Source organism: Tamilnaduibacter salinus, from assembly GCF_003096655.1.
Taxonomy (GTDB): Bacteria; Pseudomonadota; Gammaproteobacteria; order Pseudomonadales; family Oleiphilaceae; genus Tamilnaduibacter; species Tamilnaduibacter salinus.
The window spans coordinates 55,630-112,366 of the sequence record NZ_QEKQ01000010.1 but is presented as its reverse complement, the minus strand read 5'-3'; the positions used below and the strand labels follow the sequence as shown (position 1 = coordinate 112,366).

The following is a 56,737-nucleotide window of genomic DNA, read 5'->3' as shown; positions in this document are numbered from 1 at the left end:
GAATACGACGGCTTCACGATCCAGTTCCTGCCCGTGCAGCACTGGAGTTCGCGAACGCCCTGGGACCAGGGGGAGCAGCTCTGGGGTGCCTGGGCGGTGGAGCATCCGGATTATTCCTTCTTCTTTGGCGGTGACTTTGGGTATTCAGAGGACCTGCGCGATATTGGTCAGCGAACGGACGGATTCGATCTGGCCGCTTTACCCATCGGTGCCTACGAGCCGCGCTGGTTCATGAAGGCGTTCCATGTGAACCCGGAGGAGGCGGTCCAGGCGCATCTGGACATCAATGCCCGCCAGTCACTGGGTATTCACTGGGGAACTTTCGAGGGACTGACGGACGAACCCCTCGATGAGCCGCCTAAGGAGCTGGCCCGAGCGCGAAAGAGAGCGGGCATTGCCGAGGACACCTTCTTTCTGCTGCGTCATGGGGAAACCATCCGTCCCGAGTATCGGGGCCGCGCGAATGGAAGACGTTAGTGGGGTCGGTCGACCGACTGAGAAGCAACCCACCGGCCCGGACTTCGGCGGAGGCTTTGAGGGGGGGCATCAGTGAGGCGATCCCCGCCGGTAAAAGGGCGTTTATGACAGGCACGGGAAGACAATAGGGACCTTCTGGTGTTCCATCTTGCGGGGCGCTGCGCCGCCAAAACCGGCCGGCCTGCTACAATTTCCGGGCTTCTGGCTCTGAAAATCGTTGCAGGCTCTTATCCATGACATTCAACCCCTTCAACACCCGCATCGGTCTCGCCCTGGGGGGCGGTGCGGCCAAGGGCATCGCCCATATCGGTGCTCTCAAAGCGTTCGAGGAAGAGCGGATCGGGATTCACTGTATCTCGGGGACCAGTGCGGGCGCGCTCATTGCAAGCTATTACGCCTTTGGTCGCCCGGCGGAGTCCATCCTGTCCATATGCTCGACGCTGAACCTCTCAAAGATCATCAATTTTACCTTTGAGCGAGGGGGCCTTTTCAGTACCGATGCCATTCGCGAGATGATTCTGCGGGATCTGGGGGATGTCCGGGTCGAGGACGCCGACATTCCACTGGCGATCTGCGCAACGGATATCGAAACCGGCGAACAGCTGATCTTCCGGGAGGGGAATCTGGCGGACGTCGTGTGCGCCTCCATGGCCGTGCCCGGGCTGTTCGTGCCCGTGGAAATCGACGGGCGGACGCTGGTGGACGGGGGGCTCGTCGAGAACGTCCCGATCTCACCGTTGGCAAGGATGGGTGCGGGCATCACCGTCGCCGTGGACCTCAGTCATGTCCGGCGCTATCCGAAGCCGGAAGGCACGTTCGATGTGATCGCGAACGCCATCAACATTGGCATCGACTTCAACACCCGCAAGCAGTTGAAGACGGCCGACATCCCGGTGCCTCTGGATCTGAGCGACTACAGCCTGACGAACAACGCCGATCGCGTGGAGGCGCTGTACCAGGAGGGCTACCGTCCGATGAAGACAAAGATTCGCAGCGTGCTGTGGTACAAGCGAATGCACGTTGTCATCAGTCTTCTGAAAACAGCGCGGACGTTCGTGCCCCTCAAAGTGCCGGAGATTTTTAACGGCCTGAAACGCCAGGGTTTTACGCGGCGCAAGCGACCTTGACGAAACCCGATTGAAAGAAAAATCGATCTGACCCCGGTCATCCAGGCGCCTTATCTGGTCAGGGACGGATCGAACTTGCGGAAACCGTTCTTACCAGAACGCTTGGTGGCGTACATCGCCTGGTCGGCCTGGACCATCAACGAGGAGGCATCATCGGCGGTTCCGGGAAGCGTAGAGATGCCCACACTGCAGTTCACGGTGACGATGCCGTCGTTCAGTTCGATGGGTTCGCTGACCTGGCCAATGATACGCTCCGCCAGAGGTTTGTAAGGACAGATGCCAGTGGCTTCCGTGTCGCCGTCCGCCAGGAACACAAACTCATCACCTCCCACTCTTGCGACCATGTCGGCCGCCCGCTGGATGGTCCGGAGCCGCTCTGAAATCACCTGCAGCAGATGGTCCCCGGCCATGTGTCCGTATTGGTCGTTGACTGCTTTGAAACCATCGAGGTCGACCAGATAAAGCACCACCTCGCCTTTGCGGGTTCGGCGTTGTTGCGCAATAGCCCGCTCAAGACTCTCTTCAAATGCGGCCCGGTTGTGCAGTCCGGTCAGTGAATCATGGGAGGCCTTGTACAGGATGGCCTCTTCTTTACGGCGGTCTTCAGTGACATCGCGGGCAACCGCAAATAGTTTGGTGGTCACGTCGGTGACCGCTGGGCAGTGCCAGGCGATCCTGCGCCAGCTTCCGTCTCCGGCGCGATAGTGATTCTCAAAACTGATACTGTTGCGCCCGACGCCGAGTCCTTCTAGTTCCCGGATTGTTTTGGCAGTGTCGTCGGGGTGCACAAAGTCCAGGATCGGTCGTGACAGCAACTCTTCCTTTGAGTAGCCCAGGGTGTCCGCAAATGCAGCATTCACCCGCTTGAAATAACCATCCAATCCGGCAATGCATAACATCTGAACGGAATGTTCAAAGAACCACTCCCACTCTGTCAGCCGTTTCTGGTATTGGTCGAGTTCACTGGACATCCTCTGCTTGCTATCCAGCAAGTCTTCACGCTCCTGCTCCAATGCTCGGAGCTGAGTCTCAAGGGTTTCTAGCCGCGCAGCCTTTTCGCGTAGCTCGGCGATCACCTCGTCATCCGCATCGTCCGCCTCACCCATAACCGCGGGTCTCCACACTGCAACGTTCATTGGCCACGGCGTCACTGCCACGCGTTAAAACACGAAAGTCCCTTATTCGACTAAAGTAGCACTGGCATGTGGGGTTGTGAACTGATGTTCAGGTTTTAGCGAAAGCGAATGAAAGGCGAGGGTGCCTCTCTCGGGCATCCCGCTTTCAAGCCATCGGGTCTATGCTGAGGGTAACGCTGATGTCACTTGGGTTGCACTGGCGCAGCCGACACAAGGATCGGGGAGGGCGTTATGCTATTGGCGGAAAAAGCCACTGGCCATCTGGTGGAAGTGCTCGATCTGCAGGGGCTGTTCAATCCGCTCGAACCGACCGTCCGGGGCTGCCTGCACTTCGGTGAGGAGGCCCAGGATCCGGAGCCTTTCGACAAGAGTAAGCTGGCGTTCCCATCCGGCGAGGCCCTGCCACGGTGTTGGACGGATGCACATTACCGCGACCGACTACGACAGTGAGCGTGGGGCAGGGCAACGTCAGGCCCCCGGTAGCGCCCGGACCGCGTCCCCGAGCGCCAGCTCGCCGCCTTCCACCACCCTTGTTGTGATTCCGCCATGCCCGCGCATGGCGTTGTAACCGCCAGGCCCGAGGGCGGTTTCCATTTTGCTGCAGGGGTGGCATAGCCCCGTGTATTCCAGTGTGACGTCACCGATGCGGAAGGTCTTGCCTTTCAGCGCCAGCAGGTTCAGACCGGAGACGACGATGTTGCGGCGGAAAGTCTCAGGGCGGATGGCATCCCGTTGTAGGCAGGAGGCGATGGCGTGCAGGTGTTCCTGCTGGATGAGAGTGACCTGCCGTTTGCTGGTACCGCGGCCTTTGAAGCGATCGCCGTCCAGACCCTTGCCCGGCATCACCCAGACGCGCTCCAGCGCGGTCATGGGCTCCCCGCGGGCGGGGCGGACACCAATCCATACAACGCGACCACTCTGGGGCAGCGTATCGAACAGCGTCTGCAGTGGGGGCTTTTCGGGCATATGAGTGTCAGAGCAGTTGTCGTAACGTATAACCGTATTTGTTTACCGATCATAGATGACAACGGATCTGCGCTGGTTCAATCCCCGTCATGGAAAGGATTCGGATTGGGTGCTGTTTGCCCGTTCAATGAACGCCTTGCCAGATGTGATTCGCGCCGTAGGGAGGCGACATGGATTCAAAAACGCTTGCGTCACAGCTGCGCTGCCCCAGTGGTCGCGATGCCGTTGAGGTTGGTGAACGAATGAATGAAGCCAACCGGCTGTTGAACAACCAGTGTATTGAGCGCCTGGGGATGGGGGCAGATGACTCGGTATTGGAGATCGGACCGGGTAATGGTGCCTTCGTGGCCGATATCGTTGAAGCGGCCAGGGGCGTTACCTACACGGGAGTTGACTGGTCAGCGGAGATGGTCGCAGAAGCTGAGCGACTGAATGGGCGGTTGATTGAGTCCGGGAGAGCCCGGTTTCGGCAGGGCGACGCGCAGGAGCTGCCTTTTGAAGCGGAATCGTTCGACAAAGTGTTAACGATCCACACCCTCTATTTTTGGGAACAGCCGGCGGCACAGCTTGCGGAGATTCACAGGGTCCTCAAAGCGGGTGGTGTGCTTTGCCTTGCATTCGGTGATCGTTCTTTTATGAAGGACCTGCCGTTCGTGCCCTACGGTTTTGAGCTTTATGACCAGGAGCGGATTGGCGGGTTGCTGAGGGCGGGCGGATTTGAGGTTGTGGATGCCTGCCAGCACCACGAACAGGCTCTCAGTAATACCGGCGAGGTGGTGGAGAAGCTCATTAATATCATGATCTGTCGAGCGGGGTGACGACCGGCGCGGCCCGATACAAAGGGGGCAATCAGTCCCGGAATGCAGTACAGATGGCCCATTACAGAAACGGTACAGCGAGTGAGAGGAACCGACTGTACCGGTCCAATGGACGTTGTCTGATTCTGTGCCTTCGCCGGTCTTGAGGGATCAGGCAAACAACCGCATTCCCCGTTCCGAAATCGATTTGAATCCGGACACCATATGCTCGGCCAGTGCGTCCTCCACGGGGCCGGCGCCGTCGCGCTTGGCGAGTGTCATGCGGTAGTCGTCGAGTTTCGGAAGGCCGTGATCAGTACCCAAGTGAATCATGTCGTGATCAATGACGCTGATCGGTAGCGGAGCGACGGCCAGATCCGCGCGGACGGCGGCGATCTGTGCCTGGCAGAACTCGCTGGTGTACGCGACGCGGTAGTCCATTCCCGCGTCACCCAACGCCTTGAGAGCCATGGTGCGCCAGTAGCAGCCGGGTTCGGCGAGAGCGACGGGAAGCGGCCGCTTGTCTTTGGCGGCGCCGTGTCGGGCACCAAGCCACACCAGCGGTTCGCTGTGGATCGGCGGCTGGCGGTCCAGATCCGGGCTGAAGCTGAAGATTGCGATGTCGATTTCGCCGGCGGCAATGAGCTGGCGCAGATGGGTGGTGCGCCCGAGGTGCACGTCCACCTCCACCTCTGGATGGCTGGTGGCGAAGCGGCGCAGGATGTCCGGCATGGCGACGATGCCGGTGTCGTTGGGGGCGCCGAGGCGCACCCGGCCCTTGAAGGGCGACGACCGGAACTGGGAAAACGCCTCGTCGTTCAGACGCAGTAACTGTCGCGCGTAGCCCAGCAGCATTTCCCCGTCCCGGGTCATGGTGACGCGCCGGGTCTCGCGATGGAACAGCTCCCGGCCCACCATCTGCTCCAGCTTCTTCACCTGCAGGCTCACGGCCGAGGCGCTGCGGTGCACCTGCTCTGCAGCGCGGGAAAAATTGCCGGACTCACAGATCGCGACGAACGTTCGGGCCAGGTCCAGGTCCAGATTGGGCATGGACGGGGGCAGAGTGGACATAACCGATTACCTTTGAGATTTCCTCATAGGATGAACCGGATCTTCTCGTTTGTCTAATCAATCAGTGCCGGGCATGGTATCCGAAACAGAGGGAGGAATGATCATGACCGGTATGAGCCAGACAACGCATATGCCCGCCGGGCTGATGAGCCAGATCCGGGCTCGGCTCGCGGCCTGGGGCCATTTCAGCCGCCGGCATCGTGAGGCGGTGTACCAGCAACGCCAGTGGGCTCGACAAACTCGCCAACTCAACAGGCACCTGGATGAGCGCCTGATTGAGGATGTTCTCGGCTCATCCAGGTCGAGCATTCAAGACAGCAGGACGATCGTGTTCTACAACGCCCTTGGGCCGACGACGGCGCGATTGTGAGCCGGCGGTGAGAGAATGCTGTGAAGCAGACCGGACGCGGTTTCCCGCACCAGCACTGAAGCCAGTCGAGGCCCTGGAGGGCTGAGACCACGCCACTTCGATTCAGTGCCGGGCGGTATATCGATAATCACTGGGTGATTTGCCCATGATTTTCTTGAACAGCCGCGAGAAATAGTAAGCGTCGTCATACCCCAGTTGCCGGCTGATGTCGGCAAAGCTTTGGCTGGTGGTGTCCAGTAGCTGGCAGGCTCGCTCCACCTTCAGGTGCAGGAAGTGCTGGATGGGCGACGTGCCGGTCTGCTCCCGGTATCGGGTGGCAAAGTGCGCTGGAGAAAGGCCGGACAGTTCGGCCAACTGGCCCAGGGTCAGCCTCCGCTCCAGATTATCCCGCATGTAATGGTGCAGAGCGTCCAGTTCGGCATGGCGGGCCTGGCCGGTTTCGTCGGCGATCAGCGGTATGGATGCGATCAGCTGACGCAGTCGGTTACTGGCGTGAATCAGGCCACGAGTGCGAAACCCGGTCTCGCGGACTGAAAGCAGGCCATTGAAGTCAACAAGCAGTCTTGGCTGGTGCCCGATCCTGCGAACGCGGGTGGTGTCGTCAAACCCCATGTAGTGACCAAACGCCTCGGCCTGTGGCCCGGTGTAATGCACCCAGTGGATCGTCCAGGGGGTGTCCGGGTCCGCGGTATAGCGGTGGCTTGCACCGGCCGGCAGTAAAAGAAGGTCGCCCTCCTCAATGGTGTACGGCTCACCGGCAACGTTCAGGAAGGCTTTGCCGTCCGTGCAGTAGATCAAAAGATTATCAGGGTGGTAGTCCCGATGCATGTGGTGCCCGGCGGCCTTTCGGTAATGGCCGAACGCCAGGGGGTACAGCTCCTGAGTCAACGGGTGGCGTGCCAGGCTCCGCACGATTGGCTCAGGAACGACATAGCGCACGCTGTCCGCCGGAACCGGCCATTGTGAGGTTCGGGGTGTCTGGACGTTGGGGTGTGGCTCGTTCATCGAAAAATAATCCATCACGGACGAAAGTTAGTCAATCACCCTGTTGAAAGCGGCGTGATAGCCTTTTTTACAGAATCGCCAGCCCTCCATCGGATGGTGCCGGCGAGGTATGCCCGCACAACAACAAACAGGGAATGGATACCATGTCTACAGTGCTCCAGTTCATTGCCGGTGAGTTTGTCCAGAGCTGCAGTTCCAAATGGATGGATGTCACCAACCCCGCGACGAATGACGTCATTGCCCAGGTGCCGTGCGCGACATCGGACGAAATGCGCCAAGCGATTGATAACGCCGGTGAGGTCTTCAAGAGCTGGAAGGAAACACCGGTTTCCGAGCGCGCCCGGGTGATGATGCGTTATCAGGCCCTGCTCAAGTCCCACCACGAGGAGATTGCCGAGACCTTGTCGCAGGAGACCGGGAAGACGTTTGAGGATGCCAGGGGCGATGTCTGGCGCGGTATTGAAGTGGTCGAGCATGCCGCCAACGTGGCCACGCTGATGATGGGCGAGACTGTCGAAAACGTGGCCCGGGACGTGGATACCCATTCCTGGACCCAGCCACTGGGCGTGTGTGCTGGCATCACGCCGTTCAATTTCCCGGCCATGATCCCGCTGTGGATGTTCCCGATGGCCATTGCCTGCGGGAACACGTTTGTACTCAAGCCGTCCGAACAGGACCCGCTGACGCCGATGCGCCTGGCGGAACTGTTCGATCAGGCCGGTGCGCCCAAGGGGGTGTTGCAGGTGGTGCATGGCGCCAGGGAGCAGGTGGACACACTGCTGACCGATCCGTCCATCCGTGCTATTTCATTTGTCGGTTCGGTGCCCGTTGGCCAGTACATCTACGAGACCGGGACCCGCCATATGAAACGGGTGCAGAGTTTTGCCGGGGCGAAAAATCACATGGTGATCATGCCCGACGCCGACAAACAGCAGGTCCTTAACGCGCTGGTGGGTGCCTCTGTTGGTGCGGCCGGCCAGCGCTGTATGGCCATTTCCGTTGCCGTGTTCGTGGGAGCGGCCCAGCAGTGGATTCCGGAACTTAAAGACGCCATGGCGACGGTCCGCCCCGGGGCGTGGAATGATCCGGGAGCCAGTTACGGACCACTCATCAGCGCGAAGGCCAGGGAGCGGGTTGAATCCCTGATTGCCACCGGTGAATCCCAGGGGGCGACGCTGTTGCTGGATGGACGTGGCTGCACGGTAGACGGCCTGCCGGAGGGGCACTGGGTCGGCCCGACGCTGTTTGGTGACGTGACTCCGGACATGGACATCTACCGCGAAGAGGTGTTTGGCCCCGTTCTGTCCTGCATGAACGCAGACAGCCTTGGGGATGCCATCGAGCTGATCAATAACAGCCCCTACGGTAACGGGACCGCCATTTTCACCAACCATGGTGGCGTGGCCCGGCGCTTCCAGCACGACATTGAGGTGGGACAGGTGGGCGTGAATGTCCCCATTCCGGTGCCTCTGCCGTTCTTTTCGTTCACCGGTTGGAAAGGCTCTTTCTACGGTGATCAGCATGCCTATGGCAAGCAGGCGGTGCGCTTCTATACGGAGACCAAGACAGTGACCTCCCGCTGGTTCTCCACCGAAGCCAGCCGTTCTGACGCCAATTTTTCCATTCAGCTTCGGTAATCAATAACCACGAGGGGAAGACAGAATGAGTGGCCTGCTCAAGCTGGAAAAACAGAACCATATCGCCATCCTGACGATCGCCAACCCGCCGGCGAACACCTGGACGGCGGACTCTCTGAAGGAACTGACAGACATCGTCGAGAGACTCAATGAGGATCGCGATGTCTACGCGCTGGTGGTGACAGGAGAGGGTCACAAGTTCTTCTCCGCCGGTGCCGACCTGAACGCCTTTGCCGACGGTGATGTTGGTAATGCCAGTCACATGGCTCAGTTGTTTGGGCGTGCCTTTGAGACCCTGGTGAATTTTCGAGGCGTCGCCATTGCCGCGGTGAATGGTTACGCCATGGGGGGTGGCCTGGAATGTGCGCTGGCCTGTGATATCCGCATTGCCGAGGAGCACGCCCAAATGGCGTTGCCGGAACCCGGCGTCGGTCTGCTGCCCTGTGCCGGTGGCACACAGAACCTGCCTTGGCTTGTGGGGGAAGGCTGGGCAAAGCGCCTGATCCTCTGCGGTGAACGAGTGAAAGCCGATAAGGCGCTGGCGATTGGCCTGGTGGAAGAAATTGTGCCGAAAGGCGAAAGCCTTCAGAAAGCACTGGCGCTGGCGGAAGGAGCCTGTGGGCAAAGCCCTTCGGCCATCTCCCGGTGCAAGCGTCTGGTGATGAGCGCCCGGGAGGGGCGAAGTCACAGTGATGGCTGGCGTATGGAGCGGGAGTTGTTCGTGGAGCTGTTCAGTACGGAGGACCAGCGCGAGGGCGTTAATGCCTTTCTGGAAAAGCGCCGGCCTGAGTGGAAAAACCGCTGATCAACGAGTGATTGTATGAGCGATCAACCCATTGTTTTTGAGGAGTGGAAAAGCACGGGTGACGCCAGCATCGGCGTCGCGCGACTGAATGCACCACGCAGCCTCAACTCGCTGTCTCTGGAAATGATCAGGCGACTTCGGTCCCAGCTGCAACATTGGGCCAGTGACCCCGGCATCAGGGCGGTATGGTTGGAGGCCAGTGGCGACAAGGCTTTCTGTGCCGGCGGAGACATCGTGGCTCTCTACCGGAGCATGACTGAGGCTCGCAGTGCCATTGAGGGTGAGCGGTTCTTTACCGAGGAGTACCAGCTCGACTATGAGATTCACACCTTCCCCAAGCCGATTGTGTGCTGGGGCAACGGCATCGTCATGGGCGGGGGAATCGGCCTGATGGTGGGGGCCTCCCACCGTGTGGTGACTGAGCACTCGACGCTTGCGATGCCCGAGGTGAGCATTGGCCTGTATCCGGATGTCGGCGCGGGCTGGTTTCTCAATCGCATGCCGGGTGATGTCGGCCTGTTTCTGGGGTTGACTGGCGCCCGCATCAACGGCCCGGACGCACTGTTTGCCGGCATCGCTGACCGGTTTATCCGGCATGATCTCAAACCCGGCGTCATCGACGCTCTGGTCGGGGCGGAATGGCAGCGCCAGCCGGCGCACCATGTGGTTGGCAGCACGCTGCGTCAGTTCGAGTGCCGCAGTACCGAGGCCATGCCTGAGTCTGCGGTACGGACGCACTTTGATGAGATCAACCGAGCGGTCGACACCGAGACCGTTGAGCAGGCAGCGCATCAGTTAGCGGAGCTCGGTAGTCGTGATGACTGGCTGGGCCGGTCCGCCAGAGGGTTGGGTGGCGCTTCTCCCACCTCCCTGGCATTGACATGGCGTCACTATCACCAGAGCCGACTCGACAGTCTTGCGCAGGTTCTGGATAGCGAGTTGGTTTTGTCGTGCAACTGCCTGACGAAGGGGGAGTTTGCAGAGGGTGTGCGAGCACTGCTGATCGAAAAGGATGGGCAACCCCGATGGCGCTATCCCTCGCTGGCGAGCATGGATAGCGAGTGGATTGATGCCTTTTTTCGACAATGACAACAACAAGGAGGCGTGATATGGCCACGATTGCTTTTATCGGGCTGGGGAACATGGGTGGCCCGATGGCCCGCAATCTGCTCAGAGCGGGCCATGACGTCACCGTATTCGATCTGTCCGGACCGGCCATGGAGACTCTGGTGGCTGATGGGGCCGGCAGCGCGGAGACGGCAAAGGCGGCGGCCGATGGTGTCGACTGCGTCATCACCATGCTGCCCGCCGGGGAGCATGTGGAGACCGTCTATCTGGGCGAGGGTGAACTGCTGGATTCGCTACCGGCTGGAACGCTGGTCATTGATTGTTCCACGATCGCGCCGGAAACGGCCCGTGGCGTGGCTGAGGTCGCCACCGAAAAAGGGCTGGCTTTTATCGACGCCCCGGTCTCTGGTGGTGTGGGCGGTGCCAAAGCGGGTTCACTGACGTTCATCTGTGGCGGTGATGAGGCCACTTTCACCAAGGCCAGGCCGATTCTTGAGCCGATGGCCAGGAATGTCTTCCTGGCTGGCCCCCATGGCGCCGGGCAGGTGGCGAAGATCTGCAATAACATGCTGTTGGCCATCCTCATGGCGGGTACCAGCGAAGCCCTGGCCTTGGGCGCTGACAATGGTCTGGATCCGGCTGTGCTGTCAGAGATCATCAAACAGAGCTCTGGCGGTAATTGGGCGCTGAACGTTTACAACCCCTGGCCGGGCGTGATGGATGGTGTGCCTGCATCCCGCGATTATGAGGGGGGCTTTTTGGTGAAGCTCATGACCAAGGATTTGGGGCTGGCGTACGACAATGCCGTCAAGCAGCAGTCCGCGATTCCGGTCGGTGCTCTGGCCCGTAATCTGTACCAGCTGCATGCGGGGCAGGGAAACGCGGATCTGGATTTCTCCAGCATTCTAAGGCTCTACAGGCCGGAGTGACGGTGGGCCGGGAATGGTCCGGGCCGCATTCGGATAGCCCTTGCCAAGAGTCGCAACACCGCCAACGGCTTCGTACGGCGCGGCCTTCGGGAGCCCCTGAAAGGTCTGATCGCCGCGTTGCGCTGACTCGATCTGGAACCACCAAACCGTCGCCATCGCGCCGTGCTTTCAGACCTTTCACGGGCTTAGTCAATCAGCGAATGAACCAGACTCCTAGGGAATTGATCAGCACGTCCCTAGTGGGTCAGGCGGTTTCCCTGACCTCTTCGGCCGCCTGCTGACGCAGTACGAAGCGCTGGATCTTGCCGCTGGAGGTTTTCGGCAACTCGGTGACGAACTCGACCTCCCTCGGGTAGGCGTGACTCGAGAGCCGGGTTCGCACGTGGTGTTTCAGCTTCTCGGCCAGGTCCTCCACGCCATCGAAATCGGGCCGGGTGACGACATACGCTTTCACGATGGTGCCGCGTTTTTCATCCGGCTTGCCCACCACCGCGCTCTCGACCACGGCTTCGTGCTCCAGCAGGGAGCTTTCCACTTCTGCCGGGCCGATGCGGTAACCGGCCGAGGTGATGAGATCGTCATCCCGACCGGTGTAGGAGTGGGAGCCGTTGCCATTACTCACGACCACGTCACCGGTCAGATAGTACTTACCGCGGAACGGGTCTTTTTCGTTCCAGGTGTAGCCCTGGAAGAAGAACAGTGGTGACTGCTCCCGATCCACCGCCAGCTCGCCGGTGCCGCCCGGAGCCACTTCGTTGCCATTGGCATCCAGCGCCACCAGCCGGTAACCGGGAATCTGATAGCCCATGCTGGCGTCACGATGGGGGTGGTCAAGTTCGTGGAAGTTGGCGGAGGTCATGCCGGTTTCGGTCTGGCCATACTGGTCGCAGACGACACAGTCGAGCGCCCGTTTCACCCAGTCGATGACTTCCGGATTCAGTGGCTCGCCAGCGCTGCTTGCCACACGCAGGTTGATTTCCGGGTAATCCTTGAGCAGGCTCTCGTTGGCCTTCAGTAGCCGGTAGGCGGTGGGCGCCGCGGCCAGGTTGGTGATGCGGTATTTGCGGAGGAATTCGAAGGTGTTTTCCGCGGTGAAGCCGGCTTCGTTGAAGTGGGTGGTGCAGCCCAGCAGCAGCGGCCCGATGATGGCGTAATACAGTCCGTAGGCCCAGCCCGGGTCGGCCACGTTCCAGAAATTATCGGACTGGCGCAGCCCCACGGCGTAGCGCATGTACATCCAGAACGCCGGCAGCGCGCGGACCGGTACCGACACCCCCTTGGATTTTCCGGTGGTGCCGGAGGTGAACATCTGCAGGGCGGGTTCCTCCGGGCCGAGCCTCACCGGTTCGAAGGTATCGGCCTGTCTGGCCATTTCCTCCCCGAACAGAAAGTCCGGCTCGCCATCCACCGCATTGCGCCCGTCGGCGACCAGCATGGTTTTCGGGAGTCCTTTGACGTCGGCCAGTTTGGGACACTGCTCCGGGTTGGTGACAATCAGCTTTGTTTGCGCCTTCTGAAGCCGATATTCGATGGCCCCGGAGCCAAAGGCGGTAAACAGGGGCTGGTAAACAGCGCCGACGCGCAGCGTTCCCAGTACACAGATCAGCAGTTCTGGCGTGCGCGGCAGCAGGCAGGCCACCCGGTCGCCCCGGCCAATGCCTTGTGAGTCGAGGAAACCGGCGAACCGGGCGGCCTCTTTCTGCAGGTCGGCAAAGGTGATGTCACCCGCGGTACCGTCGGCCCGCTCATAGCGCAGCCCAACCCGCTCGGGGTCCTGCGCGTGGCGGTCGCATATCTCTTCGCAGACATTCAGGCCGTCGTTAAAATCGCCCCGGAACTCCTGTAATATCTGGTCGATTGAGAACGTCTCAGCGAATGCATCGTAACTGGTTTTGCCCATACTGAATCTCCTTGTTCTTGTTGATCCGAGGTTGCTGGAGTCAGGTTAGGCATCCGGCGATGGGAACAGAATGACAGGATCGGGCAGATAACTTGACAAGTTTTGCGCGCAGCTCGTACGAGTCACCGAAAGACGCCTTGATGATGGCGAATCTGACCTTTTCGTCCCACTATGCCCGGGCGGCCCTGCGCGGTCTGGAGCAGGCGAAAGGCAGGCAGGATGGGTTGCTGCGCAGCGTGGGTATCGACCCGGACCTGATTCGCGAACCCCGGGCCCGCATTCCCACCGATCAGTTCGTCCGCCTGTTCCGGCTGGTCTGGCGAGAGCTGGACGACGAGTTTATGGGCCGTACCACCCACCCCTGCCGGATCGGACACTTTCACCTGATGGGCTCGCTGGTGGTTCACAGTGCCAATCTCGAAGAGGTGCTGCGTCAAAGCATTCGCTGCTACCGTCTGTTTTCGGACGACATTGAGATTTCGCTGAACCTGGATGGTGAGGAAGCTCAGTTGAGTATGACTCATCACCACCCGGAACTGGACCCGGACCAGTTTCTAATGGAGTGGCTGCTCATGGTCTGGCATCGGCTGGTGGGGTGGCTGATCGGCCGAAAGATCGTTCTCAGTTACGCCACATTCGAGCATTCACTGCCAGGTCATTTCGACGAATACCGCTTCGTGTTCCCCTGCCAGTGCCATTTTGACCGGGAACGCAACAGCCTGTTCTTCAGCAAGAAATACCTGACCATGCCGGTGGTGCGCACACCGGAGGAACTGGATGAGTTCATCCTGAGCTCGCCACGGGACCTGATGATCTGGACGGTCGATGACGACAGTCTCACGACCCGGGTGCGCCGTCTGCTGGAGTCCTGCGAGGGATCCCGCCTGCCGAAACTGGACTGGGTGGCGGATCAGTTGCACATGACGCCCTACACGGTCAGCCGAAAGCTCAAGTCGGAGGGCAGCGCCTACCAACAGATCAAGGACAACCTGCGCCGGGATCAGGCGGTGATCATGCTAACGCGCCAGAACCTGAGCATAGCGGAGATTTCATCGGAGTTAGGCTTTGCCGAGCCGGGGGCGTTTTCGCGGGCGTTCAAGCACTGGACGGGGCTGAGCCCGCTGGCCTATCGGCAGCAGGATCAGTAGGGCCGTTTCTCCCTCCTGTCAGGGGAGAGGCAGGGCGTCAGAACGAGGCTCTGACGCCCTGATCCGATCAAAGCAACTCAATCGCTACAGCCGTCCCTTCACCGCCGCCGATGCATAGTGAGGCGACGCCTTTTTTCAGCCCACGCTGTTTGAGGGCATGAATCAGCGTGACGATGATCCGCGAGCCGGAGGAACCGATCGGGTGCCCCAGGGCACAGGCGCCGCCGTTGACGTTCACCTTGTCGGCATCCAGCCCCAGCTCGTTGATGGCGAGCAACGCCACCACGGCGAAGGCTTCATTGATCTCGTACAGATCCACGTCGTCCCTGGACCACCCGGCTTTGTCCAGCACCTTCTCGATGGCGCCGATGGGCGCGAGCGTGAACTCAGCGGGCAGGCGCGCGTGAGTGGCGTGGGCGACGATTCGGGCCAGTGGTTGGAGACCGCGTTGACCGGCTTCGGCCTCACTGGCCAGCACGAGAGCGGAGGCGCCGTCGCTGATGGAGCTGGCGTTGGCGGCGGTCACGGTCCCGTCTTTCTTGAAGGCGGGTTTCAGGGTCGGGATTTTCTCCGGACGGGTCTTGCCCGGCTGCTCGTCTGTCTCGACCAGGGTGTCGCCACCACGGCCCCGTACCGTGACCGGGACGATCTCATCCGTGAAACCGCCGTTTTCGATCGCCGCCAGTGAGCGGTTCAGCGAGGCGGTGGCAAACGCGTCCATGGCCTCACGGGTGATCCGGTTGTCATCGGCGGTGCGCTGGGCGAATACGCCCATCAGGCCGCCCTCGTAGGCGTCTTCCAGACCGTCGAAGAACATGGAATCGATCACCTGACCATGGCCCATGCGCATGCCCTGGCGGGCCTTGGGCAGCAGGTAGGGAGCCTGACTCATGTTTTCCATGCCCCCGGCGATCATGAGGGTGTTCGTTCCCGCCTTGATCTGGTCGTGGGCCATGATGACCGCCTGCATGCCGGAGCCGCACATCTTGTTGACGGTGGTGCAGCCGGAACTGTCCGGAATGCCGGCCGAACGGGAGGCCTGACGGGCCGGAGCCTGGCCCAGGCCGGCGGGCAGAACACAGCCCATCACCACCTCGTTGACGTCGACCGGCGCCAGTCCGGCCCGTTCGATGGCCGCCGCGATGGAAACCGCTCCCAGCTCCGGTGAGCGGACCGGGCTCAACGAACCCATCATGCCGCCCATTGGGGTGCGGGCGGCGCCAACAATCACGACATCGGAATCAGACATAGCAAAATCCTCCAGGGAGCCTTATTTACCCAGCAGCGAACGGGCGATGACTTCCTTCATGACTTCGGAAGTGCCACCGTAGATGCGTTGCACCCGGGCATCGGTGAATGCGCGCGAGACCGGATATTCGGTGGTATAGCCGTAGCCGCCGAATAGCTGCAGACAGCCATCCGCCACCCGGCACTGCATCTCGGTGGCGCTGTACTTGGCCATGGACGCCGTGGGCGCATCCAGTTCGCCGACGTTGTACTGCTCAATGCATTCGTTGATGAACGCCTGATTGACCCGGTAATCGGTCTCCATCTCGGCGATGCGGAAGCGGGTGTTCTGCAGCTGCTTGAGCTTCTGGCCGAACAGTTCCCGTTCGTCCGTGTAGGCAATGGTCAGGTCCAGAACGCCGCGGGCGGCGGCACACCCCTGTGCGCCGATCACCAGCCGCTCCCGGGGCAGCTCGGTCATCAGGTAGACGAAGCCTTTCCCTTCCTCGCCCAGAAGGGCAGAGCCTGGCACCCGCAGGTCCTCAAAGAAAAGCTCCGAGGTGTCGCCACAGTGCTGGCCGATCTTGCCGAGATTGCGGCCCCGGCTGAAGCCGGGCAGTGACGCGTCCACAAGGAACAGGCTGATGCCCTTCGCACCGGCTGACGGATCGGTCTTGGCCGCTACGATCACCATGTCCGCATGCTGGCCGTTGGTGATGAAGGTTTTCGAGCCGTTGAGGATGTAACCACCCTCGCCATCGGGCTTGGCGGTGGTGCGCATGGCCTGCAGGTCACTGCCGGCGCCCGGTTCGGTCATGGCAATGGCGCCGACCGCCTCGCCGCTGACCATCTTCGGGAGCCACCGCTGCTTCTGCTCCTCGGAGGCGATGTTGGTCAGATAGGGCGCGACGATGTCCGAGTGCACCATCACGTTGGTGGCCAGCGCCCCAAAGCCCATGCGGGCCAGCTCCGCGCCTACGACGACGGAGTAGTCGAAGGGCACACCCACCCCGCCATAGGCTTCAGGCACGTCGACACAGAGCATGCCGGCTTCGCCGAAGGTGCGCCAGAGGTCGCGAGGCACGGCGCCGGCCTCTTCCCACTGCTCGTAATGGGGCTGGACCTGACTCTCCAGGACCTTGATGACCATATCGCGGAGCATGGCCCGTTCTTCCGGTTCACGAATCGCTTGCATGCTGTCCTCCCGATTATTTCGGCGCCATCCGCAGCGCGCAGTCCAGCCGGACTACTTCGCCGTTGAGAATGGGATTTCTGGCCATCTGCTCGACCATCATGCCGAACTCTTCCGGCTTGCCGAGTCGTTGGGGGAAGGGCAGTGTCGCTGCCAGGCTGTCCTGTACGTTCTGCGGCATGCCCGCCATCATCGGCGTCATGAAGATGCCCGGTGCGATGGTGTTGACCCGGATGCCCTGGCGTGCCAGCTCCCGGGCCGCCTGAAGGGTCATGGACACCACGCCGCCCTTGGAGGCGCTGTAGGCGGCCTGCCCGATCTGGCCCTCGTAGGCGGCAACCGAGGCGGTGGAGATGATGGCCCCGCGTTCACCGTCGGCATTGGGTTCGCGCTCGCTCATCTCGGCGGCAGCCAGTCGCATCATGTTGAAGGTGCCGATCAGGTTCACCTGAATCACCCTGTTGAAGTCCTCAAGGGGCATGGGGCCGTCTTTGCCGACAATCTTGGCCGCCGGGGCAATGCCAGCGCAGTTCACGGCGATACCACAGGGGCCGTGCGCCTCACGGGCGGCGGCGATGGCCGCTTCGGCACTCTCGGAGGAGGACACATCGCAGCGGATGAACACGCCGCCGAGGTCTTCGGCCACGGCTTTACCCCGCTCCTCCTGCAGGTCGAGAATGGCCACTTTGCAGCCTTGCGCCGCCAGTGCGCGGACGGCGCCTTCACCCAGACCGGACGCGCCACCGGTAACGATGGCCGGTACACCTTGACATTCCATAGTCGCCTCTTGTTCTTGATTGGTTGATACAGCCGGGCGCACGAACGGCGCCTCAACTCTCTGGATCGGTGGATCAGTGTGACCCAGCGGGAATGGCCAGGGCCATGACAAGATCGGGCAGGAAATTTGATAAAAACTGGAAAGGTGCTGTTACAAAGCACCGGATCAGAAAAAAGGGGCGACGCCTGGGGTGATCCGACTATTCTGTCTTCGGTTGGCTGTTCGTTGATTGGATTAAATCAACGACCCGTTTCTCGATCTCGCCAGGCGTGACAGAGGCCTTGTTCACTACCGCCGCGACACGGCAGGCGACTCTCCGCGGTACGTCGTAACCGGAGAGAATCACCACTGGCACCTCAGGCTGGGCGCGGTGGAGTGATTCCCACAGATCGATGCCGCTGCCGTCGTCCAGTTTCAGGTCCAGCAGAATCAGGTCGAATGAAGCCTGTCTCAGGCACTCATGGGCCTGGCGCAGAGAGACGGCCCGCTCGACAGCGCACCAGGGGGCGAGTTGAGCGGCGACGACCGTCGCCAGATCGTTATCGTCTTCCACATGCAGAATGCGGGCTTTCCCTGTCGACGATATTGACGCGACCTCGGCGCGAGGAAAGCGGAACCAGAACCGCGCGCCCTCGCCATCCCGTGACTCAAAGCCGATGACGCCACCCATGCGTTCGACCAGTTCCCGTGTGACCGCAAGGCCCAGTCCGGTGCCGCCTTTGGCACGGGAATCGGAGGCGTCTGCCTGGGCAAAGCGCTCGAATATGCGGCTTCGAAAGGACGCTGGAATCCCCGGGCCCTGATCAATGACGCTGACCAGAGCGCTGCCCTCCATGTTGGACTCGCAATGGATCGTCACTTCGGAGCCGCGTGGAGAATGTTTGCACGCATTGGAGATGAGATTGGCTAGAATCTGCTGTAGGCGGTCCGGATCAACGTGCACCTGACCGAGCGGCGAACCGGTGCGGTTGAGCGTGACCTCATAGGGCGCGGCAAAGTTCTGCATCTGCTCGATGGCCTGTTCAATGGCCGGACCAAGCTCAATGTCCTCGAACCGCAGTTCCATCTCGCCGGCGGCAAGCTTGTTCAGGTCGAGGAGGTCGTTGACCAGTTGAATCAGCCGATGGCTGTTCTGCTCGGCGATCCGCAGCATTTTCGCCATACGCTCCGGCACTTCGCCTGCTGCACCGCCAGTGATTAATCGTAACGAGCCCGAGATTGAAGCCAGTGGCGTTCGCAGTTCGTGGCTGACGGTCGACACGAATTCATTCTTCAGCTGTTCATTGCGCTGGCTCTCGGTGAGATCCCGAGCCACCAGAACCCAGCCGTGTAGCGGATCATACTGACCACGCACGCGCGACAGACTCAGCTCCAGAGGCGTTGGAGGCTTGCCGGCAAGGGTGAGAGTGGTGTCCCAGCGCGCCAACAGGGATTCGTGGGTCTTGTCCTCAGCAGGGTTGGCTTCTTCAGCGGTCAATCGGTCTGTCAGTTCCGGTAGTCGGGTGTTGAGGCTTGAACCGACGGCATCAGCGGGCAGTTCAAACAGCTCAGCCGCCGCCTGGTTGTGACTGATGATTGTGGTGTCCGCATCCAGCACCAGTACGGCGTCGACGAGGGAGTCGAAGAGCTTCTGCAGAAAACGCCGGTTGGCTTCCAGTTCTTCTACCGCGTGATGTTCGCTTGAGACATCCTGAATCTGGGACACAAAGTGCAGCGGCGCCCCCTTGTCGTCGGTCACAAGCCCAACCGACAGAAGTGCGTGCATGATGCTGCCATCCTGCCGGTAATACCGTTTCTTTATCTGGTATCGGTTGATCCGCCCGTCAAGCAGGTCGCGCAGAAGCGCCAGATCGCTATCCAGGTCCTCCGGGTGGGTCAGGCTCTGGAAATCGGTCGCGAGCAGTTCCTCCCGGGAGTAGCCAAACAGGTTCGTCAGCGCCTCATTGACATCAAGCCAGCCTCCTTTCAGAGAAACCAGCGCCATCCCCAACGCGGCAGAGTTGAAAGCCTCGCTGAAGCGCTCTGTGGCCAGTCGGGCTGCCTTCTCGGCGCGAAGGCGCTCCGTGATGTCCACCGCCATACCGAGAAATCCGTTGATTCGCCCCGTTTCATCCTTCATCGCACTGACGGACAGCCGGACCCTGCGATGCTCTCCATTCTTGCGCACGTAAGTCCAGGTCAATGTTTCAGGCGTGCCACGCCGAGCCTTCCCGACGAAAGCATCGAACCCATTGATGGGGACATCGAGTTCCTCCGACAGTCGTGCAGCGCGTTCCTCCACCTCCGGCGCCCAATGGAATATCGCGGGTGTGTGAACGCCCACCAATTCGTCAGCTGAATACCCCAGGAGCGTTTCGGCGCCCGGGTTGAAAAGCGTGATGACCCCTTCGGTATCGGTCGCGATAATGGCAACGCCGACAGAGGAGTCGATCACGGACTGCAGATAGGCGCGTGTCTCGTTCAGGTCGCTGTAGGTGCGGCGCAGGGCGGTGATGTCGCTCATGGTGACGACGGCGCCGAGCAGCTGACCGCCATTGTCTTCAAGGCGTTCACCATTACAGAGTACAACCCGGGGGGGCTGGCCCTGCGATCGAATCACGATTTCGGCGTTGCGGACCTGTTCTCCCCGCCAGGCACGGGCGAGGGGGATCTGACCCGTTGCCAGTGGTGTTTCCCCATCCGGTTCATAAAGGCCAAAATGCTGGGTCCACTGTTCCGGGGGAAGGGCGCGAGGGTCGACGCCGTGCCACTCGCGTGCCTTTCGGTTGAACTGGGCCAGATTGCCCTCGCTATCGCATGAAACCGTCGCATCCGGCATGGATTCAAGCAGCACGGACAGTGTCCGTGCGTTGACATCGGCCTGCTGTTGTCGGGACCACTCCTCAAGACGGTTGACGGTTAACCGGGCCAGGCGCTCCAGGCTTTCTCGCTGCCCCCTGTCGAGAGCATTCCTGGGGCGGGTGTCGATGACGCAGAGCGTTCCGTAGGCATGCCCACTCTGGCCCAGGAGTGGTGCCCCCGCGTAATAGCGAATCCGCGGGGGGCCGGTCACCAGTGGATTGTCGGCAAAGCGGTCGTCTTCTTGGGTGTCGCACACCTCCAGGATACTGGTGTCGTGAATGGCGTGGGCGCAGAAGGATTCATCCCGGCCGGTCTGTTGTGCGTCCAGTCCACAGGTTGCCTTGAACCATTGGCGATCGGAATCGACAAGTGAGACCAGCGCAATCGGCGTGCCGCAGAGCTGGCTTGCGATGTGTACCAGATCGGTGAACTGGGGCTCTGGTGCCGTGTCCAGAATCGCCAGCGCGTCCAGTGCCTGAAGACGGCTTTGCTCGTCGTTGGGCAAAGGGGCAGGTTGAAAGCGCTTACCGGTCATAATCGCAGGACTCCTGGCGCAGAGCGCGTACTCAGAACACAGTCATCGCTGAGTGTGGTGAATATGGCGGGATTCTGCCATCCGAATTGTCTGAGGCGGTGTCTGCGCGGCGAATGCCGCCACCTATTGCCCCGAGCGCAGTGTGATCCAGAAGTGCGCGCCCCTGTCGTTGACGTAGCCGATATCGCCATCCATGGCACGAACGAGCTCTCGGCTGATGGCCAGCCCAAGCCCCGTGCCGGTCGATGCCCGGGTGGTACCGCGCTCGGCCTGGGAAAAACGCTGGAAGATCTGGTCCTCGAATGACTCCGGCACGCCGTCACCCTGATCACTGACGGTGATTGAGATGGTGTTCGTCGCTTCTTTTCTGGTCGCGATCCGGACGATTCCGCTCTTTGGCGAGTGCTTAATGGCGTTGCTGATGAGGTTATCAAGAATCTGTCGGAGCGCGTGTTGGTCAGCCTCCACAAAAAGGCCCGATTCTTCACCAGCCGTCAGGTTGACCTGGTACATATTTGCCATGGCCTGGTTGCCTTCCACCGCATCACGGACGCTCGCATCCACAGAGCAGCGGGAGATGCTTAACTCCCGTTTACCGGCGGTCAGTTTGTTGAAGTCAAGGAGATCGGCGATCAGGTTGTTCAGTTGCTCACTGTTACGCAATGCGATGTCGGCCATGGAATGGGCTTTCTCCGGTAGCGTACCCCCGACGCCGCCAACCAGCATTTTCAGGCTCCCCGCTATGGAGGTCAGCGGGGTACGGAGCTCATGGCTGACACTGGCAATGAAATCGTCTTTGAGTCGGTCAGATTGCTGCCGCTCCCGGGAAAGCCGGTTAAAGGCCTTGGACAGTTCCCGAATTTCTCTGGGGCCATCTTCGCGCAGAACCTCACTGCGCTCCTTGTTCTCCGCCATGTCGTTAATCGACTGTGTGGCGGTGGTCAATGGACGGGTCAGTGACCGGGCGACAAACCACGCCAGCATCAGCAGCAGTACGGTGACGGTAGCGCTGATCAGGAAAAACTGTCTGAACGACTCCCTGATGGGGGCCATCGCCGTCTCATAGGGAATCGCCCGGACGAATACCCAGTGCAATGGTTCCAGCGTGTCTGTGGCGACCAGGTACTTCTGCCCCTGATAGTGCATCACGGAGGAACCGCTGGGGGTGGCCAGAACAGCGTCGATCAGAGCGTCTTCCCCGGGAGCGGGAAGTGGGCGCAACGTTTCCTCCGGCTCCGGGTCGGGTGACTCGATGTAGAGCCGGTTTCGGGCGTCCACAATCATCGATATCGTGCCATTATCCGGCGTCGTTTGGCCGGCGCGAGGAGGCAGTATGGATTCTTTGCTGAGTTTGATGATGCCGCCTACGCTGCCGAGCATTTCCCCCTCGTGAAGGATTGGCATCAGGAAAGACAGTAGAGGAACGCCAGTGGTTCGCCCCATGATCGGTTTGGAGATGACGGGCTCCCTGGAACGTTGCAGTCGTTGGAAGTGGGGGCGGTCTGCGTAGTTCGTCCCGAGCCGGTCTGGTACATAGGTGCTTTCGGCGATGGCGGTGTCGCTGGCATCGAAAATCAGCACGCCGGCCGGGAAAAACCGTTGAACGAGGTCAGCGTTTCGCCGGATGGCACTCTCAAGCTCATCGGGCGAGCGCAGTCGCCCCTGGCTCTTGAAGGCCGGGCGTGTCACTGACAGGGCCAACATCCGTTTCTGAATGCTCTGGTTGACCTGGTTTGCGAGGCGCTCGGCTTTGAACCGTTCCTGCTTGAGTATCAGCCTCCGCTGGTCTTTGCCGAGAGATTGGTAAGCGGTCAGGCTGATGGCGATGACCGTCATCAGGCTGGCAAGAATGACAATGGCGATAACGCGGTTACGAAGTGAACTCACTGTGATTCTTTGGGCTCCGAGGCGATCGAGACACAGTTTCGACCAGCATTCTTGGAACGGTAGAGAGCGGCATCTGCCTGGTCCAGCAACTGCTCAGCCGTGGTGTCCGGGAACGTTTGGGTGTCCGCAATTCCTGCAGATAGCGTGCAGACAAAACGCCGACTTCGTTCAACGAAACTGATTTCGCCGAATGCCTGCCTCAGTCGGTCGACCAGGGTGTAGGCGGTCTTGGCGTCGCAGTTGGGCAGCGCAACCACGAATTCCTCACCGCCGTAGCGTCCAAGACGGTCAGAGCGTCGGAAGTGTTGTGAAACCAGTGTGCCAACGGTGCTGATGACGATGTCGCCCAAGGCGTGGCCATAGGTATCGTTAACCTGCTTGAAATGATCAATGTCGAGCATGACCACGGACAGCGGGTTGCCGCTGCGGCGGCTCCCCTGAAGTTCGGTCTCGAGCGCATCCTTGATATTGGCGTGTCTCAGAAGGCCGGTGAGGCCGTCGTGAGAAATGGCCTGTTGCATATCCCGCTGACGCCGGACTCTGTTGCGGCATGTCTTGATCAGGTAATCGTCGCTGATGGGTTTGTTGATGAAGTCGTCGCCACCGCTCAACAGAGCATGCGCCCGCGCCTCCTGGCTCTGCTCCCGGGTCAGGTAGAGAATGGGCAGGTTATTCCATTGATCAAACTGCCTGATCATGGAGGCGAGCTCGTCGCCGGTCACCTCGGGCATATTCAGGTCGACCAGTAACAGTTCGGGCTGAAATTCGGCGGTCGTGTTTATCAGGCGGGTTGGGTCGGAGAGGATTTCGACCACCATCCCCTCCTTCGTCAGAACCGTCTGGAGATGCGAAATCAGCTCGGCGTCATCATCGATGATCAGTATTCGCTCGTTGTGCTGGCGTTGCTTGCGGATCGACTGTGTGATCTTCTTGGCGACCTTCGGAATGTTCAGGGGCTTGACGAAATAGCCATCCGCACCCGCACGGACCGCCTCCAGGCGAACGAAAAAGTCCTCGTGTCCCCCCATGAAAATGACGGGGCACTGAACGTCTTTGAGGAGCATTTGCCAGTGCTCGGTCGACGTACTGACCGACTCTGCAGCGCCTGAGCGATGGTCGAGCAACAGCAGATCCGTGCTGCCATCATTGTTGACAAGAAATGTCTGTGGATCATGGTAGCAACGCACACGAAAGCCGAAGCTCTCAAGCTGGTGGGCAATGTACTTCGCCAGAATTTCATCGCGCTCTACGACCGCAATCAGGGGGGAGTCGGGCTCGGGCTCCTGTCCGGTATGCTCCACGCTGATGCTTCGAGAAGCCGCCTCATCGGCGCCGAGGTGGAACTGGAGCGTTTTCAGGTCTTGGGTGAAAGCGATCAGGTTAAATGACGCGGCCGACGCCGCGCCATCGAGCCACTCCTGAATCCTCTGTTCCAGCTGACGGGCATGGCTGCCCAATCGATGGAACCCAAACGTGCCCGCCGAGCCCGCCAGTTTATGGAGCTTTTGACCGAGAAGGGTGATGGATTCCGCTGCGTCGGTTTGGTTGAGGGCCTCCTCGGCCAGTCGAGTGATGGCTGCCAGTTCGTCATTCAACCGTTCTCGATATGCGGAGCGCAGCTCCTGCAACCTGGCGCCCAACTGGTCCTTGCTCGGACGATCAGCCATGGAAACGGTCCCAGATTCTGGCAATGTCGTCCGACAGGGTCATCGCGTCGAACGGCTTGGGAATGACGTCGAAAACGCCTGACTCTCTGTAACGGGCCATTTCTTCCGGATGCACTTTAGCAGTCATCATGATTACCGGAACATTATCCACAGCGCCGCGCTCACGCAATCTCTGGAGCGTTTCGATGCCGTCCATGTCCGGCATCATGACATCAAGAAGGATCAGGTCCGGCTCAAAAGCGTCCACGGTATCCAGTGCCTGTTGGCCGCTCTCGCACATCCCCAATTCATAGCCACCCACTTCCTCGAGCGCCATCTGGGCGATCTGGCGAATGTCTTCGTCATCTTCAACGTAAAGAATACGGCGTAGTGATCGCATAAACGGCCCGCTCTTGGTTCTTTCGCGAGTATAGAAAAGATCAACACAACTTACGACCGGCGGTCGCGTTTTGATCAGTTGAGTGGTCGCTGGCCTCATCCTTGGGGGAGCGTGTTGGCCGTCAGCGGGTCGAACCGGTAGAACCCCTGAAGCGCCGCGTAGACCTCGGGCTGATGGACTTTGAGGTGGTTGGGTTGCTGATAGAACGTCTCGGTCAGTACGGCGAAGAACTCCGCCGGTTCGGTGGCGCCGTATGGATCGAGCCAGGGTTCGTGATGGTGATCGATGGACTCGATCAGGTGGTTGTAGGCCCGGCTCATGGTGTGCTGCCAGTGTTGGGCCTGTTCGCCTTTCAGAGGGGGCGCGCCGTCGGCGGTGCCATCGAGGTAGTCGAGCTGATGGGCAAACTCATGAAGAATGACGTTGTGCTCGCCGTAAGGGTGGACGGCGCCATGCACGCAGTCGGCCCAGGCCAGCACGATCTGGCCGTAGCTTGACGCTTCCCCGGCGCGGATCTGGTGGCTGACGCTGACCACCAGGCCGTCGCTTTCCTCATCCCGAACATGGTATTCGTCCGGGTACACCAGAATGCTGCGCACGTCGTCGAAATCCGAGAAACGGCGCGCGAGGATCAGCAGGCAGGCATGCCCGGCGATCGTCAGGCGCACCGTGTCGTCGACCTCAAACCCATCGCAGCCGTAGAAGATTTTCTCCGCCAGGAATAACTGGACGTGCTGCTCCAACTGGTGCTGAAGGTGGGGCGGCAGGCGTCGGTAAAGCGGCACCTGAGCGTGCAGACGCTCTCGCCAGTGTGTCGGGAATGGTTGGCGCAGTTGCCGCCTGCGCCGCCAGTCCCGGTAGAAAAAGAGGTAAAAACCGAATGCCGCAATCCCGGCCAGCGCACAGAGGGTGTAGGTCAGCATTCAGGCGCCTCAGGTCAGTGAATGATCGCGTCCCCTCGAATCATGCCATAAGCCCTCGCTGGCGTGCTTCGAACGACATCGGCCCGATGCTGGCGCGCGGGTCTATACTCACTGTAGAAAACCAGAGGAACGGGAGGCGGTCATGGCGAGACCGTTCAAGGACCGAAACGAGGCGGGGCAAGCACTGGTGCCCGGTGTTCGGAGGGCGTTGGCCAGCGATATGCCCCTGATTCTCGGGTTGCCCCGTGGGGGTGTCCCGGTGGCCTGGGAGCTGGCGCGGTCATTGAGCGCGGAACTGGATGTGCTGGTGGTGCGCAAGCTGGGTGTGCCCTTCCACCCGGAACTGGCGATGGGGGCGATTGCCTCCGGTGGTGCCCGGGTGCTCAATGACGATGTCCTGCTCGCCGCCGGGATTACCCCTGACGCGCTTGAGAAAGTGGAGCAGCGGGAGCGGGATGAGTTGGCTCGTCGAGAGGCCCTGTTCCGTGAGGGCAGGCCACCACTCGATGTGCGGGGGCGGGAAGTCGTTCTTGTGGACGATGGCGTGGCAACGGGCGCGACTATGGAAGCCGCCGTGATGGCGCTGCGGTCACTGGATCCCGTGCGCCTGCTGATAGCCGTGCCGGTCTCATCGGTAGACGCCGCTGAGCACCTGGGATCCGAAGTCGATGCGTTCACCTGCCTGTCCCGGCCGGATTTCTTTGGCTCAGTGGGGCAGTGGTATGAGACGTTTGATCAGACGTCCAGTGATGACGTCCGACGTTTGCTGGCGGACGCGAGTGAACGACCGTAGCGATGCTCTGGATGTCACCGGCAAGGAAAAACCGGATGAGGGCGTTTCCTTGGCCATGTGGACGGCCTGGTGTCCGTAGAAACCGTCCTGATCGAGGTATCACCGATTTGATACGCTGCGCCGACACCTTCATCAGGATGCTCTCTACTTATGCCCTGGACGACGCTGGTTGTCGGTAGCCTGTCTCTGCTGGCGGTCCTCTCCATCGCGTATTCGACGGTGCGCACCAGCGTGCCGCCCATGCCCAGTTCCATGCGCTCCCGTCGTGTGGTTCTGGATCTGCTGGCGGAGTATGTGCCGGATCAGCCGAACGTGAGGTTGGCGGACCTGGGGTCCGGCTGGGGCGGTCTGGCGATTCCGATGGCGCGACGTTTTCCTCAGTACCGGATCGAAGGGTATGAACTGTCCTGGCTGCCTTGGCTGGTCAGTCGCCTGATGAAAGCGGCGTTCCGACTCGATAATCTGACTCTCCACCGCCGCAACTTCAATCGTGCCGATCTCGACCATGTCGGGATTCTGGTTACCTATCTGAACCCGAATGTGATGGCGCAGCTCAAGCAGCGCCTGGACCGCCCGGAACAGCCCCGGCGCACGCTGATCAGTATCGGTTTCGCGCTGCCGGGAAAGACGGCTGAGCGCACACTGCGCGTGAACGAGCTCTATAACACGCCCATCGACATCTATCGTTTGGGGCGGACCACGAACGACCGATGACGCTGTCTCGGTTATTCCTCACCGGAGAACCCCCGAAACCCGTTTGAATCCGGGGGAACGCCCGCTTACGCTGAACACCTCACTGAGCGGTGCGGGAGAGCGAGCATGAAGCCCCTTTCGAATACCGGATTTGCCCTCTTTGGTGCCGCCCTGATCGCCATCAGTTACGGCCTCGCCCGCTTCGCGTTCGGTCTGTTTGTGCCGCCGATCCGCAATGATCTGGGGCTGGCGCCCGACGTGATCGGTGTTATTGGCGCGCTTCCTCTGCTCAGTTTTGCGCTGGCCTCTCTGGTGGCCCCTGTCACCGCTGACCGTTTCGGCGCTCGCAACACCACCATGCTCTCAGGGGCGTTTGCGGTCGGTGGTCTGGCGTTGATCAGTCAGTCGACCGGGCCGTGGATGCTCGGGGTGGGGGTGTTCGCCTGCGGAATCTGCACCGGTCTGATGATGCCCGCACTCACCGCGGCGATGCAGGTGGCCGTTGACCGGACGATGCACGGCCGGGTCAGCTCCATCATGAACGCCGGGACCAGCATCGGCGTGATTGTTGCGGTACCAACCATCCTGTTTCTGTCGGGAGCCTGGCGTCTGGCCTATGGCTCGTTTGCCGTGTTCGCCCTGCTTGGCCTGGCTCTGTCGCGGTTTCTGATTCCATCGGTCTCGCGGATTGTTCCTTCAGACGCCGCGCCCGCCCCGCCAATCAGCGCCATGCAGTGGTGGCGGCTCCTGCGGCTGTGCTCCTTTGCCTTTGCCATGGGGTTCGTTGGCGCCGCCTACTGGGTTTTTGCGCCCGATCTGGCCGTCACGCTGGGTGGTCTTGCGCCTGACGAGACCGGCTGGCTCTGGCTGGCGGTGGGCATAGCGGGGCTTGGAGGCGCCGTGGTGAGCGACCTGGCGGATCGCAATAATCCGCCCATCACCCATGCGCTCATGCTGGTGACTCTGGCCGCCAGTCTGGCGCTGATCGCGGCCAGCCCCGGGCAGTTGGCCATCGCCGCGTTCTCCGCGCTGGTCTTCGGGCTCGCCTACATGAGTCTGACCGGGTTGTATCTGATGACTGGCATCCGGCTACTGCCGGGGCGGCTGTCGATGGGGCCGGTGCTTCCGTTCCTGGCGGTCGCGCTTGGGCAGGCCGCGGGCTCGCCCGTTGTGGGGGTGCTGGTCGATCAGTTCGGCTACAGCGATGCGTTCGCGGGCTTTGCGGCCATCGGTATTCTGGTCGCCATCTTTTCGCCCCTGTACCCGGGTCACAAGGATCACTTTGCGGCGGTCGAAGAGGACGAAACCGGTCTGCAGGCCGCGTTTGACCACCAGCTCCAGGACGAGGAAGGCGAACCCATTACCGGGCTGACTGAGGGCGTCGAGGACGAAGACGGTTCGGAGGACGAGGGGGGCGACGGCGAAGAGAGCGCGGTGGTGACAGAGCAGAAGAGTTGACCGGGAGCCACCGCGAGAGGCTCCCGGAACAGGGGGCTATAACAGGCCGAGTTGGTATTCGCTCTGGTAGCCGTCGCCCTGCTTGCGGATCACCACGCGGTTGTCATGGCTGGGTTCCAGCCCGCGCTGCTTCGCTTCTTTGTACAGCGCCTGCCAGAGGGTTTTGGCGGTCTGCGTGGACTCGTCGAAAACGGCCGTCAGGCATTTGAACGGTCCTTTGCGCTCGGTCTGGTACCTGGGCACCCGGCGTCCCTGACCGCGCACCGGATAGGCGAAAGCCACCGGTAGTTCCGCTGTTCCCTCATAATCTCTGAAGTCCGGCAGCATCAGTGTCAGCGGCCCGGTGATCTCAAGCCGGGCACGCCGGACGGCCGCCAGTGCCACATCCTCGGCCAGCGGTTTGATCCTCTCCTGAAAGGCGGATTTTGCCACCTCGAATTCCCCGAGAAAGTAGGTCGATGCCCGCACGGTCTTCTGTTGGATGTCCGGGCCGGACGGATCGCTCGCAGAGAGAGCGGGCGTTGCCCAGCCGGTCAGCGTGGCCAGAAGCAGAAGGGCGGATGTTCTGAGTAAAGCCATAACGGGTCCTTGTGATGGGAAGGTGATGGAATCGAGCAATCGCGGCCGAAGGCGGCATGGCGCTCCGTCACTCCTTACTCTAGCCGGGTTGCATGGCGTTGGTCACCCCGTGGCCGGATAGGGTGTGATTGTCTCGGGTCGCGCCGTCCCGAATGACATCGTCCAGACTCCATTGTGAGCAGTAATACGGACGCACGCAGCCCAAGACGAACCCGCCCAAAAACTGGATAATACCGGCCTACATTTGAAGGCCCGGTACCCCGCAATGGAAATCAGTGTCAACTTCCTCGACAACCTCCGGTTGGAAGCCAAGTTCAACGACTTCACGGTCGTGACGGATCAGCCGATCCGCTACAAGGGCGACGGCTCGGCGCCGGGTCCCTTTGATTACTTTCTGGCGTCGTCCGCCCTCTGCGCGGCCCATTTCGTGCGCCTATACTGCAACGCGCGGGACATTCCGACGGAGAATATCCGCCTGTCCCAGGACAACATCGTGGATCCGGAGAATCGCTACAACCAGATTTTCCGGATTCAGGTGGAGTTGCCCGACGACCTGTCGGAAAAAGACCGTAAGGGGATTCTGCGTTCGGCAGAGCGTTGTACCGTTAAAAAAGTGGTCCAGACGCAGCCGCAATTCCAGATTGAAGCCGTCAGCAACCTGAGCGAAGACGCCCAGGCGCTATTGATGGTCGAGCCGGACGACGATCACCGGACCTTCATTGAGGGCAAGGATCTGCCGCTGGAGCAGACCATCGCCAACATGACCGGCATCCTCGAAGACCTGGGGATGAAGATCGAGGTTTCCTCCTGGCGCAATATCGTGCCGCACGTCTGGTCCCTGCACATCCGCGATGCCTATTCACAGATGTGCTTCACCAACGGCAAGGGCGCGACCAAGGAAGCCGCACTGTGTTCGGCGCTGGGTGAGTTCATCGAGCGGCTGAACTGCAACTTCTTCTACAACGACCAGTTCTTTGGCGAGGAGATCGCCAACAGTGCATTCGTGCATTACCCGAATGAAGAATGGTTCAAGCCGGGTCCGGATGACGCCGTACCGGAAGGGCTGCTGGACGCGCACTGTATGGCGATCTACGACCCGGACGGTGAACTGGGCGGCTCCAACCTGATCGACACCAATTCAGGCCGGGCGGATCGGGGCATCTGTGCGCTGCCCTACGTACGTCAGTCCGATGGCGAGACGGTCTTCTTCCCCTCCAACCTCATCGAGAACCTGTTCCTGAGCAACGGCATGAGTGCGGGCAACACCGTGCCCGAGGCGACAGTGCAGTGCCTGTCGGAAATCTTCGAGCGGGCGGTGAAGAAGCAGATCATCGAAGAGGAGATCGTCCTGCCGGATGTGCCGCGTTCGGTACTGGAGAAATACCCGCACATCGTTGAAGGCATCGATGCCCTGGAAGCCCAGGGCTTCCCGCTGGTGATCAAGGATGCCTCTCTGGGTGGGCAGTACCCGGTGATGTGCGTGACGCTGATGAACCCGAAGACGGGCGGTGTGTTTGCGTCCTTCGGCGCCCACCCAAGCTTCGAGGTGGCGCTGGAGCGCAGCCTGACGGAACTGATGCAGGGGCGCAGCTTCGAAGGACTGAACGACGTGCCGGCGCCGACCTTCAACAGTCTGGCCGTGTCCGAGCCCAACAACTTCGTTGAGCACTTCATTGATTCGACCGGTGTCGTGTCGTGGCGTTTCTTCAGCGCGAAGCACGACGTCGAGTTCTGCGAGTGGGACTTCTCCGGCACCACCGAGGAGGAGGCCGAGTGCTTGTTCGGCATCCTGGCGGAGATGGGCAAGGAAGTGTATGTGGCGGTCTACGAGGAACTGGGCGCGCCAGTCTGCCGGATTCTGGTGCCGGGTTATTCCGAGATCTACCCCGTGGAGGATCTGGTCTGGGACAACACCAACATGGCGCTGGACTACCGGGAAGACATCCTCAATATCCACTCGCTGAACGACGACCAACTGAGCGACCTTCTGGAACGCCTCGAAGAGAGCCAGATCGACGATTATACGAACATCATTACGCTCATTGGCATCGAGTTCGATGAGAACACCGTCTGGGGCCAGCTCACGGTGCTGGAGCTGAAGCTGCTGATCGCACTGGCGCTACAGCGCCACGAGGACGCGCTGGATAGGGTCGGTCAGTTCCTGCAGTTCAACGACAACACCGTCGAGCGGGAACTGTTCTATCAGGCGATGAATGCGGTGCTTGAAATCACGATCGACGACGAACTGGAACTCGACGATTATCGGTACAACCTGAATCGCATGTTCGGTGAACAGACCATGGAGGACGTCGTTGGGTCTGTCGAGGGCCGCGTCCGCTTCCATGGCCTGACACCGACCAACATGCAACTGGAAGGGCTGAAGAAACACCAGCGCCTGCTTGAGAGCTACAAGAAGCTCCATGCCGCCCGGGCGGCGAAGGCGGGTATTGATGTGTGAATCGCGATGACCGAAGCGGGCGGCGTCCGTCTCGCTTCAGTTGACTCACCAGAACGAAAAAAGGCAGCCGAGGCTGCCTTTTTTGTGCGGGAAGTTATCGGCTGATCAGAGCGCGACAACGTTCTCCGCCTGGGCGCCTTTCTGGCCCTGAGTCACAGTGAACTCGACCTGTTGGCCGTCGGCCAGAGTCTTGAATCCACTGCCCTGAATCGCGCTGTAGTGAACGAAAACATCAGAGTCGCCTTCGCGAGTGATGAAACCAAAGCCTTTTGCTTCGTTGAAGAACTTAACGGTGCCAGTCGTTGTGGACATAGGTAATCTTCCTGAGATTGAGATATAAAAGTGCTGTGGCCCGTCGTCGTGACGGTTGATCAGCGAGATGTGGGAACTGCTAAACGTGCGGGATCAAAAACAGGACGGGGTACTGCGACTGCCAACGTCTTATTCGTGAACTGCTTTGCTTACTCATTCCTACAGCCGTCAAGGTACGCACATTGTTCCGGTTTGGCCAGCACTTTTTTCAGAAAATTCAGAAGAGACCCGGGAAGGCGCTCCGCTCCGTGAGTCCGTTCAATGGCTACTGTCCTGCCAGAAGGGGCGTGAACAGCAGCGTCCAGACGGTGATCAGCAGCAATGCAGCCGGACTGATGCTGGCCCCGGCACGAACCATTTGCGGTACCGTGATCAACTGGCTGCTGAATATGATGGCATTGGGTGGCGTTGCGACGGGCAGCATATAGGCGCTTGAGGCGGCAAGGGCGACGGGGACGCAGAGTAGCGGTACGGCCAGATTCAGGTCCACTGCCAGCGAAGCGGCGATCGGGAGCATGGTGGCGGTCGTCGCCGTATTGCTGGTCACGTGACTCAACCCCATGATGGTCGCAACGACCACAGCAATGACCAGGGTGAAGTGCCAGCCCGTCATGCCATGGAGAGCCGCGGCAATGGCCGTCGCCAGTCCGCTGGATTCAATGGCGTTCCCAAGGCTGAGCCCACCCCCGACCAGAAGTAGCACGCCCCAGGGGATGCTCTTTGTGGCCTCCCAGTCCATTGCGGCTGTCAGTGGGCGCCATCGGATTGGAATCACAAACAGAGCGACGGCGCCAAGGATGGCGATGCCGGCGTCAGTCAGGCCCAGTCCGGGCCATAGGTTGAGAAGAAGGGGCCGTGTCAGCCACGTCAGCGCCACCCCCGTAAAAACCGTGACCACAAGCCGCTCGGGGCGGCTCATGCGACCCAGAGACTGGCGCTGCTCATGGATCAGCGCTGAAAGACCGTCAATTGGATGATGGGCGATGGGGTAGATGTGGCGGGTCAACAGGTGCCAGGCGAGTGCCAGCAGAACAATACTCAGAGGTAGCGCAAAGAGCATCCACTGGCCAAACCCGATGGTGATGTCGTGATTGCTCCTGAGGTATCCCGCGAGAAGTGCATTGGGAGGGGTCCCAATCAGCGTCGCCATCCCGCCGATATTGGCCCCCAGGGCAATGCCCAGCAGCAGGCATAGGCTGAGGTTGTCTCGGTGGGTGTCGTCGTCCCTGTGCAGCAGTTTCAGTACGGACAGACCGATGGGCACCATCAGTGCACTGGTGGCCGTGTTACTGACCCACATGCTGAGTATCGCCGTGGCGATCATGAATCCGGCCACGACCCGATCGGGGCGGGTTCCGGATAGAGACAGAACGAGCAGTGACAGCCGGCGGTGGAGGTCCCAGCGCTGAATTGCACCGGCGATGATGAAACCACCGAGGAAGAGAAAGATGAGGGGATTGGCATACGGTGCCGCCGCCTGCTGGATACCCTGAATGCCAAGAAGGGGCAGGAGTGTGATCGGGAGCAGAGCGGTCACCGCCAACGGAGCCGCTTCCGTTACCCACCAGCTGGCCATCAACAGTGTCAGGGCAAGCACTTGCCAGGCAGAATCCGAGAGACCCTGGGGCGTCGGCATCCACAACATGGTCAGAAACGCCACAGGCCCCAGTACGAGGCCGACCTGCGGTCGAAGGGAAATGATATCCCGCAGGTGTTGGCGGAGTCGGTCAGGCAACGACGACAAACTGGCTCCCCTTATACGGTGTTTAGACTCTATGTTAGGTGATAAACCGCAGCTGGAATCAACATTATGGCGTGGAATCACAGCGGGTGCGTGACTCTCTTCTGGCTCCCGTCTGCCGAACGCTTGAGGCTCATGGTGTCGCCCCGGCTACTCAGCTGAGGCTGTGTTCCAGTGCCCAATCGCAGAACGTTTCCAGCGGCATCGGCTTGGCAAACACGTACCCCTGCAAACGGTGGCAGCCCAGTTCAGTGAGCCGTTCCATGGTGGCGTTGTCCTCGACGCCTTCGGCCACGGCTTCCAGGTTGAGCGTTCGGGCCAGTTTCAGGGTGTTTTTGACAATGCCCAGGTCATTCCGGTTGGTACACATCTTACTGATGAAGCAACGATCAATCTTCAGCTCATGAATGGGCAGGCGGCTCAAATAGGCCAGTGAAGAATAGCCTGTGCCAAAATCATCCAGGGCAATCCTGCAGCCGCTGTCGGCGATAAGCTGCAGCGATCCAATGACGGATTCCATGTTGTGCATCATTGAGGTTTCGGTCACCTCGAAAATCATGCTGTTCGTGGGGATGTCGTGCTCCCTGATTCTGGCCATTGCCTCAGGCACAAAATGATGATTGGTGAGATTCTGAACCGACAGGTTGATGCTGCCGGTAATCTCCAGGTCCCGTTCCCGCAGCGTTTGCATGGTCTTGCAGGCCTGCGCCACGACGTAACGGGATAGCAGATCAATCAGGCCAGCGCTTTCGGCAATCTCGATCACTTCCCAGGTGGGGACGGTGCCAAATTGCCCGCTGTGCCAGCGCAACAGCATTTCCACGCCGACCAGGGTCTGACCGGTCCGGTTCATCTGCGGTTGCAGATACAGTTCCAGTTCGCCAGCTTCGATGGCCGGTGGTAAGGCGGTCATCAGATCCAGACGCCGCCGTGCGAAGTCGGAGATGGCCTTGTTATAGACCTGCACCGGAACCTTGCTCGACTCGCTGCGATCCCGTGCTGCCAGGGCATGCTGATACAGAATTTCCGGGCTGTCGCCGTGCTCCGGTGTAATCGCCACGCCAGAGTGCAGGTTCATGAGCACAGGCAACCTGACGGTGTGCACCGAGACCTCATGGTGCCCGACTACCTGTTCGACGAAGGGTTCCAGAGTGTCTGTCAGGTGGTCGAGTTCGATCAGAAACGCTGCTGAAGAGAATTCGGGAATCGCAATGAAAGCGGGCTGCTTGTTCTCGAGGCAAATGGCCCCGGTCTGGCCTTCGAGCCTGTGGTTGAGCTTTTTCACTAACTCGCGAAACATTGACTCCGCCAGGTTGTAGCCCATGCTCGACGCAATTTCCTTAACCTGGGGATAGTTGACCAGTACGAGCGCGGCCCGTTTATCCTGGCCGATCACCGCCTGCAACTGCTGGTTGAGCAAGGACGCATTCGGCATCCCGGTGGTTGAATCGTGCATGGCCTGTTCCAGGGACTGCAGTTCCAGATCCTGAACCTGCCGCTCGGCGCGCTGTTGTCTGCGCAGCGCTGCCAGCTTGCGTGCCCGTTCGTCTTTGATCCGGTGGGCCAGGGCGAAGGACAGCAACAGCACTTCGGCGGCAGAACCAACCTGCATGGCATGGTTGGTGAGGATGTTGACCGGCAAAACGTTGAAAACACTCAGAAGATACAGTGAAGCACCCAGGGCGAAGGCGGCCCAGGCCAGGACAAAATAACGGGCAATAGCAATGCCTGCCCTCAGGCCGGCGATCCCCACAGCAATAAGTAGCACGACCACCAGGAAGCCGAGCAGACCGGCAAACAGCGCTCCGTGTATGGGGTCGATCCAGGTATAGACGACGAGAATCCCGGCCAGGGTGGCGGCGATCTTCATGCTCCGGTCCCAGCGAGCGGAGATCTCCCGCCATCTCAGGAAGCTTCGGGCGAACATCACAGCACACAGAGACACCAGCCCGGTGCTGACCGGCAGGGCATAGCGTGTCAGAAGCGGCTGGCCGGACCAGAGCCAGGCGCTACCGACCCCGGAGATACAGAGCATCAGCAGGCTGATCGAAACGATGTACAGCACGTAATAGCCGTAGGCCGAATCCCGGATGGAGAGGAAAAGAAACAGGTTGTAGATCACCAGGGCGCATAGAGCGCCAAAGTAGACCCCCCAATAGAGACTTTCCCGGGAAAAGCGGTTTAGCAGATGATCTTCCCGCCACAGCGCCACCGGCACCTGCAGCGAAGTGGCTGACTGCGCCCTCAGGAACACATCCACGCGACCGCTCAATGCCTGTGGTAAGGGCAGGGCGATCTGATAGCTATGAGCCTGTTCCCGCTGGCGTTCGGCCTGCTGGCGGTTGATGTGGTAGAACGCTGGCTGCTGGCCGTCACGGAGTAGGAAGAGATCCACCTCCTCCAGAAGTGGGTAGGGAATCACCAGATACCACTGCTGGGTCAGAGATGTCGGAATGCGTAGGGATGTCCTGAGCCAGACGGCCTGATCGGTGAATCCCAGGTTCAGTACACTGTCATCGTGTTTTTCCTGCCACTGTTCCTGTTGTGTGACCTGATCAATCGTTTGGTCGCCGTCCGGCAGGTAAGTGATGCGGTCATTCAAGGTGTAATGACCGACGTCGCCCCGAACAGTCAGTTCGTCTGCGTTGGCGGTAAAGGCACACAGGAGTAGTACTGCGGCCAGGAGTCTGTGTGGTAGAAAGTCGCAGACTCCCAGCCCTGCTGTCCATTGGTGCTCTGTCATCGTGGAGCAATCCTGCTCATTCTATTCGTCCAGAGGCCTGATCAGGTGGCCGGTGAACCCCAGAAACTTCGCCTCGTCACAAAAGGCGGAAAAGTCGCTTTCGCCAACCGCCGGTTGGCGCAGCAGTATCAGGGCTTCAACCAGGCAGCCCGGAATATCCCGGCTGTTCCACGCCGGCATGCGCGGCCACATCAGGAAGTCCTCGTGCGAGAGCACCACCTTTTCCACGGAAATCTGCCGTTGCCGCAGGCGCTCCCGGGCCTCCAGGCTGATACAGGGGTGGGTGTCGTCGGCGATCAGAGCACCCGGAGGGATGTGCGTGTAAAAATCCAGCACCGCGTCGCCATGATGGGTTAACCCGATGTAGAGTTTTTCGTCGTGGAGGTGGGCCAGATTGGCCGTTTGTAATACCGTGCCATGGTCGGTGGTGATATGCCTGTCTTCCTCGTAGCGCGGGTCAAGGCCGATCACTGTCTCAAACAGGCTCGTGAGATCCCGGCACACCGCATTACCGATGCGCCCGGCTCCGCCCAGGACAACAATACTGTTCTGCTGGCAGTACTGGGAGCGCTCGCGCATTTGCCGCGCCACGTCCCAGATCATGTATCGCGTCCCCAGGCTCCCCTCGACCAGTGGCCCGGAAATATCAAGGCCTGCTTTCTTGACGAAGTTGGGAAGCCGGCCAACCAGGGCAATCCGCTGCGCGTTGGGGTAGTCCCGTTGCAATCGCTCCAGAAAGAGCCGGACCTTGTCAGACTCCGCCTGTAGTTCCTCTTCCAGAAACTGTGGCGCCACCAAGAGGCCGCGCGCACCGCCCTGGCGAATGAATCCAAGGACGATATTGGACGGCATGAACCGGGCCATCCTAGGGGTGAAATAGGTTTCAACCTGTTGCCTGTTTCCGTAAACGGCAAACAGAAACTGCGGCCGGACCAGGGCATGTATGACAGGCCGCAACCCGGTGTTGGCTAATAGAATGGCGAGGCGCCGACAGTGTGTCCAAAGCCCGCGTTTGGCTTGGGTGGTCAGGCGTTGCCAGGAGGGTGACGCGTTCGAGAGTTCATTCAGCTGCTGTTTCGAAAAGCGATTGCGGTCAAGCTGTAAGCCGATGTGGGACTTGCCGGAGTGCGCCACTGTCGCGGTCACCCTCATGCCGGCCTTGTCGCGAAAATCAACGTCAACGACCTCGCCGGGTTGGATGGCGAGCTGATCCGGTATTTTCAGGCGTAAGCCGCCGGCCGATATGTCGAGTGTTCTGGTTGCAATGGTGTGGTTGGCAAAACTTAAATTGACCGGCAGACGGATCCCGGATCGTACGTGCCGGCGATACTCCCCATGCATCCTTTTCATGGTTGATCTCTGACGTCCTGGTGAAAGTGGAATTCCCTGAATCTCCTCAGTCTGGATCATACTGCGGAACGCTGCCATCCGAAAACTGATACGCCTCCTGGGTTCGCAAGGCGAAACGATCGCTGACAACTTGAATCACTTGCCAGAGGGTGCGTTGGGGGTGGTGCCGTGACCTGTATGCCCGTTGCTCTGACGCGAGGTCGCTCCCCGCTGGGCCCCTGTTCCGGCTGTGATCCAGGGCGGTTAGGGAGCGCAAGCCCTCGCGAGGCAGTTGCTCACAAAACCTGTGGATAACGTTGTGAATTGTGGCAGGAAAGAGCTCTCTCGCGTCTCTATGATGCGGGGGCCAGCAAAATGGACGGCATTTGAACGACTTGGTCATCCTTAAAGCGGTTTGGGCAGCAATTGGTCAGTTGCGGGCCGAAACCGGTTTCGGTAGCAACCCGTTTCCGGCTCAGGAAGTGGCGCCGGGGCATTATGCGCTCTTCTCGCGTGGCGCGAATGCCTTCATTCATCTCGACAGCGCTCGCAAGTTGGCGGCGTATGCCTTTTCGGGAAGGGATGGGGAATGATTGATGGAGAGGCAGAAAGGAGTCTCTCACGCAGGCGCCATCCCGATCTCGTTAAACACCCATTGACGGAAGGCGGCAACTCGCCGGACCTCTGCCATCTCCGGGAGGTAGGTCACGTGATAGGTGTACTCCAGAGGTACGGATTCGTTCAGTGGGCGGATAAGGCGACCGCTGGCCAGGTCATCGTTGGCCAGCAATGCATTGGCCAGTGCCAGGCCCTGACCCGCTACTGCCGCGTCCAAGGCCAGGGACTGTTGGCCGAATCGAGACCCCGAATCCATATCGACCGGTGGCCCGCCGACCTTCTCCAGCCACTCGCTCCAGTCCGGCACGGGTTGCCGGGTGTGGCGCCATTCAACGTGGATCAGCGGATAGGCGCCGATGTCGTCGACTGTGTTGAGTGCTGGCCCGTTGTCCGCCAGAGCGGGGCTGCAGACGGGGAAACTGGTTAATGGGGGGAGGGAGTCGACGCAACAGCTGTCGTAGTCGCCTGTGCCAAATCGCAACGCCACATCCACGTCTTCGCGGCGCATATCCACGAGCCGTTCGCGGGCGTCGATCTGGAGTTCGATTTCTGGATGACGTTGGCGGAAGTCATTCATACGCGGAATGAGCCAGCGTGAGACAAGCGACGGCGCAACGCTGACGCGAAGGATCTGATAGCCGTCCGGCTGACGGAACGACTCGGTCGCGCGTGACAGGCGTCGGAAAGCCTCCATGACCTCGGGAATGATCTGTGCTCCGGCGTGTGACAGCACGAGATGTCGTGCGTTTCGACGGAACAGGCGGACCCCGAGGTAGCTTTCGAGGAGCTTCACCTGGTAGCTGACAGCCGCTGGTGTTACGCACAGTTCGTCGGCGGCCAAGGTGAAACTCCCCTGGCGGGCGGCGACCTCGAAGGCTCTTAAGGCCTTTAGTGGAGGAAGTGGTCGGGGCATCGCTTTCAAGCCTTTTTTGAAAGCCCCCAAGTATAAGTCGCTGGTGGGAGCTCCCCTGAGCAAGGACGATAGGAATGAACCCTGGGATCAGGTTAGCACACCGGTTCAGAACGAGGTGACAAATGCCCTATATACTGACTGCCCCAATGATGATGCTGTCTCGCGAACGGCGAGCGCGGTGGTCCCCTCTCCAGGCGATTGCTCGGTGGCGGCATCGGGTTCGTGAGCGGCAGGCTGCCGGTGCTGAGCTGGGATCATTACCGCCGGCATTACGAGAGGACGTCGGACTGACGCGATCCGGCGAGCGCGCCAAGCTGGAAGAACAAATGCGCGGCTTGAATCATGATCGGAACATCGAGGCAATGAGGCAGCGATTTAACGATCAAGACCGCGCATGAACTTATACCTAGGAGGCTTGGTAGGGGCCGGCATTACAGGTTCGCGTTGATCCTTGAGGGCCTGTTGATTCTGGCCGCGATGGCCGCGCTGCTGGATGGATCCTTCTGGGGGCACTATCTCGCTTCGGCAGCCTGCGGCTTACAGAACGGGCTTGTCACCCGCTACAGTGATGCCCTTGTCCGGACCACGCATCTGACGGGCATCATTACGGATCTCGGGTTGATGGTTGGTGCGCGACTGCGAGGCGTGCCGTTTGATCGTCGTAAAGCCATTCTGTTTCTGCTGATTGTCGGCGGTTTTATTGCCGGCAGCGGCATCGGCGCCATTCTCTTTCGGTATCTGGGGTTTGTGGCGCTGTCCATTCCAGCGATTCTGGCCTTTGCGATCTCCGCTTTGTATGGCCTTTATTCCTACCGGCGGCGCTTGGGCGATTCATGAGCTGTCTGAAGGTATTGGTTGTGCGCCGGCCGCACACCCCTTAGATTGGGTGCATGAAAGGATGATTTGTCATTCACTCTTTAAGGAGTGGATGATCCCATCGCGATACCGGCCAATCAGGAGGACGCCGCCATGATCGTTGACGCTTGGGCACAGCATCCGACGACCCGTCTGGTGAATCACCCCATGCTGGATTCGTTGCGTCGCTGGACGCGGGACCAGTCGGACAGTATTACCGCCTCGGACCGAGAGTTGCCTGTGTCGGTAACGACGGACGCCATGGACCGGGCAGGTGTCAGCAAGAGCCTGATTTCGGCCTGGACTGGTCCCCAGGGTGATCTGATTTCCAACGATGAAGTGGCGGCATTCGTCAACGAAGCGCCGGATCGGCTCGTGGGCGTCGGTTCCGTGAACATTGCCCGGCCTATGGACGCGGTGCGAGAGATCCGGCGCTGCGTGAAGGAGTTGGGCTTTAAGGGCGTTCGCGTGTTGCCCTGGCTGTGGGAACTGCCGCCGACTCACGCGCGGTTTTACCCGGTGTTTGCCGAATGCTGTGAGCTGGGGGTGCCGTTCTGCACCCAGGTCGGTCACACTGGGCCGCTGATGCCCTCGGATGTGGGGCGGCCCATTCCGCACATCGACCAGGTGGCGATCGATTTTCCCGAGCTGGTTATTGTCGGCGGACACGTGGGGTACCCCTGGACGGAGGAGATGGTGGCGGTGGCCACCAAGCATGCCAATGTCTATATCGACACCTCCGCCTACACCGTCAAACGCTATCCGCCGGAGCTGGTCCGGTTCATGGCCGGTCATGGGCGCAGAAAAGTACTGTTTGGCTCCAACTGGCCCATGATTACGCCAGAGCGTTGTCTGGCGGATATCGACACCCTGCCGCTCGACGAAGAGGCCCGGAACGATTTCCTCGGTGGGAATGCTGCGCGGGTCTTTTCGCTTTAAGCGATTGCCTGATCGTTGTTTTCAACGTGACCTGCCAGGCATGCCTTGATGGGGGCTGCCGCCGCCCCCTCACGGCCGCCACCGCAACGGATTGTGATCCGCCAGCATTCCATCGGCGTCCCAGTCGTCCCAACCGGTAAATGGAATACTCGCCTCCTGATAAAGTCCGGGCACCCGGGTGCGCCAGTGGTCTTTCTGTCGTTCCAGCTGATCGTGAAAGGCCGATGCGTCCTGATACCGGATGCCACCACCCTGTATGCCGTAGCTGACCTGCGGCGCGAGCACATCAAACCCGACGTAGTAGAGTGAAGCGTGCATCGGCCAGAGCCATTCCACCATATTGCCCGCGCGACCCAGTGGCTGGAATGCCTGTCGGGGAGAACCGGTGGTTACCGAGAGTACGGCCCGCTTGCCGCGAAAGTAGCCATGGTCGTACCGCATTGACCCGGAGTAGCGCCCGCCATAGACCAGGACCCGATCGAACCAGCCCTTGAGAATGGCGGGCTGGGCATGCCACCACAGGGGGAACTGGAAAATCACCAGATCAGCCCAATCCAGGCGATTCAGTTCGTGCTGGACGTCCCGGGGCAGGGCGTTGTCATCATAATGTTCCCGCTGTTCGGTCAGTGTGGCGAAGTGGGTTTCGTCTTCTCGCCGGGTATAGAAGCTGGCACGCTCCACCGGGTCAAAGCCCTGCCGGTAAAGATCATCGACCTCTACCTGATGGCCCTGTGCCTGCAGCGCGTCGGCTGCGACATCCGACAGGCCCCCGTTAAAAGATGCCCGTTCGGGGTGGGCCAGAACAATCAGTACGTTCATCTCATGCTTCCTCTTTCGATGCGTTTTTGGACAGCGTAATCTGTTCAAAAACGATCATCGATTCCATAAATCTGATAACTTGGTTTGCATGAATGAACAGGCGATGCGTTGGGATGATCTCCAGGTGGTGCTGGCAGTGGCGCACACCGGCTCGCTGTCGGGCGCCGGCCGTCGTTTGCGGGTGAGTCATGCCACGGTATTCCGTCGGTTGCAGGATCTGGAGAAGCGCCTCGGGGTGCGTCTTTTCGAGCGCTCACGGGGTGGCTATGCGCCGACCCTGGCGGGGGAGGATCTGGCCACGGTGGCCGGTCGGGTGCAGCAGGAGGTCCACGGCGCCGAGCGGCGGATTGCCGGTCAGGATCTCCGGCTCTCAGGCACCATCCGGGTCACAACGACGGACACGTTGTTTGCCGGGCTGCTGGCGCCGTTGTTCAATGATTTTCGTGAGCAGTATCCGCACATTTCGCTGGAAGTGGTTATCTCCAATCAACGATACAGCCTGTCCCGCCGGGAGGCGGACATCGCCATTCGCCCGACGAATCATCCGCCCGACACGCTCGTTGGTCGGCGCGTCACCGATATCGCGCAGGCGGTCTATGGCCAGCGGGCGCAATGGAATGCCGCGGCTTCTCCCGTTGCCCCGGAATCCTTGCGGTCAGAGCATTGGGTTGGGCCGGATGCGCACATGGGCTATGCCACTCTTGAGCACTGGATGGCGGACAAGACGACGTCCTACCGAATGGACAGCATGCTGGGAATGCAAATGGCGGCGCGCGAGGGTTCGGGGATTGCCGTGCTGCCCTGTTATCTAGGCGATCAGGATGATGTTCTGGTGCGACTGAGTGATCCCATCGAGGCGCTGGCCACACCGTTGTGGCTGCTGACGCACCCCGATCTGCGTCAGGTCACTCGCATCAGGACATTTATGGATGCCATCGCCGACAGTGTCCGGGCGCGGACCGCTGCCATGTGACATGAGCGTTGACGATCTCCGGTTTGCGACGCCTGTCAGGCGGACGGTCAGCGACTTGCGGCTGAAACGGACCGGGCGCGTTATCGAGCTGCCTTACAACTGCTCCGAGTGAGACGCAGGCGTGGTCAGCTGTCGATTCGGTCGAGTGAACTGGCCAGAGCCTCAACGCGCTGATTGGTCTCATCCACGAGCCCGTCGATTTCGCCGGCCGAGTCGCTTGATTTGCGTGCCAGCGATCGCACTTCTTCCGCAACCACTGAGAACCCCCTGCCGGCCTCTCCTGCACGGGCGGCTTCAATGGCCGCATTGAGCGCCAGAAGGTTGGTCTGGTCGGCGATGTCGTCAATGGTGGACACAATACCGCTGATTCGATTGCTCACCTGTAACACGGAATTCATCGCTTCCTGAGTCTCGTTCAGCGCATTGTGACGATCTGTGATGTCGATGCCGAAAAGCACGTATCGGCGTACGCTCCCATCAAACCGCTTCAGGGCGACGATCTGGTAGTCAAGCGCCATGATCGGCATCCCTTCAAGCTCTACGGCGCCTCGCCCGCTGAATTCGCCCCTACCCTTGAGGGTACCCAGATCCTCAGCGCTCAGCTTCGACCATATCGATCGGGCGGCCTGGGCGACTCTGTCTTCTGTGCCATAGGTTTTACGGATCAGATCATTGGCGGTCAGGAAGCGGCCGTCAGGATCAAACTCCATGATCGCCATGGAGCGCTCAATGGTCTGCAGCCGGCGGGTGAAGTCGACAGTCTCCTGTTTGCTGCGGGTGATGTCCGCTTCGACGGAAATAAACCGGCGAACACGCCCCCTTTCGTCGAAGACGGGGGCGATTGAGAGTGAGACCCAGTAGGGCGTGCCATTCTTGTGATAGTTTAGGATCTCGGTGTAGAACGGCTCCTGGCGATCCAGATTTTCCCGGATTTGCCGGACGGTTTCAGGATCGGTGTCGTTGCCTTGAAGCATCGGCCCGGGCTTGTGACCTCGGGCCTCATCGAGAGTATACCCCGCCAGTTTCTCGAACCCGGCGTTGATGTACTCGATGCGCCCATTCTGGTCGGTGATCACGATGCCATTGTTGGCATGGTCCGCCACCAGCGACAGCATCTCCATTTTCTCGCGTTTCTCCACTTCCGCTGTCACATCTTTAATAAACGCGGTGTACGTCACAACGCCGTCGCATTCGATTTTGCTGATCGCCGCCTGCCCCCAGCGTTGGGTGTCGTCCTTGCGCTCAATGGTGAGCTCCCGGTAGCTTCCAACAATCCGGTTCTCTCCGGTACGGCGGTTGCGTTCAATATAGCCATCGTGGTGAGCCTGCATGGCTTCGGGCACCAGCATCTTGACGTTTTCGCCGAGCACTTCATCCCGGTCATAACCCCACAGCGTTTCAGCTGCGCGATTAAAGAAAGTGACATTATTGTGTTCGTCGATCGACACAACAGCGTCCATGGCCTGTTCCAGCGTCTGGTTCATCATCTCCCGCGCATAGCGCTCTTCACTCACGTCGCGGACAAAAATAGTGCATTCCGTTGAATCGCCTGTTCCCGCGCAAGAAAAAGCCACCTCTCCCCAGATGTGCGCACCGTCGGCAGTCGTCAGTTGCTCCTCCCGGGGTTCACCATCATCCGTGTTCAATCGCCGAAGAACCGAGTCGGGCAGCAGTCGCTTGGCGGGCTGGCTGAGAACGCGGTCGCGCTGAACGCCCCATAGTTTTTCCGCCCTGGCGTTAAACGTTGTGACCTTGTGATGGCGGTCGACGGCCAATACGGCCTGTGGAGCCTGTTCCAGTGCCGAAGCAGCGCGATTTCCGGGGAAGAGACGGGAAAGCAGTTTCATCATGGTACGCAGACCTTCAATGGGTGAACGACTCACGGAGCGCCGTCATCGGTTCGATCGCGGTGACCGCTGAGACGTTATGATCTACGGGAATGCAAAGGGCGCAGACTTGCTTGGCAGGCAGTCGATGTGTGTTTTTGCGTAAACATATTGTGAAAAATCGGCAAAGAGCGCGACTTCGGAGTATCTTTTTTGCCGTGGTGTCTCGTCTGGTTCATTGCTGACTGAATGTGCGCGTCGCGGTCGGTTATCGGGCGCCGTGCTGAAGGTGCTTGTCGGCATCGGCAGTTGGAGGCGTTTGTCGGCGTGGCTGGCGGAACAGCACATAATTGCCCAGCAATGCCAGACAGGCGCCGGTCAGCGCGGTGCCGCTCCAGACGAAGCCCTCCAGCCAGGTGGAGAGGCTCAGCGCGACGACCGGAAACAGGACCGTGGCGTAGCCGGCCTTGTCAGGGCCAAGCGTGCGGATCACCGTCAGGTAGCTGAAAAAGGCAATGATGGAACCGGGTACCGCCAGAAACAGGGTGGCTCCCCAGAATACGCCAGCCGTCGGGATGACCCATTCCACACCAGTCACCAGGCACCAGATGCCGAGGGCGAGCGCGCCGTAGAACATGGCCCAGGCATTGCCTGCCAGAAGAGGGACGTTCAGCTCACGCACTTTTAAGCTGAGGACGTTCCCGAGCGAGAACCAGAAAGTGCCCGTCGCCGCGAAAGCCATGGCGGCGAACGTGGCGTTGCCGAGCCACAGGTCCTGCCAGAACAGCAGTGCCACACCGGTCAGTCCGAGCGTCACTGCCGGAACAATGCGGGCGCTGGGTTGAATGCCTAGGAACAGGCGGCCGTTGATGGCATTGAACAGCGCCGCCAGCGAGAAAATGACGGCCAGCAGGCCGCTGGTCATGCCCTCTGCGGCACGGTAGATCATCAGGAAGTTGATGCTGTAGAGCGTCAACCCCTGCAGGACCAGCCAGCCATGCTGGCGGCGGGTCAGCCGGGGTAATCGTCGCACAAGCGCCAGACCGCCCAACGCCACCGCTGAGGCCAAGACAAACCGGTAGAAAACGGACAGGTCCACAGCGGCGGATTCCACCTGTAATCGGATCGCGGTCCAGGTCAGTCCCCAGATCAGGACGGTAACGAAGTAGTGTGCGCTGACGGGCATGGTGGCTCCTTGCTGTCCAGATGCTTTGTCAGCGTAATGGGTCCTGTTTGCCGGTGGCTTGTCACATCTTGCGAAAGGGTGGATGATTCCTGTCATGAATGGGAGGGAATCCGGGTATGACGTATCCGCAGGCCACACGCGATATCGTTTCAGCCCTGAACAATGCGGGGGCGGCGCCGCAGCGCCATCTTGAGTTGACCGATGGCCGGGCACTGGCGCACTGGCGGAATCACCACGGTGAGGCGTACTACGAGCGGCCACGGCATCATGCCCTGAGCATCTACACCCGGGGTGGCGAGCAGACCAGTCGTCAGCACAACGGCCGGGCGGTCAGTCATGGCTTCCCCGGCGCCACCTGCCTGTTTCCTGCCGGCAGCCGGTCCCACTGGCGAATTGATGGCCCCTTTGAATTTGTCCACTTCTATTTCACTGATCGGGATCTGGCGCGCTGCATGGCCCAGACCTGGGACCGCGAACCGGCGACGGTTACGCTGGAAGAGCGTTACCAGGTGAACGACGATGTGTTGGCCCACGCGGGCCAGCTTCTTGAACTGAGCGACTGGCAGGCGCCAAGCCAGCCGCAGGCCATGGACCATCTGGCTCAGTGGCTGCTGGTGCAGATCACCGGGCGCTACAGTACAGCGGACCTGGTCGAGCCCGTCGTGAAAGGGCGCTTTGCCCGTCGCCAGCAACGGTCACTGGAGGAGCGCATCGAACAGTCCCTGAACGAACCGCTGGATCTGGCCACCATGGCCGGTTGGGTTCATCTCAGCCCCTATCATTTTGCCCGCCTGTTCCGGGCCAGCTTTGGCATGGCCCCCTATCAGTACGTTCAGGAGCGGCGCCTGCAACGGGCCCGCGCTCTGTTGCGACGCCCGCACGACAAAATTACGGCCATAGCGCTGGAATGTGGTTTCGGCGATGGCAGTCAGTTTTCAAGGGCATTCCGGAAGCGTTTTGGCGTTTCACCATCCCACTACCGGGCAGTGAGTGGTTGAATGCGGCTGAGTACGCCGCGTGCTAGGCTGAAATGGTTCCCGCGCGCTTGATGGAGCCGGGGTCGTGTGGTGGTCGCGGCGGCATCAGCATGCGTTTTCGACACGTGTGCGAAGGCGTTCAGGGAACAGCCACACACGCATCTCATGGAGGAATAAGCCATGCATATTGCGAAGGAGGCGGTACCCGTTCGTCTGGACGGCCCCGGTGCGATTGTTCGTCAGCAAACCGATTTTGGCGATGTGTCCGGGTATGGAACGCTCGGTGCCGAGTACTTTTCGTTTGACGCCGGCACCGATATCACCGAGCTGCTCCACGGGCTCCAGGGCGACAGCTGTCAGAGCCCGCATTGGGGGTACGTCGTGAAGGGAGAAATCACGGCGTTATACGATGACGGCGCGCAGGAAACCGTACACGAAGGGGACCTGTTCTACTGGCCACCGGGTCATAGTGTCCGGGCAGAGGCCGATACCGATATCGTCATGTTCAGCCCGCAGAAGGAGCACGGCAACGTGATCGACCACGTCTGCCGGAAAGTGGGCGCGTGATTCATGGGGTGCCCCGTACGAGGGCACCCTTTCCTTCCGCTAACCGTTCAGGCGGTGCCCTGTGTATTGAACGCAAAACTCAGCAGCCACCGGTTGCCGTTCTCAATGGTGGATACCCGGTGTTGGTGCAGGTCCGGCCGGAACAGGACCACACGCCCGAACAGGTTGAAGATATGCTTCTCACAGAGGAACTCCCCGCCGGCCTTGGGCTTGACCAGTACACAGTTGAGCTTGAACAGCCGTCCGGCCGAAACCATGTCCACGTGCGGGACGATCTTGTGGCCCTGGGGATAGCGAACCAGGTAAATGTTCAAGCGTCGGGAGTGGAAGAGAATCCGGGTTTTGACGTTGGCGGTCATATCGAATCGGCTTCACAGGCGATGATGTGTCAAAGTTTGCGGCGTGGGGCCGGGCAGCGTCAATCAGAGAACAGGCCGATCTGTGGTTGGTGCTGGGCCAGGTTCAGCGGGGCCAAGGCCGGCATGCGCTCATGCAAAAGCTCACTCCAGAGACGGGCTAACGAGACCGCATCGCCGTTGTCCGGCATGTGCATGAATACAAATGGCCGTTGGCCTTCCTCGATCCAGGAGTGGACCCGTTCGACCCAGGGCGCCAGAAACCGCCGGTTGGTCTCCAGATCCGGATGACCGATGTAGCGCACGACCGGGCGCGCATCCACTGGCAGCAGGTGAACCGGGCGTTGTGGTTTTTTGCGCTGTGCATCGCGGATGATGTCGGTGTCTGGCGTTGCTGTGAACAGCGCCCGGCTATCAAGACACACCCGCGCGGTCCGGCGCTCCCGGAGTCCACGGTTGAGTGCTTTTTCCGCGTCGCCCTTTTCGAAGAATGCCGGATGTCGCACTTCCACCGTGCAGTGGTAGGGCTCGGGCAGCGTGTCCAGAAAACGCCACAGGCGCGTGAGATGCTCCGGGGTGAAAGCGGCTGGAAGCTGCAGGAGGAAGGGGCCGAGTACATCGTTGAGCGGTTCGAGAGTGTCGAGGAACGCACGTACCGGCTCATTGGCGTGCCCGAGAAGCCGATCGTGCGTAATGGCTCTCGGGAACTTGAACAGGAACCGGAAGTCGTCTGGCACCTGTGCCCGCCACTGTTCGCACTGTTCTCGTGTTGGTGTCGCATAGAAGGTGGTGTTCCCTTCCACGCACTGAAAGATCTGACTGTAACGGGCCAGGGCGCTGCTCCCGGGCGGGAGCAGGTCGTTCCATTTCGCATCCTGCCATTGGGGGCAGCCGAGTGAGTATGGCGTCGTCATCAGTCTGTCGTTGCGGAACCCGGGGTGATAGTTGGGGATAGTTGACCTTCAGGCACCCAAGCTAACGCATTTTTATCGATTCCGGATATGCCATCGAATCCAATCGACGGCCTCTTTGTTGTGGAGCACAGCTCCAGTTCGTCGGCGTTGATCGAGCTCGGTGGTTCGGGATGACAGCCGAACCGACAGCATGCCAGGCAGTCTGCATTGAAGAGCCTTCCGTTTTCCCTCCAAATCGATTCTTTTTAGGCCATCGTCATGGTTTCGGTTTATGTCGTGTACTCATACATGATTAGTCGGTAATCACCGTTGTTCAGTGTCTTGGCAGTTCCATCTTCTTTGGACCACAGGGAAGTGAGGCTCGATGCTCCCTTTTACAAGATTTGACGGTATGTAAGTGCTTGTAACAATATTTCGCCGCTCAGTTTTTCAACAAGATGTGCGCTTGTGCTGAATCAGCGTGACGGCTCAGTAGGTGCGGGGTCCGGGTTGCCAGTAATCAGGAGGTCGTTGTGACATCCAGTGTGAAACAGTCGCCTTGTCCTCCGGTCACGGTATGGTCTCGATTGGGCGGCCCTGTCCTGGTCTGTGGGGTGGTCTTCGCGGCGTGTCTTCTCGGCATTATGAGCCGGCCGACTGGACTGCTCGCTGTTTTCTGGCCGGCGAACGCGATTTTGCTGGGCCTGTTCGTTCGCGCCCCGTCTCTAGCGACTTGGCCGGGGTGGGCCGCTGCTCTGGTCGGCTATGTGCTTGCGGATCTGTCGACAGGCGGTGAGGTTCTGACAACATCCTGGCTGACGGCGGCGAACCTGTTTGGCGTGATTGTAGGCTTTCGCATTTACTGCCTGCTGGGAAGTGAGCACCGACGGATTGGTGATCCCCGGTCAGTGCTCTATCTCCTTGTCATATCGACGGCCTCGGCGGCTTCGGGCGCCGTCATTGGCGCAAACGTCGGACCGGTGTTTATGGATCAGAGCCGTTGGATTGGCGCTGTCGTCTGGTTCACCACGGAGCTGACGCACTGCATGCTGATTCTTCCCCTGATGCTGACCCTGCCTGGCCCGGGGCGGCTCGCGACCGCAATTCAGTCGAGTTTTTCGCGGGCATCCGTTAAAAAGCTGGTTCCGGTGGCGGTTCTTGGGCTTTCGGTATTGGCGGCGGCGGGTCTCGGCGGGCCGGGTGCTATCGCGTTTCCTGTTCCGGCTCTTCTCTGGTGCTCCCTGTCCTACGGTATATCGGCAACGGTGGTGCTCACCCTGGCGACCACGCTGTTTCAGCTTCTATTCATGATACCGGAGGTTCCGTACGCGCCAGGGTCGCAGTCACATACGCTGTCAATGATGTCGCTACGACTCGGTACTGTCTTGCTCGCGGTCAGTCCGCTGACGGCTGCGACCGTCAATTCGCTGCGCAGGGACACGCTGCGACAGCTTCAGCACGCCGCGAACCACGATTCGCTCACGGGTGCTCTGGTACATGGCTCTTTCGTTGAGAAAGCGGAGGCGCTTCTGAGCGGCGAGAAACGTCGGTCTCGGGGGCTGGCCGTGATGATGCTCGACATCGACCACTTCAAATCAATTAATGATCAGTATGGCCACGCTGCCGGTGACGAGGCGCTGGTCACGGTCACCGAGCTGATCCGGCAGAATCTCAGGCAGGGTGATCTATTCGGCCGGCTGGGGGGTGAGGAGTTTGGCGTTGTCATGCCGGATGTCGGTCGGGATCAGGCCCAATTGGCGGCTGAGAGGTTGCGGTGCCTGATCCGGGATGCTGAGGTTGGAGGGCGGAAGGGGGGATTTCGCGTGACGGTGAGCATTGGGGGAGCGATGGAAGGCCCGGAATGCTCGGGCTCTTTCGAGGAGCTTCTGGCGAGGGCGGATGTCTCGCTTTACCAGGCAAAACATGCTGGCCGTAACCAGACCGTATTCGCCGCTGATTGAGCGACAGCAGTGAATCGTCCGCTCGCGCGTCATTCGTAGCGGTGCCTGATGGACTGGGGCATCTGTTGGAGTTGGCGTTCGACGAGTGCGCTAACCGCGTTTCGCAACGGGGAAGAAAGGCAGTCGGGGGCTGTTTGGTCCAGCAGCGCAGCCACCGCCTCGGCAGTCGCCAAGTGCCGTCTTGTCGGCGCTTTGCGAATCCGGTAGGCGGAGCGCGGTGGGTTGCTGAAATGAAAGGCGGGAAGCGCTCGTAACCAGGGGTTTGACAGCAGCAATCGTCTCGCCTTTCGCCAGGTCCCATCCAGGACAATCCACTCACGGATCTCGCCTGGAGAGACCTCTTCCACTGGGGTGCTGTGAGGGGATGGGAAAAGCACACCGAGACGTGTGTGCTGAGCTCGCCTACGGAGTGGCTCCAGATCCTCTGGTGATCGACAGACAATCCGCCTCGCGCTTGGCAGGCAAACGTCGACGATGCGAGCGGTCCCCTTGCTGTGACCAGCCTCTTTAGGGTCCTGAAGGAGCCAGAGCATCGGCACCCCTTCAATGGGCGAGCACTGATCACAGACGCAGATATTTCGGTGGACGCCGCATTCGGCGCAAAGAGCGCGCCCCATAGGATTTCCTCCGCTCAGGAAGTGCCATGATAAGCGCTTTGACTCTGAACGTCATTGGATCATGGTGACCGCTGTTGTCACGCGGTGGTGGCGGTGGTTCTTGATAACCCCGTCTTTTCGACCCTGCGCAACGGCGTGGATCTGTGAGATGGTACGACTCAGTCCAATCGGAAAATGGGCGTTTCGATGAGCAATCTGATCATGGTCCTGGCGGTCCTGTTCCTCGCACTGATTGTGCTGGTGCCGCTGCTGGAAAAATACGCTCGCAACAGCAAGAGCGGCGGCCAGGCGCCGGCGGGGGTGGTGAAGTGGATATTTCCGTTGCTGGCGCTGGTGATCGTGTTGCGGCTGCTGCAATATTATTTTGGCTGAGGTTTCGGCGCATCGCGCCAGATGGTCCTCGCTGCCCGCTTCGCGGCCCAAGCGAGCACGCCTCCAACAACGGTCCTCTGCACCCATTGGAAAGTGCTTCGCCTGATTAAGCAGGGGCGCGTTCGGATAAGGATGTCTCGCCCTGACACTCCGCTTCCCAGTCGTCACGTAGCTGTTCTATGATTTGGCCTGTATGAGCAAGACTGCCATCAAGTGAACCTGAGAGAGCCCGGCGTGCCGAAAATTCAGGGCGCCTGATGTTTTTGCTTGATATTAGATTTGCCGCCTCAATCACCGGGCACATCGGGGTATAGACACTTACAATACACAAAAGGGAGTAGTTCGCTAGGGAGAGGCGTAAGACTGTTCTGCCAGCAACGCTATTGTTCCACGTTAGAAGGACTGCATTCCCGTGCTTAACCAGATTCCGATTCGACTCCGCCTGTTGGTGTCCTACGCCGTCCCACTGCTCGCTGTGGGTATTCTGACCTTCTATGGCCTCAGCTCGTTCAATCAGGTTGAACGGGGTGTGGTCAGTATCTATGACGACCGGGTGGTTCCCCTTCGCCAGTTGAAAAAAATCTCCGACGATTATGCCGTTCTGATCATCGATGCCATCAACAAGGCCAATGCCGGATTGCTGACTGCGGAAGAGGCCGAGCGGGGGATCCGGGAGGCACAGAAGGACATCGAAAAGGAATGGTCGACCTACGTTCAGACCAAGCTGACGGAGAAGGAAGCCGACCTTGTCCGGGAAGCGGAGCAGCGGTTTGACGTGGCGGATCGGGAGATTGAGAAAACCCTGGACCGGATCAGTGGCATGAGGGGCAACGTCGAAGGCCGCCTGGATGATTTCGATGGTCCGCTGTACCAGGCGATCGATCCCATCACGGCCAAGATCAATGAGTTGCTGATGGTTCAGCTTGAGGCAGCCGGGGATATCCGTGACAACACGGCAGCCCTCCATGACCGGACCGTTTTCGTCTACAGCATGACGGCGGTTCTGGCCACCATCGTGGTTCTGGTCCTCGGTATTCTTATTGGCCGGTCCATCGCGAACCCCATTCTGCGGCTGCGAACGGTGATTAACCAGATTTCGAAGAACTCGGACCTGTCTCTACGCCTGAATGTGGAGGGCAAGGATGAGGTGGCCACGACTGCCGAGGCCTTCAACCAGATGCTGGAGAAGATGGAAGGGCTGGTCCGTCGTCTATCCAGTGCCACAGCGGAAGTCGCCTCCGCCGCAGAGGAAATGTCCGCGGTCAGTGGCCAGACCCAGACCAATATTGCGCAGCAGGCAGAGCAGACCGATCAGGTGGCCACCGCCATGAACCAGATGAGCGCTGCCAGTCGGGATGTGGCCCAGAGTGCCGGCGAGGCCCAGTCCGCGGCAACCAACGCCGAGGAGCTCTCGAAGGATGGTCGGCGCAAGGGGCAGGATAATCAGCAGAAACTGGAAAGCCTGTCACGTGAAGTGTCGGACGTGGCCTCAAGGATTCGAGGTCTCGCTGAGCAGAGTCAGGGCATTGGTCGAGTGGTGCAGGTCATCAATGACATCGCCGAGCAGACCAACCTCCTGGCCCTGAACGCCGCCATTGAGGCGGCACGCGCCGGTGAGCAGGGGCGGGGCTTTGCCGTGGTGGCCGATGAAGTCCGCGCCCTGGCGCGTCGCACCCAGGAATCCACCGAGGAAATCGAATCCCTGATCAGCGCGCTTCAAAATGAGAGTGACGCCGCGGTCACCGCCATGGAGACCGGTCAGAGCCAGGTGGAGCAAAGCCGAGAGCAGGTGGGCGACGTCGCCGAGGTGCTGGAGCGGATCAGTGAGGCCATCGAGTACATAACAGGGATGGGCACGCAGATCGCCAGCGCTGCGGAAGAGCAGTCGGTCGCTGCGGATCAAGTGAGCGGAAATATTACCGCCATTGTCGATATGGCCGAGCAGACCCGCACCGGCGCTGGTCACACTGCCAAGGGCAGCGAGGACTTGTCGAGGCTGGCGTCGGAGCTTCAGACTCTTGTAGGTCAGTTCCGGATTTCCTGATCCGCGGCGGGCGAGGTTGTAAAAAGCCCCGGGCTCGCGAACCGGGGCTCAGATACGGGGTAGAGGCGGAGATTGAGCGTGAGCGACCTCGATCCTCATGCAGGAGCCTCTCTGTCCCCAATTGCCGAGCCGTCGGCCCGTTGCGCAAACGGACAGCCAAGCCCCGTTTGCTAGCCTCCCATGTTGGCCCGCCTGATCCGGCGGTTCCTGGCCTCTGGCCTGCGATACATCAAGGAGCGCTGCAGATGCCGGCCCAAGACCACCACGCGCTGAAAGCCCGCCGAGTTCACTTCGATTTCGACGACACACCGTTGCACTGGCTCCGGGGCGATCCCTTTTCCACACACATGATCAATGGCATCCACATGCTGTTGCCGGAAGGAGAACTCTGGTTCTGCCGTGTGTTCAACAAGGCGTTACCGCTGGTTGAGGACGATGAGCTGAGGAAGGACGTCCAGGGCTTCATCCGTCAGGAGGCCATCCACTCGCGGGCCCACACGAAGGCCCAGGGCTACCTCGAGGCACATGGCCTGACGCTGGACGAGTATCGCGACCGGGTCACCTGGCTGTTCCAGACGTTGCTTGATGAGGCGCCGCTTGGCATCCGGGCACTGCAGAACCGGGCGACGGACAAGCCATGGCTGATCATTCGCGTCGGCCTGGTTGCCGCGATCGAGCACTTTACCGGCGTGTTGGGTCAGTGGGCGATGGATAACGAAAGCTGGGAAAGAGACGGTGACCCGACGATGGTCGACCTGTTCAAATGGCATCTTGCCGAGGAGGTGGAGCATCGCAGTGTGGCGTTTGATCTGTTCGAGCACCTGTGTCGCACTCAGCTTGGCTTCTACGTTGGCCGTCAGGCGCTGATGGCGCTGGTGTTTCCGCTCTTCCTGCACTTCATTGCCGAGGGCGGCCGGACGCTCTACCGCCAGGATCCAAGCCCGGAGGTCCGGTGCTGGGGGTGGCAGATGCTCCCGCGTATTCTGGCCCAGCTGGAACGTGTGGGTCACCGCACGGAGAATGTGCCGACGTTTTCTTTCCTGGTCCGAGCCAGTCTGCGTTGGGTGATGCCTGGTTTTCATCCGGAGCATGAGGGTGATACGGAGCAGGCGCTGCGCTACTTGGCCAGGTCGCCCGCCGCGATGGCGGCAGCTCAGTAGGGTGGCGAGTCATTCCCGGTCGGTGTTGGCAGCGCCACTCCAACTGTAAACGCCTCGTGACGCTGGCACGAATGCGCCGCGAGTCGGAAACGGTGTGCGGTTTTCCGGAACAGCACAGTCGTCTGGCCAGTCGCCTTTTCCGGGTCTCGGAAAGGGTGTTGTTTGAGAGTGATCGCCGGCCATCTGGATCGCGATACGCGGTCGTAGAGCATTTTCCTCTGACTGGCTGGTCGGCCGTCAGGGCGCGTCCTGTTTGGGCACCGGCTCGATGGCGTTGATATCGCCGGTCGGGGGAGCCGGTTCGTCCTTGATGATGACAAACGCGGCCGCGCCGATGATGGCAGCGGCCACGATGGCTTTCACGACATTGGCGTGGCGCATCCGATCACCTTCCGGTCATGGGAAACGGGTGTTCTCAGACCACCCTAACGGTGCACGGAGCGCACTGCCAATGGGGGCGCCGTTAGTGCTTATGATCCTTCGGCTTCTCTTTGTGGGCGTCGTGCCACACGAAATAGCCCACCCCACCGAAGAAGGCGAACATGAGCATTACGGTGCCAATGCCTGCCAGAACAACGTTGTCCACGTACATGATTGATTCCTCCTCCGACGTGTGACTGATTCAATGATTGCATCGTAATCCGGATGCGTGAGGCATCGTTTGATCCAGATCAAGCAGTACTCGAATTGGGCAACCAGTCGCTTTCGGTCTCTTCCGGCGGCGTGACGGTTGAGTGCTCCATTGCATAAAAACTATTTGTTCTATAGATATTCGATTTTTGTATATGCAATAAATGCTGGTTACGCTGTCCCTGTCTTGTCGTCACGATGACGAAGCGATCCGATAACCTGAAAGGAGAAGCGATATGACAATTCGACTGGGCGAAACCGCCCCTGATTTTAAGGTAGCCAGCACCAGTGGGGAGATCAGCCTTCATGAATGGGCGGGTGATTCCTGGGTGTTTTTCTTCAGCCACCCGGCTGACTTCACGCCAGTCTGCACGACTGAAATGGGTCGTACGGCTCAGCTCGCGGAAGAGTTCGCAAAGCGCAACGTCAAGCCGCTCGGCCTGTCTACGGACACCGTAGAAGAGCACAACAAGTGGATTGAAGACGTGAACGACACACAGGGCTGCGATCTGCAGTTTCCGATCGTCGCCGACGCCGATCATAAGATTTCCGAGCTGTATGAAATGATTCACCCTGGAGAGAGTGAAACAGCTGCGGTTCGGAGTGTTTTCATCATCGACCCGGATAAGAAGGTGCGTCTGACGCTGACCTACCCAATGGCGGTGGGCCGGAATTTCGACGAGATTCTTCGGGTGATCGATGCACTCCAGATGGCGGACGACAAGAACTGTGCGCTACCGGCGGACTGGCGCATGGGTGGTGATGTGATCATCCCGCCGAGTGTCTCTGATGAGGATGCGAAAGAGATGTTCCCAAATGGCTGGGTTGAGCATCGTCCGTACCTGAGGACGACAAAAGTGTAACGCGCCGCCGCACGGCTGGACGGACGATGCTCTGAAAAGGGCATGGTCCGTTCTTTGTCGGGTTGGCGGGTCCTGTCGAGTTGGGAAGCATAGGAGTGTTGAAATGAAAACGTTTCTGATGGCGTTATCGATGATGGTCGGCTGGGGGCTGGCCGGTCCGGTGTTGGCCGGAGACGATTACTCGGTAACGCCGAAAC

52 protein-coding genes (2 of these 52 running past the window's edge) are annotated in these 56,737 nt (G+C 60.1%); 25 read left to right on the top strand and 27 right to left on the bottom strand.

What is annotated here, in order from left to right:
- On the top strand, window positions 1–477 hold the final stretch of the coding sequence (locus C8D92_RS14575) for an MBL fold metallo-hydrolase (protein WP_116919804.1). Its footprint begins 573 nt before the window's first position; only the last 477 of its 1,050 coding nucleotides appear in the window; its start codon lies beyond the left edge, outside the window; the stop codon is at window positions 475–477.
- Window positions 478–710: 233 nt separating this feature from the next.
- Window positions 711–1,604, top strand: a complete 894-nt coding sequence (locus C8D92_RS14570) for a patatin-like phospholipase family protein (protein WP_116919803.1) — start codon at window positions 711–713, stop codon at window positions 1,602–1,604.
- 50 nt (window positions 1,605–1,654) lie between these two features.
- On the opposite strand, the gene C8D92_RS14565 is transcribed toward C8D92_RS14570, so the two are convergent.
- Window positions 1,655–2,761, bottom strand: a complete 1,107-nt coding sequence (locus C8D92_RS14565) for a sensor domain-containing diguanylate cyclase (RefSeq protein WP_243402465.1) — start codon at window positions 2,759–2,761, stop codon at window positions 1,655–1,657.
- Between the two features lie 210 nt (window positions 2,762–2,971).
- Here C8D92_RS14565 and C8D92_RS14560 point away from each other — a divergent pair, with 210 nt between their 5' ends.
- A complete protein-coding gene (locus C8D92_RS14560) occupies window positions 2,972–3,190 on the top strand; it encodes an acetyltransferase (protein WP_116919801.1) in 219 nt (72 codons plus the stop codon).
- Between the two features lie 18 nt (window positions 3,191–3,208).
- On the opposite strand, the gene C8D92_RS14555 is transcribed toward C8D92_RS14560, so the two are convergent.
- Window positions 3,209–3,706, bottom strand: a complete 498-nt coding sequence (locus C8D92_RS14555) for an MOSC domain-containing protein (RefSeq protein ID WP_116919800.1) — start codon at window positions 3,704–3,706, stop codon at window positions 3,209–3,211.
- 170 nt (window positions 3,707–3,876) lie between these two features.
- On the opposite strand from C8D92_RS14555, the gene C8D92_RS14550 reads away from it, so the two are divergent.
- Window positions 3,877–4,524 carry a class I SAM-dependent methyltransferase gene (locus C8D92_RS14550; RefSeq protein ID WP_116919799.1) on the top strand — a complete coding sequence of 216 codons (648 nt, stop codon included), beginning with the start codon at window positions 3,877–3,879 and terminating at the stop codon, window positions 4,522–4,524.
- A gap of 150 nt (window positions 4,525–4,674) precedes the next feature.
- Here C8D92_RS14550 and C8D92_RS14545 read toward each other — a convergent pair whose 3' ends face one another.
- A complete protein-coding gene (locus C8D92_RS14545; RefSeq protein WP_116919798.1) occupies window positions 4,675–5,574 on the bottom strand; it encodes a LysR substrate-binding domain-containing protein in 900 nt (299 codons plus the stop codon).
- A 103-nt stretch (window positions 5,575–5,677) separates the two neighbouring features.
- On the opposite strand from C8D92_RS14545, the gene C8D92_RS14540 reads away from it, so the two are divergent.
- Entirely contained in the window at window positions 5,678–5,944 is a 267-nt protein-coding gene (locus tag C8D92_RS14540) for a hypothetical protein (RefSeq protein ID WP_133243136.1), read from the top strand.
- A 102-nt stretch (window positions 5,945–6,046) separates the two neighbouring features.
- On the opposite strand, the gene C8D92_RS14535 is transcribed toward C8D92_RS14540, so the two are convergent.
- Entirely contained in the window at window positions 6,047–6,949 is a 903-nt protein-coding gene (locus C8D92_RS14535) for an AraC family transcriptional regulator (RefSeq protein ID WP_116919797.1), read from the bottom strand.
- 143 nt (window positions 6,950–7,092) lie between these two features.
- Between C8D92_RS14535 and C8D92_RS14530 the strand changes: the two genes are divergently transcribed.
- Genes C8D92_RS14530 through mmsB form a run of 4 tightly spaced genes read left to right on the top strand, consistent with a single transcriptional unit; the run spans window position 7,093 to window position 11,388 of the window.
- On the top strand, window positions 7,093–8,586 hold the full coding sequence (locus C8D92_RS14530) for a CoA-acylating methylmalonate-semialdehyde dehydrogenase (protein WP_116919796.1): 1,494 nt from the start codon (window positions 7,093–7,095) through the stop codon (window positions 8,584–8,586).
- A gap of 25 nt (window positions 8,587–8,611) precedes the next feature.
- Window positions 8,612–9,391, top strand: coding sequence for an enoyl-CoA hydratase (locus C8D92_RS14525; RefSeq protein WP_095610801.1), 780 nt, complete (start codon window positions 8,612–8,614; stop codon window positions 9,389–9,391).
- A 15-nt stretch (window positions 9,392–9,406) separates the two neighbouring features.
- A complete protein-coding gene (locus tag C8D92_RS14520) occupies window positions 9,407–10,480 on the top strand; it encodes an enoyl-CoA hydratase/isomerase family protein (RefSeq protein WP_116919795.1) in 1,074 nt (357 codons plus the stop codon).
- Between the two features lie 20 nt (window positions 10,481–10,500).
- Window positions 10,501–11,388: a 3-hydroxyisobutyrate dehydrogenase gene (gene mmsB / locus C8D92_RS14515; RefSeq protein WP_095610799.1), complete on the top strand. Its 888-nt coding sequence runs from the start codon at window positions 10,501–10,503 to the stop codon at window positions 11,386–11,388.
- A gap of 244 nt (window positions 11,389–11,632) precedes the next feature.
- Here mmsB and C8D92_RS14510 read toward each other — a convergent pair whose 3' ends face one another.
- A complete protein-coding gene (locus tag C8D92_RS14510; RefSeq protein WP_116919794.1) occupies window positions 11,633–13,288 on the bottom strand; it encodes an AMP-binding protein in 1,656 nt (551 codons plus the stop codon).
- A 140-nt stretch (window positions 13,289–13,428) separates the two neighbouring features.
- Between C8D92_RS14510 and C8D92_RS14505 the strand changes: the two genes are divergently transcribed.
- On the top strand, window positions 13,429–14,436 hold the full coding sequence (locus C8D92_RS14505; protein ID WP_243402464.1) for an AraC family transcriptional regulator: 1,008 nt from the start codon (window positions 13,429–13,431) through the stop codon (window positions 14,434–14,436).
- Window positions 14,437–14,503: 67 nt separating this feature from the next.
- Here the strand turns inward: C8D92_RS14505 and C8D92_RS14500 are convergent, their stop codons facing one another.
- The 8 genes from C8D92_RS14500 to C8D92_RS14465 form a co-directional block, all read right to left on the bottom strand.
- Complete coding sequence (locus tag C8D92_RS14500) at window positions 14,504–15,685, bottom strand: thiolase family protein (protein ID WP_116919793.1); 1,182 nt, start codon at window positions 15,683–15,685, stop codon at window positions 14,504–14,506.
- A gap of 21 nt (window positions 15,686–15,706) precedes the next feature.
- Window positions 15,707–16,858 carry an acyl-CoA dehydrogenase family protein gene (locus C8D92_RS14495; protein WP_116919792.1) on the bottom strand — a complete coding sequence of 384 codons (1,152 nt, stop codon included), beginning with the start codon at window positions 16,856–16,858 and terminating at the stop codon, window positions 15,707–15,709.
- 13 nt (window positions 16,859–16,871) lie between these two features.
- Window positions 16,872–17,633, bottom strand: coding sequence for an SDR family NAD(P)-dependent oxidoreductase (locus tag C8D92_RS14490; protein WP_095610795.1), 762 nt, complete (start codon window positions 17,631–17,633; stop codon window positions 16,872–16,874).
- Window positions 17,634–17,832: 199 nt separating this feature from the next.
- Window positions 17,833–21,009, bottom strand: coding sequence for a PAS domain S-box protein (locus C8D92_RS14485; RefSeq protein WP_116919791.1), 3,177 nt, complete (start codon window positions 21,007–21,009; stop codon window positions 17,833–17,835).
- Window positions 21,010–21,132: 123 nt separating this feature from the next.
- A complete protein-coding gene (locus C8D92_RS14480; RefSeq protein ID WP_116919790.1) occupies window positions 21,133–22,896 on the bottom strand; it encodes a sensor histidine kinase in 1,764 nt (587 codons plus the stop codon).
- The gene (locus C8D92_RS14475; protein WP_116919789.1) at window positions 22,893–24,563 is read right to left on the bottom strand and encodes a diguanylate cyclase; all 1,671 of its coding nucleotides are present in this window, start codon (window positions 24,561–24,563) and stop codon (window positions 22,893–22,895) included. The genes C8D92_RS14480 and C8D92_RS14475 overlap by 4 nt, the downstream gene beginning before the upstream one ends.
- Window positions 24,556–24,942: a response regulator gene (locus C8D92_RS14470; protein WP_116919788.1), complete on the bottom strand. Its 387-nt coding sequence runs from the start codon at window positions 24,940–24,942 to the stop codon at window positions 24,556–24,558. The genes C8D92_RS14475 and C8D92_RS14470 overlap by 8 nt, the downstream gene beginning before the upstream one ends.
- Window positions 24,943–25,037: 95 nt before the next feature.
- On the bottom strand, window positions 25,038–25,865 hold the full coding sequence (locus C8D92_RS14465) for a M90 family metallopeptidase (protein ID WP_116919787.1): 828 nt from the start codon (window positions 25,863–25,865) through the stop codon (window positions 25,038–25,040).
- A 142-nt stretch (window positions 25,866–26,007) separates the two neighbouring features.
- Here C8D92_RS14465 and C8D92_RS14460 point away from each other — a divergent pair, with 142 nt between their 5' ends.
- From C8D92_RS14460 to C8D92_RS14450, 3 genes are all read left to right on the top strand, one after another.
- Complete coding sequence (locus C8D92_RS14460) at window positions 26,008–26,658, top strand: phosphoribosyltransferase (RefSeq protein WP_116919786.1); 651 nt, start codon at window positions 26,008–26,010, stop codon at window positions 26,656–26,658.
- Between the two features lie 150 nt (window positions 26,659–26,808).
- The gene (locus tag C8D92_RS14455) at window positions 26,809–27,372 is read left to right on the top strand and encodes a class I SAM-dependent methyltransferase (protein WP_095610788.1); all 564 of its coding nucleotides are present in this window, start codon (window positions 26,809–26,811) and stop codon (window positions 27,370–27,372) included.
- 105 nt (window positions 27,373–27,477) lie between these two features.
- Window positions 27,478–28,809, top strand: a complete 1,332-nt coding sequence (locus tag C8D92_RS14450) for an MFS transporter (protein ID WP_095610787.1) — start codon at window positions 27,478–27,480, stop codon at window positions 28,807–28,809.
- A 36-nt stretch (window positions 28,810–28,845) separates the two neighbouring features.
- Here the strand turns inward: C8D92_RS14450 and C8D92_RS14445 are convergent, their stop codons facing one another.
- On the bottom strand, window positions 28,846–29,388 hold the full coding sequence (locus C8D92_RS14445; protein ID WP_116919785.1) for a hypothetical protein: 543 nt from the start codon (window positions 29,386–29,388) through the stop codon (window positions 28,846–28,848).
- A gap of 265 nt (window positions 29,389–29,653) precedes the next feature.
- Between C8D92_RS14445 and C8D92_RS14440 the strand changes: the two genes are divergently transcribed.
- Entirely contained in the window at window positions 29,654–31,846 is a 2,193-nt protein-coding gene (locus C8D92_RS14440; RefSeq protein ID WP_116919784.1) for an OsmC domain/YcaO domain-containing protein, read from the top strand.
- A gap of 105 nt (window positions 31,847–31,951) precedes the next feature.
- Here the strand turns inward: C8D92_RS14440 and C8D92_RS14435 are convergent, their stop codons facing one another.
- The 5 genes from C8D92_RS14435 to gcvA form a co-directional block, all read right to left on the bottom strand.
- Window positions 31,952–32,158 (bottom strand): cold-shock protein, encoded by a 207-nt coding sequence (locus C8D92_RS14435; RefSeq protein WP_116919783.1) that lies wholly within the window; start codon window positions 32,156–32,158, stop codon window positions 31,952–31,954.
- Between the two features lie 265 nt (window positions 32,159–32,423).
- Window positions 32,424–33,893, bottom strand: a complete 1,470-nt coding sequence (locus C8D92_RS14430; protein ID WP_243402463.1) for an SLC13 family permease — start codon at window positions 33,891–33,893, stop codon at window positions 32,424–32,426.
- Between the two features lie 160 nt (window positions 33,894–34,053).
- Window positions 34,054–36,642 (bottom strand): EAL domain-containing protein, encoded by a 2,589-nt coding sequence (locus tag C8D92_RS14425; RefSeq protein ID WP_116919782.1) that lies wholly within the window; start codon window positions 36,640–36,642, stop codon window positions 34,054–34,056.
- A gap of 21 nt (window positions 36,643–36,663) precedes the next feature.
- Window positions 36,664–37,992: a PilZ domain-containing protein gene (locus tag C8D92_RS14420; RefSeq protein ID WP_165819290.1), complete on the bottom strand. Its 1,329-nt coding sequence runs from the start codon at window positions 37,990–37,992 to the stop codon at window positions 36,664–36,666.
- Between the two features lie 598 nt (window positions 37,993–38,590).
- The gene (gene gcvA / locus C8D92_RS14410) at window positions 38,591–39,502 is read right to left on the bottom strand and encodes a transcriptional regulator GcvA (RefSeq protein WP_095610778.1); all 912 of its coding nucleotides are present in this window, start codon (window positions 39,500–39,502) and stop codon (window positions 38,591–38,593) included.
- A 381-nt stretch (window positions 39,503–39,883) separates the two neighbouring features.
- Here gcvA and C8D92_RS14405 point away from each other — a divergent pair, with 381 nt between their 5' ends.
- Together C8D92_RS14405 and C8D92_RS14400 are read left to right on the top strand one after the other, a co-directional pair.
- Complete coding sequence (locus tag C8D92_RS14405) at window positions 39,884–40,339, top strand: DUF1275 family protein (protein WP_116919779.1); 456 nt, start codon at window positions 39,884–39,886, stop codon at window positions 40,337–40,339.
- Between the two features lie 132 nt (window positions 40,340–40,471).
- Window positions 40,472–41,296 carry an amidohydrolase family protein gene (locus C8D92_RS14400; protein ID WP_116919837.1) on the top strand — a complete coding sequence of 275 codons (825 nt, stop codon included), beginning with the start codon at window positions 40,472–40,474 and terminating at the stop codon, window positions 41,294–41,296.
- A 69-nt stretch (window positions 41,297–41,365) separates the two neighbouring features.
- Here the strand turns inward: C8D92_RS14400 and C8D92_RS14395 are convergent, their stop codons facing one another.
- Window positions 41,366–42,115, bottom strand: coding sequence for an NAD(P)H-dependent oxidoreductase (locus C8D92_RS14395; RefSeq protein ID WP_116919778.1), 750 nt, complete (start codon window positions 42,113–42,115; stop codon window positions 41,366–41,368).
- Between the two features lie 88 nt (window positions 42,116–42,203).
- Here C8D92_RS14395 and C8D92_RS14390 point away from each other — a divergent pair, with 88 nt between their 5' ends.
- The gene (locus C8D92_RS14390) at window positions 42,204–43,088 is read left to right on the top strand and encodes a LysR family transcriptional regulator (RefSeq protein ID WP_095610775.1); all 885 of its coding nucleotides are present in this window, start codon (window positions 42,204–42,206) and stop codon (window positions 43,086–43,088) included.
- 125 nt (window positions 43,089–43,213) lie between these two features.
- Here the strand turns inward: C8D92_RS14390 and C8D92_RS15960 are convergent, their stop codons facing one another.
- Window positions 43,214–44,938, bottom strand: a complete 1,725-nt coding sequence (locus tag C8D92_RS15960) for a PAS domain S-box protein (protein WP_207775190.1) — start codon at window positions 44,936–44,938, stop codon at window positions 43,214–43,216.
- Between the two features lie 244 nt (window positions 44,939–45,182).
- Window positions 45,183–46,100 carry a DMT family transporter gene (locus C8D92_RS14380; protein WP_116919777.1) on the bottom strand — a complete coding sequence of 306 codons (918 nt, stop codon included), beginning with the start codon at window positions 46,098–46,100 and terminating at the stop codon, window positions 45,183–45,185.
- A gap of 116 nt (window positions 46,101–46,216) precedes the next feature.
- Here C8D92_RS14380 and C8D92_RS14375 point away from each other — a divergent pair, with 116 nt between their 5' ends.
- Together C8D92_RS14375 and C8D92_RS14370 are read left to right on the top strand one after the other, a co-directional pair.
- Entirely contained in the window at window positions 46,217–47,098 is an 882-nt protein-coding gene (locus tag C8D92_RS14375) for a helix-turn-helix transcriptional regulator (RefSeq protein ID WP_116919776.1), read from the top strand.
- Between the two features lie 159 nt (window positions 47,099–47,257).
- Entirely contained in the window at window positions 47,258–47,644 is a 387-nt protein-coding gene (locus tag C8D92_RS14370) for a cupin domain-containing protein (RefSeq protein WP_116919775.1), read from the top strand.
- 47 nt (window positions 47,645–47,691) lie between these two features.
- Here the strand turns inward: C8D92_RS14370 and C8D92_RS14365 are convergent, their stop codons facing one another.
- Together C8D92_RS14365 and C8D92_RS14360 are read right to left on the bottom strand one after the other, a co-directional pair.
- The gene (locus C8D92_RS14365; RefSeq protein ID WP_116919774.1) at window positions 47,692–48,003 is read right to left on the bottom strand and encodes a 2OG-Fe(II) oxygenase; all 312 of its coding nucleotides are present in this window, start codon (window positions 48,001–48,003) and stop codon (window positions 47,692–47,694) included.
- 59 nt (window positions 48,004–48,062) lie between these two features.
- Window positions 48,063–48,914 (bottom strand): DUF72 domain-containing protein, encoded by an 852-nt coding sequence (locus tag C8D92_RS14360; RefSeq protein ID WP_116919773.1) that lies wholly within the window; start codon window positions 48,912–48,914, stop codon window positions 48,063–48,065.
- Window positions 48,915–49,537: 623 nt separating this feature from the next.
- Here C8D92_RS14360 and C8D92_RS14355 point away from each other — a divergent pair.
- Window positions 49,538–50,854: a GGDEF domain-containing protein gene (locus C8D92_RS14355; RefSeq protein ID WP_133243135.1), complete on the top strand. Its 1,317-nt coding sequence runs from the start codon at window positions 49,538–49,540 to the stop codon at window positions 50,852–50,854.
- A gap of 29 nt (window positions 50,855–50,883) precedes the next feature.
- Here the strand turns inward: C8D92_RS14355 and C8D92_RS16045 are convergent, their stop codons facing one another.
- The gene (locus C8D92_RS16045; protein WP_116919771.1) at window positions 50,884–51,471 is read right to left on the bottom strand and encodes a tRNA-uridine aminocarboxypropyltransferase; all 588 of its coding nucleotides are present in this window, start codon (window positions 51,469–51,471) and stop codon (window positions 50,884–50,886) included.
- Between the two features lie 186 nt (window positions 51,472–51,657).
- Here C8D92_RS16045 and C8D92_RS14345 point away from each other — a divergent pair, with 186 nt between their 5' ends.
- The 3 genes from C8D92_RS14345 (at window position 51,658) to C8D92_RS14335 (ending at window position 55,047) form a co-directional block, all read left to right on the top strand.
- Window positions 51,658–51,843, top strand: a complete 186-nt coding sequence (locus C8D92_RS14345; protein ID WP_116919770.1) for a hypothetical protein — start codon at window positions 51,658–51,660, stop codon at window positions 51,841–51,843.
- Window positions 51,844–52,255: 412 nt separating this feature from the next.
- Window positions 52,256–53,887 (top strand): methyl-accepting chemotaxis protein, encoded by a 1,632-nt coding sequence (locus C8D92_RS14340; RefSeq protein ID WP_116919769.1) that lies wholly within the window; start codon window positions 52,256–52,258, stop codon window positions 53,885–53,887.
- Window positions 53,888–54,132: 245 nt separating this feature from the next.
- Complete coding sequence (locus tag C8D92_RS14335) at window positions 54,133–55,047, top strand: metal-dependent hydrolase (protein ID WP_116919768.1); 915 nt, start codon at window positions 54,133–54,135, stop codon at window positions 55,045–55,047.
- Window positions 55,048–55,284: 237 nt separating this feature from the next.
- Here the strand turns inward: C8D92_RS14335 and C8D92_RS15725 are convergent, their stop codons facing one another.
- Entirely contained in the window at window positions 55,285–55,428 is a 144-nt protein-coding gene (locus tag C8D92_RS15725; RefSeq protein ID WP_165819289.1) for a hypothetical protein, read from the bottom strand.
- An 82-nt stretch (window positions 55,429–55,510) separates the two neighbouring features.
- Window positions 55,511–55,639 carry a cytochrome c oxidase subunit CcoM gene (ccoM, locus tag C8D92_RS15955; RefSeq protein WP_265734395.1) on the bottom strand — a complete coding sequence of 43 codons (129 nt, stop codon included), beginning with the start codon at window positions 55,637–55,639 and terminating at the stop codon, window positions 55,511–55,513.
- A gap of 274 nt (window positions 55,640–55,913) precedes the next feature.
- Between ccoM and C8D92_RS14330 the strand changes: the two genes are divergently transcribed.
- Window positions 55,914–56,540, top strand: coding sequence for a peroxiredoxin (locus C8D92_RS14330; protein ID WP_116919767.1), 627 nt, complete (start codon window positions 55,914–55,916; stop codon window positions 56,538–56,540).
- Window positions 56,541–56,643: 103 nt separating this feature from the next.
- Window positions 56,644–56,737, top strand: the beginning of a protein-coding gene (locus C8D92_RS14325) for a rhodanese-like domain-containing protein (protein WP_095612160.1). Its footprint extends 458 nt past the window's final position; the window shows 94 of its 552 coding nt (coding positions 1–94); the start codon lies at window positions 56,644–56,646; its stop codon lies beyond the right edge, outside the window.

Coding starts and splice junctions, on each gene's coding strand:
- C8D92_RS14570 (WP_116919803.1), top strand. CDS start 711: ATGACATTCAACCCCTTCAACACCCGCATCGGTCTCGCCCTGGGGGGC.
- C8D92_RS14560 (WP_116919801.1), top strand. CDS start 2,972: ATGCTATTGGCGGAAAAAGCCACTGGCCATCTGGTGGAAGTGCTCGAT.
- C8D92_RS14555 (WP_116919800.1), bottom strand. CDS start 3,706: ATGCCCGAAAAGCCCCCACTGCAGACGCTGTTCGATACGCTGCCCCAG.
- C8D92_RS14550 (WP_116919799.1), top strand. CDS start 3,877: ATGGATTCAAAAACGCTTGCGTCACAGCTGCGCTGCCCCAGTGGTCGC.
- C8D92_RS14545 (WP_116919798.1), bottom strand. CDS start 5,574: ATGTCCACTCTGCCCCCGTCCATGCCCAATCTGGACCTGGACCTGGCC.
- C8D92_RS14540 (WP_133243136.1), top strand. CDS start 5,678: ATGACCGGTATGAGCCAGACAACGCATATGCCCGCCGGGCTGATGAGC.
- C8D92_RS14535 (WP_116919797.1), bottom strand. CDS start 6,949: ATGAACGAGCCACACCCCAACGTCCAGACACCCCGAACCTCACAATGG.
- C8D92_RS14530 (WP_116919796.1), top strand. CDS start 7,093: ATGTCTACAGTGCTCCAGTTCATTGCCGGTGAGTTTGTCCAGAGCTGC.
- C8D92_RS14525 (WP_095610801.1), top strand. CDS start 8,612: ATGAGTGGCCTGCTCAAGCTGGAAAAACAGAACCATATCGCCATCCTG.
- C8D92_RS14520 (WP_116919795.1), top strand. CDS start 9,407: ATGAGCGATCAACCCATTGTTTTTGAGGAGTGGAAAAGCACGGGTGAC.
- mmsB (WP_095610799.1), top strand. CDS start 10,501: ATGGCCACGATTGCTTTTATCGGGCTGGGGAACATGGGTGGCCCGATG.
- C8D92_RS14510 (WP_116919794.1), bottom strand. CDS start 13,288: ATGGGCAAAACCAGTTACGATGCATTCGCTGAGACGTTCTCAATCGAC.
- C8D92_RS14505 (WP_243402464.1), top strand. CDS start 13,429: ATGATGGCGAATCTGACCTTTTCGTCCCACTATGCCCGGGCGGCCCTG.
- C8D92_RS14500 (WP_116919793.1), bottom strand. CDS start 15,685: ATGTCTGATTCCGATGTCGTGATTGTTGGCGCCGCCCGCACCCCAATG.
- C8D92_RS14495 (WP_116919792.1), bottom strand. CDS start 16,858: ATGCAAGCGATTCGTGAACCGGAAGAACGGGCCATGCTCCGCGATATG.
- C8D92_RS14490 (WP_095610795.1), bottom strand. CDS start 17,633: ATGGAATGTCAAGGTGTACCGGCCATCGTTACCGGTGGCGCGTCCGGT.
- C8D92_RS14485 (WP_116919791.1), bottom strand. CDS start 21,009: ATGACCGGTAAGCGCTTTCAACCTGCCCCTTTGCCCAACGACGAGCAA.
- C8D92_RS14475 (WP_116919789.1), bottom strand. CDS start 24,563: ATGGCTGATCGTCCGAGCAAGGACCAGTTGGGCGCCAGGTTGCAGGAG.
- C8D92_RS14470 (WP_116919788.1), bottom strand. CDS start 24,942: ATGCGATCACTACGCCGTATTCTTTACGTTGAAGATGACGAAGACATT.
- C8D92_RS14465 (WP_116919787.1), bottom strand. CDS start 25,865: ATGCTGACCTACACCCTCTGTGCGCTGGCCGGGATTGCGGCATTCGGT.
- C8D92_RS14460 (WP_116919786.1), top strand. CDS start 26,008: ATGGCGAGACCGTTCAAGGACCGAAACGAGGCGGGGCAAGCACTGGTG.
- C8D92_RS14455 (WP_095610788.1), top strand. CDS start 26,809: ATGCCCTGGACGACGCTGGTTGTCGGTAGCCTGTCTCTGCTGGCGGTC.
- C8D92_RS14450 (WP_095610787.1), top strand. CDS start 27,478: ATGAAGCCCCTTTCGAATACCGGATTTGCCCTCTTTGGTGCCGCCCTG.
- C8D92_RS14445 (WP_116919785.1), bottom strand. CDS start 29,388: ATGGCTTTACTCAGAACATCCGCCCTTCTGCTTCTGGCCACGCTGACC.
- C8D92_RS14440 (WP_116919784.1), top strand. CDS start 29,654: ATGGAAATCAGTGTCAACTTCCTCGACAACCTCCGGTTGGAAGCCAAG.
- C8D92_RS14435 (WP_116919783.1), bottom strand. CDS start 32,158: ATGTCCACAACGACTGGCACCGTTAAGTTCTTCAACGAAGCAAAAGGC.
- C8D92_RS14425 (WP_116919782.1), bottom strand. CDS start 36,642: ATGACAGAGCACCAATGGACAGCAGGGCTGGGAGTCTGCGACTTTCTA.
- C8D92_RS14420 (WP_165819290.1), bottom strand. CDS start 37,992: ATGAAAAGGATGCATGGGGAGTATCGCCGGCACGTACGATCCGGGATC.
- gcvA (WP_095610778.1), bottom strand. CDS start 39,502: ATGCCCCGACCACTTCCTCCACTAAAGGCCTTAAGAGCCTTCGAGGTC.
- C8D92_RS14400 (WP_116919837.1), top strand. CDS start 40,472: ATGATCGTTGACGCTTGGGCACAGCATCCGACGACCCGTCTGGTGAAT.
- C8D92_RS14395 (WP_116919778.1), bottom strand. CDS start 42,115: ATGAACGTACTGATTGTTCTGGCCCACCCCGAACGGGCATCTTTTAAC.
- C8D92_RS14390 (WP_095610775.1), top strand. CDS start 42,204: ATGAATGAACAGGCGATGCGTTGGGATGATCTCCAGGTGGTGCTGGCA.
- C8D92_RS15960 (WP_207775190.1), bottom strand. CDS start 44,938: ATGATGAAACTGCTTTCCCGTCTCTTCCCCGGAAATCGCGCTGCTTCG.
- C8D92_RS14380 (WP_116919777.1), bottom strand. CDS start 46,100: ATGCCCGTCAGCGCACACTACTTCGTTACCGTCCTGATCTGGGGACTG.
- C8D92_RS14375 (WP_116919776.1), top strand. CDS start 46,217: ATGACGTATCCGCAGGCCACACGCGATATCGTTTCAGCCCTGAACAAT.
- C8D92_RS14370 (WP_116919775.1), top strand. CDS start 47,258: ATGCATATTGCGAAGGAGGCGGTACCCGTTCGTCTGGACGGCCCCGGT.
- C8D92_RS14365 (WP_116919774.1), bottom strand. CDS start 48,003: ATGACCGCCAACGTCAAAACCCGGATTCTCTTCCACTCCCGACGCTTG.
- C8D92_RS14360 (WP_116919773.1), bottom strand. CDS start 48,914: ATGACGACGCCATACTCACTCGGCTGCCCCCAATGGCAGGATGCGAAA.
- C8D92_RS14355 (WP_133243135.1), top strand. CDS start 49,538: ATGAGCCGGCCGACTGGACTGCTCGCTGTTTTCTGGCCGGCGAACGCG.
- C8D92_RS16045 (WP_116919771.1), bottom strand. CDS start 51,471: ATGGGGCGCGCTCTTTGCGCCGAATGCGGCGTCCACCGAAATATCTGC.
- C8D92_RS14345 (WP_116919770.1), top strand. CDS start 51,658: ATGAGCAATCTGATCATGGTCCTGGCGGTCCTGTTCCTCGCACTGATT.
- C8D92_RS14335 (WP_116919768.1), top strand. CDS start 54,133: ATGCCGGCCCAAGACCACCACGCGCTGAAAGCCCGCCGAGTTCACTTC.
- C8D92_RS15725 (WP_165819289.1), bottom strand. CDS start 55,428: ATGCGCCACGCCAATGTCGTGAAAGCCATCGTGGCCGCTGCCATCATC.
- ccoM (WP_265734395.1), bottom strand. CDS start 55,639: ATGTACGTGGACAACGTTGTTCTGGCAGGCATTGGCACCGTAATGCTC.
- C8D92_RS14330 (WP_116919767.1), top strand. CDS start 55,914: ATGACAATTCGACTGGGCGAAACCGCCCCTGATTTTAAGGTAGCCAGC.